Here is a 55,609-nt window from a genome sequence, read left to right as displayed (position 1 = left end):
CTGATTACCCTGCCCGCCGGGGCGGGGTTGGCCATCGTGTTCTTCTTCATGTTCAAGGGCATGTTCGGCTGATACTCCTCTCCCCAGGCTAACGCTTGGCGGGTATACGGCGGCACCTTCGGCAGCCGGTCTCGACAGGAGATCGCTGTAATAGAAGGTGCCGCTGTTTTTTATGCTCTGTTAAAGTAAGCGTGGTTACTTTCATTCACCTGCTGCCGGAGAGCGGCCCTTGGACACACGTTTCCCCTTTGTCGACTGGTTTCGTAATGCCTCCCCGTACATCAATGCCCACCGGGGGCGAACCTTTGTCATCCTGATTGAAGGCGAAGCCATGGCGTCGGGCCGAGGAGAGCAGCTGATTCAGGACCTGGCCTTGCTGCACACCCTGGGCGTGCGCCTGGTGGTGGTATTCGGCATTCGCCCCCAGGTGCATGAAGCGTTGACGGCCGCCGGTGTGGAACCCACTCGGGTGGATGGCCGCTGGGTCGCCGACCGCGCCGTGATGGCCCATGTGGAGCAGGTAGCGGCGCATCAGCGGCTCTGGCTGGAAGCGCGGCTCTCGTTGGGGCTGCCCAGCACGCCGCTGCACGGCGTGGAGCTGAGCGTGATTTCCGGCAATCTGGTCACCGCCAAGCCGCTGGGCGTGCGCGAAGGCGTAGACTTCGATCACAGTGGAGAGGTGCGCCGGGTGCGCGCCAGCGCCATCGAAGGGCTGTTGGAGAAGGGCTCGCTGGTGCTGCTGCCGCCGCTGGGGTTCTCCAGCACCGGAGAAGTGTTCGACCTGGACGCCTCGGAAGTGGCTCAGCACGCCGCCGTGGCGCTCAAGGCAGACAAGCTGATTCTGCTTGGTGAATCCGAAGGCCTGGAAGACGAGCAGGGTGCGCTGTTGCGCCAGCTTTCACCTTTCGAAGCCGAACCGCGCTTGCAGCAGGCCGCGCCCGGCAGCGAGCTGGCGCGCCATCTTAATGCCGCCTGCACCGCCGCCCGGGAAGGCGTGGCCCGCACACATCTGCTCTCCTGGCGCAACCATGATGCGCTGCTGGGGGAGCTGTTCACCCGCGACGGTGTGGGTACCATGATCACCCAGCACCGCTACGAGCAGCTTCGCCCGGCCACGCTCAATGACGTGGCGGGCCTGCTGGAGCTGCTGGAACCTCTGGAGCGGCGCGGCATGCTGGTGGCCCGCTCCCGGGAGCGTCTGGAGCATGAAATCGACGACTACATGGTCATCGAGCGCGACGGCATGGTGATCGGCTGTGCGGCGCTGCACGTCTTCCCCGAGACCACCGTGGGCGAGCTGGCCTGCGTGGCCGTGCATGGCAACTACCGGGGCGGCGAGCGCGGCGAGCGACTGGTCGAAGCCCTTGAACGACGCGCCCGCCAGCGAGGGCTTTCCGATATGTTCGTGCTCACCACCCATACCGCCCACTGGTTCGTGGAGCGCGGCTTCCGCGCCGCCAGCTTGGAAGACCTGCCCCCCCTCAAACGCGAGGCCTACAACCACGCCCGTAAATCCAAGGTGCTGGTGAAGAATCTGGCGGGTTAGTATTGGAGTGAGGAGTGAGGAGTGAGGAGTGAGGAGTGAGGGGTGAAGAGACAGTAGCAGTATCGTAGCGCGTGGTAACGAGCGCAGCGAGGCACCCGCGAAGGGGCGGCGAGGAGCCGCCCCGGAAGGCTGCTCAGGTATTCAGAATCACGCCACCGTTCAGGTGCAGCGTTTGGCCGCTCATGTAGGATGACTCTTCACAGGCCAGGTACACGTAGGCCGGGCCGATTTCACTGGGCTGTCCGGCGCGTTTCATCGGCACCTGATTGCCGAACTCCGCGACTTTCTCTTCATCGAAGCTGGCCGGAATCAGTGGTGTCCAGATGGGGCCGGGAGCCACGGCGTTGACACGGATGCCTCGGTCTATCAGCGACATGGCCAGCGAGCGTATCAGCCCCTGAATGGCGCCCTTGGTGGCGGTGTAGTCGATCAGCGTGTCATTGCCCTTGAAGGCATTGATGGAGGAGGTGGCGATGATAGTGTCGCCTTCGCTCAGGTGGGGCAGCGCCGCTTTGGTCAGATAGAAGTGGCTGAACACGTTGGTCTGGAAGGTGCGCTGCAGCTGGTCGTCCGGGATATCGGTGATGTCGTCCCAGTCGTACTGCTCGGCTGCGTTATGGATCACGATATTGATCTTGCCGAACTCCTGCCGGGTGCGGTTGACGATTTCTCGGCAGAAGCTGGGCGCGGCCACATCGCCTTTCAGCACCAGGCAGCGGCGGCCTTCGGCCTCTACCAGCCGCTTGGTCTCTTCGGCGTCGCGGCTCTCCTTGAGGTGCACGATCACACTGTCGGCCCCTTCACGGGCGTAATGCACCGCAATGGCTCGGCCTATGCCGCTGTCGCCACCGGTGATGATCGCCACTTTATCCAACAACTTCTCGGCACCGCGATAGCTGTCGCGAATGTACTCGGGCTCTGGGCGCATGGCATGCTCATCGCCCGGCTGTTTTTGCTGATGCTGTGGGGGTTGCTGTTGGTCGCTCATGTGCGGTCACTCCTTTTTAGGCACAGACACGTAACTCCTTCCATGAAGGCAAGTACACACGACGCTGCGGTGAGCGCTACCACCCGCATCCTGGGGTGCAGAGCGCTCCAGCGCCGTGCTTACAACGTAGACCAAAGGCGCAGGCCGGGGCAAATGCCAGAGCAGGCCAATCACTCCCAATAGCGATAATTAATAAATGCTATTTAAACACTGCATGAGTGGGTCCTAAACGGGCCGGGAAGGGGGTAACTTGCTGCTTTGGAAAGAGAAGCCTGAAAACCAGGCAGGCCATTGCACGGCTCTGCGGTGCGGCCTTCATGGCAAGCGGGTGGGGAGCGGCTATAGTGAGGGAGGCAACACACACCACCAAGGATCAGGAGGTAGCATGTCCCCGGATAAACACGACCAGAAGCCAGAGCAGAAAAAAGACCAGCGCGACGATCATTACGACGACGCCAACCCGATGCCGGATACCCATCACGTCAATCCTTCCCCGGATGAGTCATCGGACAAAAAGTAATCACCAGTGCGGCGCTATTTCTGATAGCGCCGTTTTACTTCCACGTTCAAACGCCCTTCACCCAGCTTCAACTTGAGCAGCTGGCCCGGCTGAGTATCCTGGGCGCGGCGCACGATCTGGCCTTGTTCGTCCTGGGCGATGGCATAGCCACGGCCTAGTACCGCCAGCGGGCTGACCGCGTTGAGTGCCCGGGCGGCGCTGTGCAGGCGTGCCTGGCGCGCTTCCAGCTGGCGCTGCATGGCGCTGGCCAGGCGGCGTTGCAGGCGTTCGATGCGTTCGCTTTCTGCCCGGTGCAGCCGGGCCATGTCCTGGCTGGCCAGCCGACGGCCGAGCTGGCCAAGCTGGCGCTGCTGTTGGCTCAGCGTGAACTGCATGGCGCGCGCTAGCCGCTGGGCGAGGGCTTGCAGGTGCTGGCGCTGATGGGCCAGCCGCTCTCCCGGGTGGCGGAGCCGAGCGCGCAGGGCGTCCAGCCGCTGGCTATCGCGCTCCAGGCGGGTTTGTAGGGCGCGCTGCAGGCGCTGTTCGGCTTGCCGAAGCTGGCGCTTGAGGGCGTGCTGGTCGGGCACCAGCCGCTCGGCGGCGGCGGAAGGGGTGGGGGCGCGCATGTCGGCGGCGAAATCCGCCAGGGTGACATCCACCTCATGGCCCACGGCAGACATCACCGGCAACCGGGAGTGGAAGATGGCCCGGGCCAAGTGCTCGTTGTTGAACGCCCACAGGTCTTCCAGGCTGCCGCCGCCTCGGGTGATCAGCACCGCATCCTGGGCGGGGTCGAGCCGCGTCTGGCGGTTGAGCAGCGCCAGGGCAGAGATCATCGCCGGGGCCGCTTCTGCGCCCTGTACCGGCACGGGAATCAGCGTCACATCGGCCAATGGCCAGCGCGCTGCCAGCACCGCCAGCACATCGCGGATGGCGGCGCCGCTGGCGGAGCTCAGAATCAGCAGCTTGCGGGGCGGAAAGGGCAGGGGGCGGGCGTTGGCAAATACCCCTTCGCCTTCCAGCTGCGCCTTCAGGCGCTCGTAGGCTGCCAGCAGTTCGCCCAGCCCCGCGGCCTGCACGGCGTCGGCGATCAGCTGGTAATCGCCGCGGGGTTCGAACAGCGAGACCCGGCCGCGCAGCTTGACCTGGTCGCCATCGCGCATGGGGGCCGATACGAACCGCGCCCGCTGGCGAAACAGCGCGCAGCGCACCTGGGCGCGGTCATCTTTCAGCGTGAAGTAGATATGCCCGGACGCCGGGCGCGACACGTTGGAAAGCTCGCCTTCCACCCATACATCGCCCAGGTCGCTCTCCAGCGCCTTGCGCGCCTTGAGGTTGAGTTGACTGACCGATAGCAGGGGGGCGTTGGGAGCGCTCATGGGAGTTTCCAGTCGCGGGTGAAAGCGGGGATGCGGCCGCTCATTAGACAATACGTGCAGGGCGCACAGCAATGGCCTTGACGGGCTCTCTGGCGTACCATGCGCGCGGAAGGCGGCGCTGCAAGATAAACGTCATCAAAGTGTCACAAAACCATGCTAGGGTGCCCGCCGACACAAAAGTGTCACGAAAGCGTCACATTAGATGTTCACCAACAGGGCAGATTGCTCATGTCGAATCTCGGACCTTCACAAGATCGTCCTGCGCTGGCTCGCCAAGCGCCTCACGAAGTGCCCGCCTGGCTAAGAGGTATCTACGCTGGCTTGTGCTTGTATCTGTTCCTGGCTGCTCTGAACGTTCTGGGTGCGGGGTTAGGCACCTTCGGCAGCGACAGCGACTTTTTGACCCGCGCCTTCGCCTATGGCCAGAACCCCTTCATCGCCTTGATGGCGGGCGTGCTGGTCACCATGATCGTGCAGAGCTCCTCGTTCACCTCGGCGCTGATCGTGACCCTGGTGGCCAGTGGCGAAATGACCCTGGGCACGGCGGTGTTCGCCATCATGGGGGCCAACATCGGCACGGCCGTCACGGGCGTCATCGTGGCACTGGCCAACGTGCGCATCAAGCGTAACTTCCGCCGCTCGTTTACCGCGGCGCTGATGCACGACCTGTTCAACATCCTCACGGTGCTGCTGATCTTCCCGGTGGAGTGGCTGACCGGCATGTTCCACGAGCGCGGCTACGGCATCTTCACCCGTTTGGCGGCCTGGCTGGCGGACCTGATTGGCCTGGAAGAAGTCGCCCGCCCCAACAGCCCTATCAAGATCATTACCGCCCCGGTGGTAGATGCCGCCAACTGGCTGGGCGCGGTGCTGATGCCCACCACCGCCGCCGCTGGGCTGATGGTGGCTGGCATCGGCCTGCTGCTGATGTTCACTGCCCTGGTGTTCATGGTGCAGAACCTGCGCGGCGCGCTGCTGCGCCATATGGATGGCCTGTTCCGTACCTACTTCTTCCGTACCGATGCGCGGGCCTACGGCGTGGGCGTGGTCTCGACCGTGCTGGTGCAGTCCAGCTCGATCACCAGCAGCCTGATGGTGCCGCTGGCGGGGGCCGGGGTGGTGCGCCTGCGCCGCGTGCTGCCGTTCATGATGGGGGCCAACCTGGGCACCACCGTGACCAGCGTACTGGCGGCGACCGCCAACCCGATTGCGGCGGCGATGACGGTGGCGCTGTTTCACGTTATCTTCAATCTTACCGGCACCGCGATCTGGTGGCCGCTGCGGGTCATTCCGCTGCGTATTGCCACCTGGTATGGACGCCTGGCAGGGCAGCACATTCGCTATGCGTTCCTGTTCCTGATCGGTGTGTTCCTGATCGTGCCGCTGGTGGGCATCACGCTGACCGAATTCTTTATCCGCCTGCGCTAAGCGCGGCCAGTTGAGAGGTTTCCCCATGTTCAAACAGCTTTTTAGTGCGCTTACCTCGGAAACCAGCATCGACCAGGCCTACGCGGACCTGACCCAAATGCTGGAGCATGGCGCCTGGATGTTCTCACGGGCCAACGAGGTGCTGTACAGCACCGTGGCCGCCGAGGACGTACGCACGCCCCTGTACGAGCGCGATGTGGCGGTCAACGAGCTGGAACGCTCGATTCGCCGCAAGGTGCTGCGCCACCTGACCGTCAACCCCGGCCACGACGTGGCCATTTGCCTGGCGCTGATGAGCGTGGCCAAGGACGCCGAGCGTATCGGCGACTACTGCAAGAACGTCTTCGAAGTAGGCGCGTTCTACACCGAAGGCTTCCATGTAGACCGTTACCAGAAGCCCCTGGACAGCATCGCCGAGCGCTTGCGAGGGCTGTTCAGCGAGCTGATTGCGGCCACGCGCAACTCCGACGAGCAAAAGGCCCACGGCATCATCACCGCCACCCGGGAGATTCGTCACATCAGCGACGAGCTGATCGAATCCCTGCTGCGGGAAGAAGACAGCATCGAGTTCCACGAAGCCGTGGCCTACTCGCTGCTGGCGCGCCACTACAAGCGCGTGGCCTCGCACCTGGCCAACATCGCCACGGCGGTGACGGGCCGCCTGGAAGACCTCGACTTCCCCAGCGAAGCCGACGACCGCGCGCTGGACTAAACCGCCCGCGCCACACCGTAGTGGGCTTCGCCCAGGCCAACGCAGAGGGCCACCTTCAGCAGATCATCGCAGGATGGTTTGCTGGGGTGGCCCTCGAAACGTTATAATGGGCGATTAACCTTTCACGCCCCATCTTCCCACTTTACATTGGGTGTTGCCGCTATGCTACGTATGGCCCAAGAAGCGCTTACGTTCGATGACGTACTTCTCGTTCCTGGCTTCTCCGACATTCTGCCCAAGGATGTCAGCCTCAAAACCCGCCTGACTCGTAACCTCTCGCTGAATATTCCCCTGCTGTCTGCCGCCATGGACACCGTGACCGAAGCACGACTGGCAATTGCAATGGCCCAGGAAGGCGGCATCGGCATCATCCACAAGAACATGACCATGGCCCAGCAGGCCGCGGAAGTGCGCAAGGTGAAGAAGCACGAAAGCGTGATCGTCAAAGACCCGGTCACCGTGAGCCCCAAGGCCAAGCTGGAAGACCTGCTGGCCATGGCCCGCGAATACGGCTTCTCCGGCTTCCCGGTGGTAGAAGGCGAAACCCTGGTGGGCATCGTCACCGAGCGTGACATGCGCTTCCAGCCCAACGTGGGCGACAGCGTGGCCGACATCATGACGCCCCGCGAGCGCCTGGTCACCGTGCCGGAAGGCACCGAGCTTGAAGTCAGCAAGGCCAAGATGCGCGAACACCGCATCGAAAAAATGCTCATCGTCGATGACGCTTTCCACCTGCGCGGCCTGGTCACCTTCCAGGATATCGAAAAAGCCCGCACCTACCCCATGGCCGCCAAAGACAGCGATGGCCGCCTGCTGGTAGGCGCGGCGGTGGGCACCGGCCCTGAAACCCCTGACCGCGTAGCGGCCCTGGCCGAAGCAGGCGTCGATGTGGTCATCGTCGACACCGCCCACGGTCACTCCAAGGGCGTCATCGACCGCGTGCGCTGGATCAAGGAACACTTCCCGCAGATTCAAGTGATCGGCGGCAACATCGCCACCGCCGCCGCCGCCACCGCGCTGGCCGAAGCGGGTGCCGATGCCGTGAAAGTGGGCATTGGCCCCGGCTCCATCTGCACCACACGTATCGTGGCTGGCGTGGGCGTGCCGCAGATCACCGCTGTTTCCAACGTGGCCGAAGCGCTGAAGCCCTTCGACATTCCGCTGATTGCCGACGGCGGCGTGCGCTTCTCGGGCGATTTGGCCAAGGCCATTGCCGCTGGCGCAAGCGCCGTGATGGTAGGTGGCCTGCTGGCCGGTACCGAAGAAGCACCGGGCGAAGTGGAGCTGTACCAGGGCCGTACCTACAAGGCCTACCGTGGCATGGGCTCCATGGGTGCCATGTCGCAGAGCCAGGGCAGCGCCGACCGCTACTTCCAGGACAAGGACGCCGGTGCCGAGAAGCTGGTGCCGGAAGGCATCGAAGGCCGCGTACCCTACAAGGGCATGATGAGCGCCATCGTTCACCAGCTGATGGGCGGCCTGCGCGCCTCCATGGGTTACACCGGCTGCCGCGACATTCAGGAAATGCGCACCAAGCCCGAGTTCGTACAGATTACCGGCGCTGGCTTCAACGAGTCTCACGTTCACGACGTGCAGATCACCAAGGAAGCACCCAACTACCGGGTGAGCTAACCAGCGCAGTTAGTGACATGGCGGCGGGCATTGCCCCGCCGTCTGCTTTTTAGCCAATGCGGGTATTCCGCGTTATAGAGGCTTCGCCATGAGTGACATTCACGCCCACAAGATTCTGATTCTCGACTTCGGCTCCCAGTACACCCAGCTGATCGCCCGCCGGGTTCGCGAGATCGGCGTATTCTCTGAAATCCGTGCCTTCGACATCACCGAAGAAGAGATCCGCGAATACAACCCCAACGGCATCATCCTGGCCGGTGGCCCGGAATCCGTCACCGAGCTGGACTCCCCCCGCGCCCCCGAGTGCGTGTTCGACATGGGCCTGCCAGTGTTTGGTATCTGCTACGGCATGCAAACCATGGCCGAGCAGCTGGGCGGCAAGGTGGAAGGCTCCAACCAGCGCGAGTTCGGCTACGCCCAGATCCGTCTGGACGCCGAAACTGCCCTGTTCAAGGACATCAAGGACCACGTAGACCCGGCCACCGGCAACGCCCTGCTGGACGTGTGGATGAGCCACGGTGACAAGGTCGCCAAGGCCCCGGACACCTTCACCGTGACCGCCTCTACCCCGAGCTGCCCGATTGCCGCCATGGCCTGGGAAGAGAAGCAGTTCTACGGCGTACAGTTCCACCCGGAAGTGACCCACACCCTGCAAGGCCAGCGGATTCTCGAGCACTTCGTGTTGGATATCTGTAAAGCCGAAAAACTGTGGACCCCCGCCCAAATCATCGAAGACCAGGTACAGCGCGTACGCGAGCAAGTCGGCGACCGCCACGTACTGCTGGGCCTTTCCGGCGGCGTAGACTCCTCCGTGGTGGCCGCGCTGCTGCACAAGGCGATTGGCGATCAGCTCACCTGCGTATTCGTCGATAACGGCCTGCTGCGCAAGAACGAAGGCGACCAGGTCATGGAAACCTTCGCCAAGCACATGGGCGTGAAAGTGATCCGCGTGGACGCCGAAGAGCTGTTCCTGGAGAAGCTGCACGGCGAAAAAGACCCGGAAGCCAAGCGCAAGATCATCGGCAACACCTTCATCGACGTGTTCGATGACGAAGCCAGCAAGATCGAAGGCGTGGAATTCCTGGCCCAGGGCACCATCTACCCGGACGTGATCGAATCCGCCGCCTCCAAAACCGGCAAGGCGCATGTGATCAAATCCCACCACAACGTGGGCGGCCTGCCGGAAACCATGAAGCTCAAGCTGGTCGAGCCGCTGCGCGAACTGTTCAAGGACGAAGTGCGCAAACTCGGCCTGGAACTCGGCCTGCCTTACGACATGGTCTACCGCCACCCGTTCCCCGGCCCCGGCCTGGGCGTGCGCATTCTGGGTGAAGTGAAGAAAGAGTACGCCGACATCCTGCGCGATGCCGACGCCATCTACATCGAAGAACTGCGCGCCGCCGGTTGGTACGAAAAAACCAGCCAAGCCTTCGCCGTGTTCCTGCCGGTGAAATCCGTTGGCGTGGTCGGCGACGGCCGCCGCTACGAATGGGTCATCGCGCTCCGCGCCGTCGAAACCATCGACTTCATGACCGCCCGCTGGGCCCACCTGCCCTACGAGCTGCTGGAGAAGGTCTCCAACCGTATTATCAATGAGTTGGAAGGCGTGTCGCGGGTGACCTATGATGTGAGCAGTAAGCCGCCCGCTACGATTGAGTGGGAGTGATCCTACGTCCAATTAGGGTAATGGTTAGCTAGACTCAACAAGGCCGCTCAACGATTGAGCGGCCTTGTTGTATGATTCGCATATACCTAAGGGCCGGAATATTCCGCTCGAAAACTTCATTGAGCAGTTCCTCAGTGTTCAAGAGGTGGTGAATCGAGTCAAACGAGAGTTCGGCTCAAAGGTCTGTCTCGACCTCGTCATCAAGGACACCGACCACACAAATCAGCACTGGGAATCGGATATCGATTCGATTGATCCATTCCTGCCCGAGCGCTACACTCATGAACAGCTGAAAAGCCTATTATCAGGCGAGGATGAGTCATGAAAGATAAAGTGTCGAAATCTACCCCGTTGACGCATTTTGCGCGTCATGCGAGCGCTGAGCAGAAGCAAGCCGTGCGTAATAAGGTCATCCATAACGCCATCGCTCGTCAGAAGCGTGTTCTCGACCAGGCTAAAGAGCTGAATTGCTAGCTTAGCGGTTGATCAGTCGCATTTCCTTGGCCCGCCGATGAGCGGGCTTTCTGTATTGGTGCTGCGGTTATTCTATGAATATAGGGTCTAAGGTCTATTCAGCAAAGAACACGTTGAGTACATGGTCCAAATGGACTTCCATCGCTCGCCGCGCCGTCTCGGGATCGCGCTCTTCTATGGCCCTGACAATGCGCTCATGGTCGCCTTGAGAGCGTCGTGGCATATCGGTTTCCATGAAAAGCTCCTGTAGTCGCCGGAACATCACCCCATATTGGTGGCCAAGGAGGTGTTTTATCAAAAGTGCGTAAGCGGCATTCCCCGAGGCTTCGGCGATTCGTATATGTAGAAGGCGGTCACCGGCCGCATTACCTCCACCATGGGAGTTATCGTAGACGTTACGCTCAAAAGCGGCACGGATAGCCTTCAGGTCATTTTCAGTGGCATTCATCGCCGCTAGGGCAGCATTTTCTGGTTCGAGGTAACGGCGCGCTTGAAGCAGAGAGAAGGGAGGAATTTCCTCATTAAGATTAATCTCGATCTCGGACTCGAACTCCGGGTCGATGGCCCAAGCTTCTTTGTTGACTGCGGCTTGCATCACTGAACCTTTAGCGGGGGTGTAGGGCTCGAGGATCACTACGCCATGCCCAACACGTACCTCCACCTGTCCTACAACCTCGAGAGCGATTAGTGCCTCACGCACAGAGGCGCGGCTTACCCCCAGCGATTGTGCGAGTTCCCGCTCTGGGGGTAACAGCGTTCCCGGGGGGAATTCCCCATCAATGATCAGTTGCTGGAGTTGGTCGGCGATCTGGCGATACAGGCGCTGCGAGCGAATCGTTTGAATCGGCATGAGGGCATTTCCCACTGTTGTTTGGACCCGTTCTGGTCTGAGCTACGGCCTAAGCGGCTCTAATGCTTTTGCGACTAAAGTTCATCAGAAAAGTCTGTGTAACATGCTGCTCAGGCATTGCTTAGTGTCTCTAGCCATCACATACTGAATCAATGGTCAGGCCATTGGGTGTCTGGATGTTTAACTTATTGCATGTTCCCATGATTCGCAGAGGTACGCTACTGCATGAGACTCAAAAACAAGACTGCTCTGGTGACGGCAGCCGCCAATGGTATCGGGCGTGCTTCCGTAGAGCGATTTGTTGCGGAAGGAGCTAAGGTGATTGCCACTGATATCGACACGACTTCATTGGAGGGTCTGAATGGAGTAGAGGTGCGTTACTTGGATGTTACCGATGTGGCGGCGATTCAACGCTTGGCCGCTGATCTGCCAGCCCTTGATGTGCTATTCAATTGCGCCGGTATAGTGCCAAGTGGGAGTGTATTGCAATGCGACGACGCCACTTGGCAGCGTAGCTTTGCTCTCAATGTTACCTCTATGTACCACACCATCCAGAGCTTTCTACCTGCGATGCTGAATGGCGGCGGGGGAAGCATCATCAACATGGCCTCTTTGGCATCAAGCCTCAAGGGCGTGCCTAACCGATTTGCGTATGGGACTACCAAAGCAGCGGTGATTGGCCTTACCAAAGCGGTTGCCGCTGATTTCATGACCCATGGTATTCGGTGTAATGCCATTTGTCCTGGGACGGTGGACTCTCCATCACTGCGTCAACGCATTGAGGCTCAGGCTAGGCAGGAAGGGCTCAGTACTACCGAAGTGCTGGAGGCCTTCATCGCTCGGCAGCCCATGGGACGGCTGGGTCGACCCGAAGAAGTCGCGGCCCTTGCCACTTTCCTTGCTTGCGACGAGTCTTCCTTCATTACCGGTACTGCCCAGTTGATTGACGGTGGCTGGGCCAACTGATTCTTTTTCTTATTAGGAGATTATTTCATCATGAAACTGCTGAGATTCGGCCCTGCGGGGCAAGAGAAGCCTGGTCTGCTTGATGGCGAAGGCATCGTGCGTGATCTGTCTGGAGTCATCGATGATCTTGCCGGTAAGGAGTTAGGGGATGAGGAGCTGCAGCGTTTGCGCAGATTGGACCCTGCTAGCTTACCTGCAGTGGCTCCTGACTCGCGTATAGGGCCTTGTGTAGGACGAGTAGGAAAGTTTATCTGTATTGGCCTGAACTATTCCGATCACGCTGCGGAAACCGGCGCTGAGGTTCCGCCGGAGCCGGTGATCTTTAACAAGTGGACCAGCGCCATTTGCGGCCCGAATGATGATGTGGAAATTCCACGAGGCTCAAAGAAAACTGATTGGGAAGTAGAGCTTGGTGTGGTGATCGGTCAGGGCGGACGCTATATCGCTGAGAAGGATGCCTTGAACCACGTTGCAGGTTATTGCGTGATCAATGATGTCTCCGAACGGGAGTTTCAGCTTGAGCGAAGTGGCACCTGGGACAAGGGTAAGGGATGCGACACCTTCGGCCCTATGGGCCCGTGGCTTGTGACACGCGACGAGGTTTCGGATCCACACGAATTAGATCTCTGGCTGGAGGTGGACGGGCGGCGCTACCAGAACGGCAGCACCCGCACTATGGTTTATCGTATCCCTTTCCTGATCAGTTACCTGAGCCGCTTCATGAGCCTTCAGCCCGGTGATGTAATCTCCACTGGCACCCCGCCCGGTGTGGGTATGGGACAGACGCCGCCAACCTATCTACGTCCAGGGCAGCACATGCGCTTGGGCATCGTGGGGCTAGGCGAGCAATCCCAGCGTGTGGTGCAAGCCTGAGGACCTGCTTACTTCGACCTATGTATAGCCCTTGGCCCTCTGATAATGCTTGAGTCAGGTCTCTAAGTGGGGCATCTTTTGTCCTAAAGGCCTGACCACTAGATCAAAAAACCTGTCAGACCTTTTGCGCTATGCCGTACCGCGTCTGATCTAAAGGAACCCGACATGCACGTTCTCGTCTGTAAAAAGCCTCATCAGCTAGAGCTCAGGAAGGCACCGATGCCAACCTGTGGTCCGGGTGAGGCGCTGGTCAGGATTCGCCGCGTTGGCGTCTGTGGCACTGACGTCCACGCCTACGGCGGAAACCAGCCCTACTTCGATTATCCTCGGGTGCTCGGCCACGAACTATCTGGGGAAGTGGTCGCCGTCGGTGAGGCCGAGCAGCATGCTCTGGTAGGTCAGAACGCCTACGTCATCCCCTACTTACACTGCGGAAATTGCCGTGCCTGCCGCAGTGGCAAGACTAACTGCTGCCAACACATGCAGGTAATTGGCGTACATCGCGACGGCGGCATGGCCGACTATCTGGTGGTGCCGATTGAACATCTGGTGGCCTCAGCCACGCTCAACCTCGATCAGCTGGCGTTGATAGAGTGCATGGCCATTGGTGCCCATGCAGTGCGCCGCAGCGGTATCGTGGCAGGTGAATTGGCGGTCGTCGTCGGCGCAGGCCCCATCGGCATGGGGGTTCTTCAGTTCGCCCGTAGTCGTGGGGCGCGCACTTTAGTAGTGGATACCAATCCCAAGCGCTTGGCGTTCTGCCGGGATAAGCTGGGCGCTGACGCAGTGGCACACGCCGTGGATGAGGATGTGGTAGCGCGCATCGAAGCCCTCAACGAGGGTGCGCTGGCTGAGGTGGTATTCGATGCCACCGGCAACCCCCGAGCAATGAACCGCGGTTTTGATTTCACTGGCCATGGTGGTCGTTATGTGCTGGTCAGCGTGGTCAAGGCTGATATTGAGTTTCACGACCCTGATTTCCATAAGAAAGAGCTATCGTTGCTGGGCAGCCGCAACGCCACCCGGGAGGATTTCGAGACGGTTGCGCGCCTAATGGAGACTGGCGAGCTGCAGGCCGAGGCGATGATCACACATCGCGGCGCTTTGGGCGAAATGCCCGAACTGATGCCTCGATGGTGCGATCCAGCCAGTGGTGTCATCAAAGGCATGATTACCCTCGACAACACTGGGGAGGTGCAGCCATGAGTAACTTGATCACGCGCCAAGCAGCGCAGCTGAGCCTTCGTGTTCATGCCTTGGACAACGTGCGAGTTGCCCTTACTGACCTGCCCGCTGGCACCGTCATCGAAGCTGACGGTCACAATCTCACCCTGCCAGCGGCAGTGCGACACAAGCATAAGTTCGCCTTGTCACCCTTGGCAGTGGGTGATTTGGTTATCATGTACGGCGTTACCGTAGGGCGCGTTACCCAGCCCATCGTGGCGGGTGAGGCGATCACGACTGAGAACCTTGAGCATTCCACCGCCAATGCTCGTCCTCAAGGGCGCTACGATAGCTGGCAGCAGCCCGATGTATGCATCTTCCAGGGACTGACGTTCGACGGCTATCATCGTTCCGACGGTCGCGTCGGGACCGCCAATCACTGGCTAGTAGTGCCGTTGGTTTTCTGTGAAAACCGAAACATTGAGGTGCTGCGCCAGTGCGTAACCGATGCCTTGGGCGACGACCCCTACCGTGACTACAAACACTTGGCTCGTCAGCTGCTACACGGAGAGGTGGAGGAGCTGCAGGTGATGCCGCCCGGAGAGCGACTTTTTCCCAATGTGGATGGAGTGCGCTTCTTGACTCATCACTTGGGCTGTGGCGGCACCGATGGTGATGCCGAGACGCTGTGTCGTCTGCTGGCCGGGTATATATGCCATCCCAATGTGGCTGGTGCTACGGTGCTGAGTTTGGGGTGCCAGAAAGCGCAGATTGCCATGCTTCAGTCGGCCATCGCCGAGCGGGACCCCCAAGGGCTGAAGCCGGTCGAATATTTCGAGCAACAGCGCAGTGAAAGTGAGGCGTCACTAATCCGTGAGGCTCTGGTCGCGATTTTCGCGGGCCTGAAGCTGGCTAACCAAGTGACGCGTCAGCCAGCACCGCTTTCGGAGCTGATACTTGGCGTCGAATGCGGTGGTTCGGATGGTTTCTCCGGGCTTTCCGCAAACCCTTTAGTGGGCGCGGTGGTTGATCGACTGGTGGCCTTGGGTGGCAGCGGCATTCTCAGTGAATTTCCTGAGCTCTGCGGTGTTGAGCATGAGCTGCTGGCCCGCTGCCGCGATGAGCAAACCGGCCAGCGTTTCCAGCAGTTGATGGACGCCTATCAGCGCCATGCCGCGGCAGTGGGCGCGCATTTTTCCATGAACCCGTCGCCTGGCAATGTGAGTGACGGCTTGATCACTGATGCCATGAAGTCGGCTGGGGCGGCCAAAAAAGGTGGCGATAGCCCAGTGGTTGACGTGCTCGATTACACTGAACCTGCCACCCGCAAGGGTCTCAACTTGCTCTGTACGCCGGGTAACGACGTCGAATCCACCACTGGCTTGGTAGGCTCAGGCGCTAATCTAGTGCTTTTCACCACTGGTCTTGGGACGCCTACAGGCAACCCCGTGGCGCCGGTGGTGAAGATATCGAGCAACAGCGAGCTGGCAGACCGCATGCGGGATATCATTGATTTTGACGCCGGCCCAATCATCCGTGGTGAGGCGGAGATCGGCGAGCTTGCTGATGAACTACTCAGATTGTGCATCGAGGTGGCCTCCGGGCGCCACGTACCAAACGCCGTGCGCTTGTCCCAGCTTGACTTCATTCCTTGGAAGCGTGGGGTATCGCTGTGAGCTTCGCCCTCGACCAAGCTGAGATCGTGCAGTTCGGCACCAGCCGCTTTCTACTTGGACATGTTACCGCCTTCGTCGGCGAGTCGCTGGCTGCGGGGCGCAGCCAGCACGCCATTCTGGTAGTGCAAACCTCAAGCCGCCCGGAGGGCAAGGCTAAGGCGCGTGCTTTGGCCGAGCATCGCCACTATCCGCTGCAAGTGCGTGGCCTGCGCGACGGTGTCGCCGTGGATACGCAGAGGAAAGTTGAGAGTATCGCTGGATGCCTGATTGCTGAAGAGCATTGGCTGACGCTGGAGCAGCACTTCGTCGAGACTGCGCGCTGGGTGGTCTCCAACACTGGCGACAGCGGCTACCACGTGGCTGACGACACCAGCCTGGCCGAACTGCCGAAGAGCTTTCCTGGAAAACTGGCCAAGTTACTCTACGCCCGCTACCAGGCAGGACGCGATGGGCTGACCCTGCTGCCCTGCGAGCTGATCAGTGGTAACGGCCAAGTGCTCAAGGAGACCGTCATGAAGTTAGCCCAACTTGATCATGCCGATTCCGACTTCGAGGCTTGGCTAGACGAGCGCTGCCTGTGGATCGATACCTTGGTAGATCGTATTGTCTCAGCGGCTATCGAGCCCGTTGGAGCCGTGGCCGAACCTTATGCTCTCTGGGCAATACAGGACAAACCTGGCCTAGTCTTGCCCTGCCAGCACCCTGACGTACAGGTGGTCGAGTCGTTGTCCCCTTACGAGCTTCGTAAGCTGCACATCCTTAACCTGGCCCACAGCTATTTGGTGGATCAATGGCACCACTTGGGGTTGGTCTCACGTGTCTCATTCGTGCGCGAAGCCATGCAGGAGCCGGTGCTACGTGAGGGCTTGCTCCGACTCCTTGATGAGGAGGTGCTGCCAGTGCTGGAGCGGGAGCTGCCGGCTCTCGATTTGCAGGCCTATCGTGATGACACCCTGGAACGTTTCAGTAATCCATATCTCGATCACCGACTGGCCGATATCGCTCAGAACCATCAACAGAAGGTTCAGCGCCGTCTACAACCGGTATCAGAAATGGCACGGCGACATGGATTAGTAACGTCTCGTCTCGAGGCGGCCATTAGCCGAGCTGCACCAACTGTTGGGTGATCATGCCCAACCACTAGACCACAATAACTCTAATGAGGAACTCTACATGCGTCTGAACAAACTCTCACTATTTATCACTGCCGCCTCTGTGGTCGGCATGGGTCTGACCAGCACCGTGCAAGCGGAGACCGTCATCCGAGTCGCCTACGGCAATCAGCCTGGTGAGCCTGTGGATGTCGCTGTCAATCAATGGGCTGAGTGGGTCAGCGAGGCCAGTAATGGTGAACTCGATCTGCGTCCCTTCCCGGCCAGCCAGCTGGGCTCTGAGACTGAAGTGATGGAGCAGGCCAGATTCGGTTCGGCGATCATCTCCATCACCGCCTATAGCAACTTCCTAGACTCGGTGCCGGATCTGGCAGTGCTGGACGCTCCCTACCTAGGTGAAGATTTCGAGTCCAAACTGAAGGTCTTTGACTCTGAGTGGTTTGCCGACCAGCTTGAGCAGGTGCACTCCTCCGGTTATCACATTGTTATCCCTAACACCATTTATGGTGTACGCCATCTGCTGTCACGAAATCCGGTCAACCATCCTGATGACCTAAGTGGTGTGCGAATCCGGGTCCAGAACTCCCAAATGTATGTCGAGGCAATCCGCGCTATGGGGGCTACGCCAACACCAATGTCACTAGGTGATGTGTATCCAGCCCTAGCACAGGGCATGGTGGATGGTGTCGAAAACCCTGCTGCCGTGCTGCATGGAGGCAAATTCCACGAAGTGGTCAAACACCTCAACCTGACAGCTCACATGCATACCGTAGCCCCCTTCGTCACTGGCCTGACCTTCTGGAAACAGCTTAGCGAGGAACACCAGCAGATTCTCACCGAGACTGGTCAGCAGATGGCTGAGTATCTGGGTGAGCTGGTTGCAGTAGAGAGTGAAGAGGCTTTGGAGCGACTGCGCAGTGAGGGGGTAGAAGTGCACGAGGTAGACACTCAGCCGTTCCGCGAACGCGCTGCTGAGCAAATCCCTGTCGCTTTCCCGCAGTGGAGCGACGGCCTTTACGAAAGCGTCTACGAGCTCATCAATGGCTGAGCATCCCAGTGAATGACAGGCTCCCCGGCGTCGCCGGGGGGCGTCTTGCAAGGAGCTCTCTATGAAGAGGGTCTTTTCTTGGCTTGACCGGATCATGCGCTTGGACGAGGTGGTGGCAACCGCTGCCATATTCGCATTGTTCTTGGTCGCCATAAGCAACATATTCATGCGTTACTTGTTTAATGCACCCTTGGCCTGGACGGAGGAGGTGCTTCAGCTGTTGCTGGTATGGGCCACCTTCCTAGGGACCAGTGCCTTAGTGCGACGGAAGGAGCACGTATTTATTAGTTTTCTCACCGATAAGTTGCCCCCCAGGTTGGCGCGTTGGAACGAATGGATCTTTAGCCTCGGCGTGATCTTGATAAGCGCTTTGGTAATGCTTTACTGGGGCATTCAGCTGCTCGGTTTTTCCGGGTTTCGCAGCACACCGATGCTGCAAATTCCTTACTACTGGATTCATGTGGCGATCCCCGTCAGCGCTGTGGTTATGATCTACCACTGTGTGGCGAGGATAGTGCTGCGCCGCTAAGCAATAGAGGTTTCCCTTATGGCTGTTGGTGTTGCAATCGGCGCCCTGTTCCTGCTCTTCTTCTTGGGAACGCCCGTCGCTTTCGCCCTGTTTTTCTCGACTTTCCTGTATTTCTTCGTTGGTGCAGATCAGCCAACCATAATGCTGATCCAGCGTCTAGCCGGAGGGCTGGAGTCTATCTCACTGTTGGCCATACCCTTCTTTATCATGGCTGGCGTGTTCATGAACCACTCCGGAATCACCGAGCGCTTGCTAAGGCTGGCCGAACTGCTGACGCGTCGCATGCATGGTGGGTTGGCGCAGTCAAATGTACTGCTTAGTACCTTTATGGGGGGCCTCTCCGGTTCGAACATTGCCGATGCGGCGATGAACTCCAAACTATTAGTGCCTAGCATGACTGAGAAGGGCTATCCCAAAGCCTTTTCCAGTGCAATCACTGCATCATCATCGCTAGTCACCTCGACCATTCCTCCTGGCATTGCACTGATCGTCTATGGCTATGTGAACAACGTTTCCATCGGTCGACTTTTTTTAGCTGGCGTGGTGCCGGGCTTCCTGATGGCGCTTTGTCTGATGGCCTTAGTCTCTTGGAAGTGTCGTCGGCATGGCTATCAGCCTCCACAACGGATCAAGCTGCCGCGCAGCGAATGGATCAGCGTGACTCGTGCTGGCATCATAGCTTTGCTGCTGCCACTGGTCGTCATCGGGGGTATCCGCATCGGCGTCTTTACACCGACTGAGGCGGGCGCCATAGCGGTTCTCTATGCCCTGATCGTTGGTATGTTTGTCTATCGGCAGATGACACCGCGTATCGTCGCTCTGGCCACCAACGAGTCGTTGATTGCATCGGTCAACGTACTCTTCATCATTGCTGTGGCCTCTGGGTTTGCACGCTTCCTAACTTGGGAGCAGATTCCCCAAGAGATTGCCATGCTGCTCTCTTCTCAGGTGGGTACGGCCATCGCATTTTTGCTTTTGGCTAATTTTATTTTACTTGTCTTGGGGATGTTCCTAGAGGGAAATGCCATCCTAATCGTGCTCTCACCGCTGCTGGCACCGGTGGCGGCCCAGTTCGGCATTGATCCGGTTCATTTCGGCATCATCTTCATTCTCAATGCTGCTATTGGCACGATTACACCTCCCTTGGGGACAGTGATGTTCACCACTTGCAGCATCACTGGTGTCAAGGTACCGGAGTTCATACGTGCCGTGCTGCCCTTCTGGCTGGTAATGGTCGGCGTGCTGCTAATAGTCACCTTCGTGCCGGCGCTTTCTTTGGCGCTGCCTAATCTGATTTTCTAATTTCATGACTGGAGCCATCATGCAAATCATTCAACCCCGCGACTGCTTGCCTGAGGATCTCGACCGGGCACTGCTGGTAGGTCGAGTATGGCGTGATTCGCCTCTCGCTGGCCCGGCCATCGTAGTAGTACGTCAGGGGAGGGTATTTGACATCTCTGCTGATGTCGCGACGCTTGCTGATCTGCTTGACCGTGATGATCCTGCTGCTTTCGTCGGCAGTCTCGCTGGTGAAGATCTCGGTGCCGTTGAAACCCTTCTCGCGAACTCCATGACTGAGCCTAGGATCGCTCCTTCATTGCTGGCCCCCTGTGACCTCCAGGCAATCAAGGCGTGTGGTGTTACCTTCGCAGTCAGCCTGCTTGAGCGGGTAATTGAGGAGCAAGCTGGTGGTGATCCTCAGCGCGCTAGTGAACTACGCCATGAGATTCAGGAGTTGATTGGCGGAGATCTTTCGCAGATTCAGCCCGGCTCGCCGGAGGCAATGGCGCTCAAAACCGAGTTGCAGGCCAAGGGGGCTTGGTCTCAGTACATGGAAGTGGGCATCGGCCCGGATGCTGAGGTGTTCTCCAAGGCTCAGCCACTATCCTCTATGGGAATGGGTGAGCGTGTCGGATTACACCCGGCCTCCCAATGGAACAACCCCGAGCCGGAGATCGTGCTGGCAGTGGATTCTCGTGGAACGCCCCGCGGCGCCACTCTTGGTAATGACGTCAACCTTCGCGACATTGAGGGGCGTAGTGCACTGCTGTTGGGCAAGGCTAAGGACAACAACGCGTCCTGTGCTATTGGCCCCTTCGTGAGGCTGTTCGACGACGATTTCACCCTTGATACTGTGCGCCAGGCCCGTGTCGCACTTCGTATCGAGGGTGCCGATGACGGGTTCGTGTTGGAGGATGAAAGCGACATGCGCGAAATCAGTCGCGATCCGCTCGACTTGGTCGAGCAAACCATTGGTGCCCACCACCAATATCCTGATGGCTTCATGCTGTTCTTGGGTACCATGTTCTCGCCGATTCAGGACCGTGACGGAACAGGGCAGGGTTTCACCCACCACCCCGGGGATCGGGTGACTATAGCCACTCCCAGCCTCGGTGCTCTTATCAACGGAGTCGATTATAGCGATCGACTGCCGCCTTGGACTTATGGACTGCGCGCCCTCTATGCCCACTTGGCTCGCCTCGGTCAGGCCTGAGACGACCCCATCCACTATAGTAGGAGAAAAGTATGTCCCTGAACGGACAAATCCTGATTGGCCAACAGGCCGTCATCGGTAGCTGCGGCGAGATTCACGCCATCGATCCCACTACCGGCAAGCTCCTGGAGCCCGTCTACCGTGGTGGCGGCCAAGCGGAAGTGGAGCGCGCATGTGTGCTTGCTGAGGCGGCCTTCGACAGTTACCGAGATACCTCGCTCAAGCAACGTGCGGCCTTTCTTGAAACTATTGCCAACGAGATCGAGGCGTTGGGCGACGCCCTGATTGAGCGTGCTATGGCCGAGACTGGGTTGCCCCGAGCTCGGCTCGAGGGTGAGCGCGGTCGCACCTGCGGCCAGCTGCGCCTGTTCGCCTCGGTGGTCAGAGCTGGTGATTGGCTTGGTGTGCGTATCGATCCAGCGCTGCCCGAGCGCCAACCAATGCCTCGCGTCGACCTGCGCCAGTGTCAGATTGCACTTGGACCGGTCGCTGTGTTTGGTGCTTCCAATTTTCCGCTGGCTTTCAGTGTGGCCGGTGGAGATACCGCCTCGGCACTGGCTGCCGGTTGTCCAGTGGTGGTCAAGGCCCATTCCGCCCATCCCGGCACCTCTGAGTTGGTGGGGCGCGCTTTGCAGAAGGCCGTGGCTGAAAGCGGCATGCCAGAAGGAGTCTTCTCGTTGTTGTTTGGCTCGGGAAACGAGGTAGGACAAGCTCTGGTTGCCGATCCGCGTATCCAAGCGGTGGGCTTCACCGGCTCGCGAGCCGGAGGACTGGCGATACTTGCCACCGCCCAGGCGCGGCCTCAGCCGATACCCGTATATGCTGAGATGAGCTCCATCAACCCAGTGTTTCTGCTGCCTCAGGCTCTTGAGACTCGTGGTCATGAACTCGCCGAGGGGTTCGTATCCTCGCTCAATATGGGCGCTGGCCAGTTTTGTACCAACCCAGGACTGGTGCTGGGTGTGAAAGGCAAAGCGCTGGACGCTTTTCTTGCTGTTGCTGCCGAGGTTCTCACTAAAAGCGCTGCACAGACCATGCTTACCCCAGGTATTTACGGTGCTTATATGGAGGGAGTAGAACAGTTAGCTAGCCACGCCCGAGAAGTGGCTAAGGGGCAAGTGGGCGAAGGGCCCCATCAGTGCCAAGCTGGACTCTTTGTTGCTACCGCCACTGACTTCCTGGATAGCGAGGCGCTGCAGTCTGAGGTGTTTGGTTCTGCCTCGTTAGTTATCGAATGCGAGGACCTTGTTCAGATGCGCATAGTGGCAGAGGCCTTGGAGGGCCAGCTAACCGCCACCTTGCAGCTAGATGAAGTCGATGTCGAGGCTGCCCGGCCGCTGTTATCGGTGCTTGAGCGCAAGGCTGGGCGGGTGCTGGTCAATGGCTGGCCCACAGGTGTGGAGGTGTGTCACGCTATGGTTCACGGTGGGCCCTTCCCGGCTACCTCAGATGCGCGCACTACCTCGGTGGGCAGCGCAGCCATTCAGCGCTTCTTGAGACCTGTGTGCTACCAAAACCTGCCAACGGATCTACTTCCTGAGGCGCTCAAGGATGGAAACCCACTGAGGTTGTCGCGTCTGGTAGATGGTCAGCGCGAGGCTTAATTGCCATCGCACCTCCTTGATGGCAAGCATGCAGGGTTCTTTCGGCGGTCCACAAGGCCGCCTTTTTTCGCTTCAGTGGGCGAGGTTCCTTGCCAGCCACAGTGTATTTGACTGTGAGGTCTCTATGCTGCTGGCTAAGGTGGGTGAAGAGCGATAATTTCTGCACCATCATCTGCTTATACCTTGAAGGCCGAGGGGCTGGTTTGTCGCCCTCTGCAGTTGGAGGGCATCCATCCCACAGGGCTGCTTTCCAAGAACGCGCTTTGGTTGGGGCTGAGCCAATGATCACTTACTTCCCGACGCAACAGCCGCGGCAATCTGCTACTCCTAGATTCAGGGATTACAATCATGCCATGGTAATCCGCTAATGAAAGCTGAGGGGTTTGGCCGTAGATGTGTTCGTTGTTGTGACGTCGGTGACATTAGATAATGGCAGTGAGCAGGGCTGGTTTGCTTTAAGGCGTGGCGCTTCCTGGCCCATGAGCCGAATAGGCGGGGCAATCGGCTCATGTGCCGCTTGGGGCAGCCAGGTTGGCTGCCAACTGAAGCAGCTGCCTGCCTTCCATAAACCTCATTCACCTCTGCATCATCCTGAATCGTGATAGAGATTGCGTTTACGTGGCACCCACCTGGCGGGGTTACTTGATGGATGAATGCACATGACGCTTGATTATTTCGTGGCGAACTATGGCAGCCTCGGCTTGTTCGTGGGGGCGAGCCTGGAGGGCGAAGCCGTCGCGATGCTGGGCGGCATCATGATGCATCGGCACCTGATCGGGTTTGGTGAAGCGGTGGTCTCGCTTGCCTTGGGCGCTTTCCTTGCGGACCAAGTGTTCTTCCTGCTCGGGCATGGGTGGCGCAATAGCGCCATCGTTCGCTCGGTTCAGCGTAGCGCGGCGGGTGGGCGGGTACTGACGACGTTCAACGCCCACCCGAATACGTTCGCGTTCTCCTTGCGGTTCCTTTACGGGCTGCGCATGGCCGGTGCGCTGACCATCGGCACGACCAACTTTCCCTGGCCCCGTTTCATCGTGCTCAATGCGTTGTCGGCGCTGATCTGGTCGGCCGCTTGGGTCACGCTCGGTTATCTGTTTGGTCAGGCGCTCGCGCCACTGTTTGAGCGATTGAGCAGCCTTTCCCATGTGGTGCTGGCAGGGGTGGCCGCCGTGCTTTGCGTCGCGGTCGCGGCCGTGGTGGCCACTCGGCGGAGAAGGGCTCAGCGCTTGAAGATGCGCGATTGAGCGCAGCCACCCCTGCACATGCATTACCCTATCGTTACCGCTTCCGCCGAGCTAAGCCGGTGAGCAGCCCCAGCGTCAGCGCTGCCATGCCGCCGGTGTAGGCGATCAGCGGCCACGCCGTGCTGCCATCCAGCATGACCACCACCGCAGTGCCCACGCCACCCACGATCAGGCTCTGCACACAGAAGTGCAGCGCCACGGCGGTGCCAGCCATGTCGCTGAAGGCGTGCAGCGCGCCGTTGGCGGTCACGGAGGTGATCAACACGATGCCCACGGCGGCGAGCCACATCGGTAAGACAAACGACCACAGGTTTGGCGTGAAGAACACTTCCCCCAGCCCCAGCAGGCCTGCGCTGGCCAGCAGAATCAGCGCGCCACGCAGGGCGCAGCCGGGAATGCCCCAGCGCGTCACGAAACGTTTGGCAAAGCGCGCCGTCACGATCATGACCAGGGCCACCGTCGCAAAGGCCACGCTGAACCCCAACTCGCTAAAGCCCGCCGCTTCGATGAGCACTCGGGGGGCCGTCGAGAAGAACACGAAAAACGCCCCCATGGCGGTCCCGAACGCGACCGTATAAACCCAGAAGTGAGCGCTGTTGAGCACGCGTCCCATATCCGCCAGGCGGGTGGGGGCGTATACCTTGCGTGTTTCATGCCATCTCGGGAAGGCGTAGCCGAGGGTCAGCAGGGCCAGAATGCCCAGGGTGATGAACAGGGCGCTCCAGCCCAGGTAACGGGCTATCAGCGCGCCCACGATAGGCCCCAGCGCAGGCACCACCGCCAGCATGGCATTCATCAGGCTGTAGATGACCGCACTTTCCGGCGTGTTGGCGTACACATCGCGCACCGGGGCAAACATCGCGACCAGCATGGCGGCGGCTCCCATGGCCTGCACCAGCCTGAGCCCCACGAATAGCCAGGCTTCCGTGGTGAATGCCAGGAAGAAGGAGGCCGCCGCGAAAACGAGGGTGCCGCCGATCAGGATGGGGCGACGGCCCAGGCGGTCTGAAAGCGGGCCAAAGAGGATCTGGCCCACGCCCAGCATGATCATGTAGAGCGTCAGCGTGAGCTGAACGACCTCGGGCGTGGTATCGAGAATGCCCGGCATGGCGGGCACCACCGGCAGGTAGATATCCATGCCGAGTGAGGCAAGCAGATTGAAAGGGGCCATCAACGCCAGCGCCAGGGGTAGGCGATAAGCCCAAGGGCTTGGGTTTTGAATAGGCACAGGAAAAGCTCCATACGAATCAGCGTATTCGACGGCGGCCTGCAGGGCATCGATGTGATGGTCAGGCTGCCGCAACAACGAGTGAAGCAGGGTTGTTGCGGCTTAGCGGTCTGCTTTTTTGGAACCCATGGGCGTGCTTTTCCTGTGATAGGTCGTGGCTGTCCTTGATGTCGTGAGCGTATCAGATCGTCACAGCGCTGTCTGTTGGCGTGAAACGGGCAATGCCCCCCCGCTACAGTGTGCTTTACGATCAACAACGCTTATTCACGGAGGAAATACCCATGGCCATTGGCGGCTGGATTGGGTTGCTGGATGACATTGCCGCGCTGGCGAAGCTGTCCGCCGCCTCGCTGGACGATGTAAGCGTGGCCGCAGGGCGAGCGACGGAGGCCGGACGCCGAGAAGAAAACTGGTGGTGGTGGGGGTGTTGCATCTTATTTCTGCCAATACGGCGCATGCCACGATGCCATCGCCCTATACACACGGTAGGGGGCGCCTGGTGTCGTCAATCAGTCAGAAAATAGGAAACGATATCCATCTCTTTATGAGGAATGCCAATGATTTCAATGCATTCATGGCCAATCAGATAAAAAATAACGTGCTGGCCTTGAGGGTAGCTAAAATAACCTTCTTTGATATCTGGGCGATGTCTTCCTAGCAGGGGATTTTCTGCGAGCCAGTGAAACCGTTTTTCAAAATCCCTTAGATAGGTATTCCGTTGGTTCTTGCCCCACTGCCATTCCGTATAGCGGCCGATATCTTTTAAATCGTCCCTTGCTCTCGGTGTGATACGGAATGTGGGCATTACGATTCGTTATCCAAATCGCTGATTAATGCATCCATTGAGAAATCGTCCACGAATTCGCCAGCGCTCGCTTGCCCGGCACCTTGGGCTAGGTGCGTACGTAACGCCTCAAGTTTGCTTTTGCGTTCTTCCATGGCACGTAATGCATCCCGCACCACCTCACTTGCGGAGCCGTAGCGACCGCTAGAGACTTCGTTTTTGATGAAGGCTTCCCAGTGCTCTCCTAGGCTAAGGCTAGTTGTTGCCATGATGTGCTTCCTGTATTAAAAAATAACAAATATGAATATATGCGTGGCTGGCTAGAATGACAAGTGGGCAGACCAGTGACGCTCTTTCTAATGTTGCTGCTGAAGATAGCGGACATTCTCCACGCCATGAAACCTATATACCGATGATTACTGAACGTCTTGAAACGGTAGCGCTAACACCTGTAGCAGCTGCTTTTTACGCTTCCTCTAACGATTCGCCGCCCGAACAAAAGTACTAGGAGATTGGCCGAGCACCTTGCGAAACATGTTGGAGAAAGCGGCAGGGCTGTCGTAGCCGAGTTCCAGTGCGGTTCGGGTAACGGAATTGCCGGAGAGCAGCTTGGGAATCGCCGCCATCAGGCAGGCTTGCTGGCGCCATACCCCAAAGGAGAGTCCGGTCTGCTGACGGAACAGACGATTAAAGGTGCGTTGACTGCAGTGCAACTGCCGAGCCCACTCTTCAGGAAGGGTGTGAATGCTCGGCTGGCCGAGAAAATCTCTGCACAGGCTGGCGAGTGGCAGGTCGTGGGGCAGGGGCGCAAATAGTGGCAGGGCCTCAGCCTGTTCCAATTCGCATAGGAGTAGTCGAGCCAGAGCTCCGTCGCGGCCATTTTCATCATAGAGTGCTGGGATGTGGGCGGAAGCCAGCAGCAGGTGATGCAGGAGAGGCGTCACGACCAGCACCTCACAGCTGCTCGAAGCGCGTGGCGCGGCATGGGGCTCGATATAGAGGCTTCGAGTGCTCACCCCGTTCATGCGGACTTGGTGCCGCTTGCCCGCAGGTAGCCAGACACCGCTAAAGGGCGGCACCATCCAGGTGCCGTCATCCGTATTCACCTCCATCACGCCGGTCATGCCATAGAGAAACTGGGCACGGCGATGGGTATGAAAATCGAGGAGGGTACCGGGGCGGTAGTCCGTGCCAATAGCCACCATGGGCCGTGCCACATGATCTACCTCTGAAAGAGGTGTATCGAGCATTAGCGTTAACCTGGCTGAAACGCGTTGATGGTTGTCCTAACGACGAATGTTGGCCAATCCTCGCCAGCATATAGTGCCTGCTGTTTCGTTTCATCAGGAGAGTGCCGGTGTATAGCGTATTGCTACTTTGTGGCGGGGTGGCGGGAGTGACCACCGTATTGTTCGGCTTTGGTGGTGGGTTCGTGGTGGTTACCTTGCTGTATACCCTGCTGATTTTCGTCCATGGGCCGGATAGTGGTATCGGTCAGGCGGCTATGCATATCGCGGTGGCCACCTCGACGGCATTGATGGTGTTTGCGGCTTCCCTGTCCACATGGCGCCACCACCAACGGCAGACCGTGCAGTGGCACTTGGTGCGTCCGCTGGTGGGCTATATCGCCGTGGGCGCTGTGCTGGGCGCAGCGGCAGCCGTGTCGTTAAGTGGCGAGTGGGTGCGCTGGGCGTTCATTGGTTATTTAGCCCTCACGATTGCGGATGCCAGTTTGCGGCCCGGTTTTCTGCATCAGTCAGGGAGTGATGTGCGTCCTATGGGGCGAGGGGGGACGGCGATGACGGGGACATTGATTGGTGCAGTGGCCGCCTTACTGGGCGTTGGCGGTAGCGTGATGACCGTACCGCTCATGCGCCGGAGAGGCGCGAGTATGACGGCAGCCACTGCCATGGCCAATCCGTTGTCGTTGCCCATGGCGGTGAGTGGCACCGCGACGTATGTGTTGCTGTCGGCGAACCACCCAGCGTTGGGGGGCTGGTATGCCGGTTATGTGGATCTACGCGCCTTGCTGGTACTCGCAGTGGGCTCATGGCTCGGTATTCGCCTGGCGTCGACCTGGATTGGGCGCATTCCTGACCATCTTCATGCCAGAGTGTACCTGCTATTGCTGGCTATGGTGCTGGTAGTGATGGTGTTTATAGGTTGAAGCGGCCACACTTTTACTAGGCAGATTTATTTGGCAAAGATGTAAGAACCGTGTATGGCCATATTTGGTAATGTGTATTCCGAAGCTGAACTGGAAAAAGATATAAAGCGCCGAGTGCTGCGCTCTGGCGCTTGGCTTGGTGGGCAGGTTCTCACTGCCGATCATTCAGCAATCACGCCCCATGTGATCACGTCGATTGTGATGGAGTCGGCCAGCGCACCTCGAAACAGGAGCCGCCTTCGTCAGAAGGGTAGCATCTGGCCTCGCCATGGTGAGCTTTGGCAATCGCCGCCACGACTGCCAATCCGAGCCCGCTTCCTCGTTTGGCTGCCTGTGTACCGGTGTCGGTCTCCCGAGCATGTCGGAATGCGGTAAAAATATGGGTGGCATCGTCCGGCGGGATGCCTGGGCCAGCGTCGATCACACGCAATACACACGCCCCGTCGTCTTGGCGCGTTTGGATGAGGACGGGGCCTGGCGATGCGTGCTGGCGAACGTTTTCCAGCAGTGCAAGCAGCGCTTGGCGAATACGAAACGGGTCGCAATGGACGCTTCCCGCTTGTAAATCGAGCGTTGGCTCATGCTGTGATGCATTCAGTGCATGCCGACAAAATTCGACGACCGACTCGATGTCAGCGGAAAGCTCGCACTGCTTGATCTCGATGTTCAAATGCCCACTTTCGGCCAGACTGACGGCACGAAGGTCTTCGATCAGCTGTGCCATGCCGTCGATCTGGGTCAGCAGGCTCAGAAACTGCGGTGTTTCAGGAGGGAACACCCCTTCTGCCAAGCCTTGCAGGCGGCCACGCAAGATAGTGACGGGCGTGCGCAGCTCATGGGCAATGGCTGCGTTCCAGAAGGTCATCTCTTGAGACATGCGCTGGAGCTGGTCGGCCAGTGCATTGAAGTCGTTGGCCAGCACGGCGGCTTCGCCCAGCGAGCGGTCTCCTGTGGTGGCTCGGGCGCTCAGGTCGCCCTGTGCCACCTTGCGAATGCCCAGCGTGACGGAGTTCAGCGGCACCAGGATACGCCGCGCCAGCTGTACGCCGACGATCATCGCGAAGGTGAGCCCGGTGAGCGTAGTCAGGGCGAGCCAGATCCATTCCGGACCGGTGGGGAACAGGCCGAAATCGTCGAGTGAGTCCTGCCAGTAGCGAGACGCCAGAAAATAAAACAGATACGAGGTGACCACTACCAACAGGGTGATGCCGAAAGCCATCGCGGCCATGGTCAAGGCAATGGTGCGGCTCAACCCGACGAGCTTCATTCCGTGCCCCACAGGCGGTAGCCAACGCCGCGAATACTTGCTGGCATGCCGTTGATGCCCAGGTCTTCGAGCTTCTTGCGCAGCTTGCTGATATGGCTGTCCACCGTGCGCTCCATTGCTTCGCCTTCGGGTAGGCAGGCCGCCAGCAGCTCTGCGCGGGTGCAGACTCTTTTGGGTGCCCGTGCCAAGTGGGTCAATAGCCTGAACTCGGTGAGCGTCAGGGCCAACGTGTGCGAGGAGCCGTTCACCTGCACGGATGCTTCATGCTGCTCCAGGTCGATCTCGAAGGGCGGGATGCGAAGCACCTGGGGCGGGTGGTGGGCATCGTTCAGGGTTCGTCTCAGCACAGCTTGAGTCCGCGCAACCACTTCGGCGGGATTGAAGGGCTTTACGACATAGTCGTCGGCGCCGAAGCGCAGGCCCATCAGTTTGTCGATGTCTTGATCCATGGCCGTCAACATGATGACCGGGGTGGGGCCTCGGTGGCGAATTTCCGACAGCACCTGCCATCCGTCCAGCTTCGGCATTTTCACATCGAGCAATACCAGGTCGGGTTTCATCGTGGCGTGCATATCCAGCGCCCTGCGTCCGTCCGCTGCGTGCAGGGTTCGCAGCCCCGCGCGTGCCAGATACGCCTGCAGGATATCCGCGATGTCAGGCTCGTCTTCGACGATGAGCACCAGGGCTTGCACGCCTGAGGTGGCAGGGGAGGGCTGATGAGTCGTATGCATGAGGGCTCGAAGACGATGAAATTCGTTCTCCATCATATCTCCACATACCGTCGACGTGAATCCCATGCTGGGCCGCTATAGTCCCTTCCATTCTATTGGCAGGCCTCTGCCTGTACTGAAGGAACTCGTCATGAAGCTTGGAATGGTATGCCGTCGTGGTGGTGTGGTCGCCTTGTTGATGACCTTGCTGGCAGGGTGTGAGCCTCAGGTGGAGGAGGTCGATGTGCCGTCTGTGCCTCGGGTTTCCGTCGAAACCCTGGCCGCAGGCGAGTGGGAGATTGCCGAGGACCTGATCGGGCGGGTCGCGCCGTTTCAAGTGGCCGACATTCGCGCTCAGGTCGGCGGCATCGTTCAACGGCGTCTGTTCGAGCAAGGCCACGAAGTAGCCGCAGGGCAGGCCTTGTTCGAAATCAACCCGGCGCCCTTTCAGGCAGAGGTGGATATCGCCCAAGCCGCGCTGCAAAAAGCCGAAGCGGAGCTTGCCAATGCCCGCGCCCAGTCGGCGCGGCTGGAAACCTTGGTGCGGGGGGCATCGGTGAGCCGTCAGGCCTATGACGATGCTGTGTCCACTGCCCGCCAGGCCGAGGCGAACGTGTCGGAGGCCCGCGCAACGCTGTCACGTCGCCGCCTCGACCTGGCGTTTGCCACGGTGACGACGCCGATTTCCGGGCGCGTCGATCAGGCGATGGTGACCGAGGGGGCGTTGGTCGGCAGCGGCGAGAGTACTCCTTTGGCGCGGGTGCAAAACATCGACAAGGTCTATGTGGATGTTCGCCGCCCATCGTCCTCTCTCGATGGGCTCCAGGATGCCATGGCTTCTTACCCCGCTCTCGAGGGCGGCATGCCGATTACCCTGTTGGGCCGTGATGGTGCGCCTTATGACGTCGCCGCCCATCTGCTTTTTTCGGGTATCGAAGTCGATGCCAGCACTGGCAACCTGCTGCTGCGTGTGCTGGTGGAGAACCCGGAACGGCGGCTACTGCCTGGCATGTTCGTGCGTGCACGCGTGCCGTATGCCCGGTATGACGCGGTGCTGAGCGTCGCGCAGCAGTCCGTGGTGCGCATTGGGGGCAAGCCCTATGTGTGGGTGATGGACGACAGCGAACGGGTCGAGATGATGGCCGTCGAGCTTGCTGACGTGAAAGAGGGGCGCTACCGGGTTCAGGCCGGCCTGACCGAAGGCCAGAAAGTCGTCGTGGAAGGCGTCGAGCGCTTGGCGGACGGTGCACAGGTCGATCCAGTGAGCTGGGTGGCCCCTACACCCGACGGCGCCATTGCTGCCTCCATTCGCTGATATTCAGAACTCGCTCCAGGACTCTCTGCCATGCCCCAGTTCTTCATCCAGCGCCCAGTCTTTGCATGGGTGATCGCCCTGTTCATCATCTTGTTGGGTGTGATCTCCATTCCCTCGCTGCCGGTGGCGCATTATCCCTCCGTGGCGCCGCCGTCGGTGACCATCACCGCCACCTACCCTGGCGCAACCCCACAAACCATGAGCGACACCGTCGTCAGCCTGATCGAGCGTGAGCTTTCCAGCGTCAAGAACGTGCTGTATTACCAATCTACCGCCGATGCCTCGGGCTCGGCGTCGGTCACCGTGACCTTCAAGCCGGGTACCGACCCGGAGATGGCCCAGGTGGACGTTCAGAACAAGCTCAAGGCGGTGGAGCCCCGTTTGCCTCAGGCGGTGCGTCAGGATGGGCTGAGCGTCGAATCCGCGTCGTCGAGCTTTTTGATGATCGTGGGGTTGACGTCAGAGGATGGGCGCTTCGATGAATTGGCCTTGAACGACTACATGGCGCGCAACATGGTCGAGGAGCTTCGGCGTGTCGATGGGGTAGGCAAGGTGCAGCTGTTCGGTGCCGAGCAGGCGATGCGTATCTGGATCGACCCGCAAAAACTCGCGGACTATGAGCTTTCGATCAACGACGTTTCCGCCGTGATTCAGGCGCAGAACGCGCCCATCGTGCCCGGTAGTATCGGGGCTTCTCCGGCTGTTCCTGGCCAGAGGGTCACCACGCTGCTGGTGGCCGACGGGCAACTGCGTACCCCCGAGGAGTTCGCTGCGATTGTGCTGCGCGCTGACGAGAGCGGCGCTCAGGTGGTGGTGGGCGATGTGGCCAGGGTGGCGCTAGGGGCTCAATCCTATGGCTTCTCGAATCGTGAGAATGGGCAGCCCGCCACCGCTGCGGCTATCCAGCTCGCGCCTGGGGCCAACGCCGTACGCACGGCCGATGGCGTACGCGCGCGCCTTGCCGAGCTTGGCGCAAGCCTGCCTGCGGGGATGAACTATTCGGTGCCTTTCGACACGGCTCCCTTCGTCAAGGTCTCCATACAGAAGGTCATCCACACCTTGATCGAGGCGATGGTGCTGGTGTTTCTGGTCATGCTGCTGTTTCTGCAGAAGGTGCGCTACACCCTGATTCCTGCGTTGGTGGCACCGATTGCGCTATTGGGCACGTTCACGGTCATGCTGTTGGCGGGGTTCTCGATCAACGTGTTGACCATGTTCGGCATGGTCCTGGCTATCGGCATTATCGTCGACGATGCCATCGTGGTGGTGGAAAACGTCGAGCGCATCATGGCTTCGGAAGGGCTGCCGCCGAAAGAGGCCACTCAAAAGGCGATTAAAGAGATCACCGGCGCGGTCATCGGCATCACTCTGGTGCTGACCGTGGTCTTCGTGCCCATGGCTTTTTCGAGTGGTTCGGTGGGAGTGATCTATCAACAGTTCGCGCTGTCGATGGTGGTCTCGATTCTGTTCTCGGCGTTTCTGGCGCTCACGCTGACGCCAGCGCTATGCGCGAGCCTGCTCAGGCCCGTGGCTGCCGATCATCATGACAAACGTGGCTTTTTTGGCTGGTTCAATCGTCGTTTCGATGTTCTGACCGGGCGCTATCAGCGCCAGGTGACCGGGCTGGTCGCTCGCAGCGGTCGGCTCATGGTGCTGTTCTTGGCGCTGTCGGGCGTGTTGCTGTTTGCCATGAGCAGGCTACCGTCATCGTTTTTGCCAGAAGAGGATCAGGGGTACTTCATGACCAGTATTCAGCTACCCGCCAACGCGACCACCGAGCGGACCCTGGAGGTGGTCAAGGCCTACGAGAATCATGTGATGTCACGTGCGGCGGTGAGCGGCAACATGTCCATCCTGGGCTTCGGGTTTTCCGGCTCGGGGGCGAATACGGCGCTGGCGTTCACCATGCTCGAGGATTGGGGGAAACGCGATGGCGCGACCACGGCGGAAGAAGCCGAGCTAGCCCAGCAGGCCATGGAGCAGCTCAACGAAGGCACGGTGATGAGCCTGTTGCCCCCGGCAATCGATGAGCTGGGTACCAAGTCGGGGTTTACTTTTTATCTTCAGGATCTCCGCAACCAAGGCCCTGCCGCCTTGAAGGAAGCGGAAACTGCACTGATCGCGCTGGCCGCGCAAAGCCAGGTCTTGAGCGACGTTTACGCCGATGGCCTGCCCGAGGGTGCGAGCCTTCGCCTGGATATCGACCGCCGCAAGGCCGGGGCTCTGGGCGTGCCCTTCGCCAATATTGGTGACATCCTCTCTGCTGCCATGGGGTCGTCGTACCTCAACGATTTCCCCAATCAGGGCCGTATGCAGCAGGTCATCCTGCAAGCGGATGCGCCGGCGCGTATGCAGATCGACGATGTGTTGAGACTTCAGGTGCGCAATGTGCGAGGAGGCATGGTGGCGCTTTCCGAGGTGGTCACGCCGGTGTGGGACGAAACGCCGCTACAGTTGGAGCGGTATCTTGGCTATCCCGCCACGAGCATTTCCGGGAGTGCGGCGGCGGGCGCTTCCACCGGTCAGGCCATGGCCGAGGTGGAGCGCTTGGTCCAGCAGCTTCCCCCCGGTTTCGCCGTGGCCTGGACAGGCCAGTCCTTGCAGGAGAGGCAGTCTTCTTCCCAGGCACCCATGCTGATGGCCCTGTCGATTCTGGCGGTATTTCTGGTATTGGCGGCGCTGTATGAAAGCTGGTCTATTCCGGTCTCGGTCATGCTGGTGGTGCCGCTGGGGCTGCTGGGGGCAGTGGGTGCCGTGATGCTGAGGGGGCTGCCCAACGATGTGTTCTTCAAGGTCGGCATGATCACCGTGATTGGGCTGTCGGCGAAGAACGCAATCCTGATCGTGGAATTTGCCAAACAGCTTCGCGAACAAGGCTGGGGATTACGGGAAGCGGCAGTGGAGGCCGCCAGACTGCGCCTGCGCCCGATCCTGATGACATCACTCGCCTTCGGCCTCGGCGTGGTGCCGTTGATGCTTGCCTACGGCGCTAGCGCCAATACCCAACACGCCATCGGCACCGGCGTGTTTGGCGGCATGGTCAGCGGTACCTTGTTGGTGGTGCTGTTCGTTCCGGTGTTTTTCGTGTTCGTGATGGGGCTTCAGGAGCGTGTGTTGGAGTGGCGCGCGCGCCGTCATGGCTAGAAAGCGGCTTGACGCCAGGCTCATGGCCTCTTTTATTCAGGAGTGAAGGTCTGATGTGAGGAGCCCAATATACTGAGTTCGAGGGCATGGGTTATCGCGTACCATGGGGGCACACTCACTGCCGAGGCCCCCATGCCATGACCCGCGTTGCCATCTTCGTAGACACTCAGAACGTTTACCAAACAGCGCGTAATGCATCGCCCAGTCGGGCGGTGATACAAGCGCGCACCGCGTAGCGGTGCCAGATTGACTTCGCCTCATTGCCCTGATATTTATACAGTATGAAAAAGCGTGCCTACAAAGAACGGTTCTACCCCACCTCCGAACAGGCTGAGCTGCTGGCGCAGTCGTTCGGGTGTGCCCGTTTTGTCTGGAATAATACCCTGGCCTATCGCACCGAGGCGTATCAGCAGCGCGGTGAATCGGTCTCGCACTCATCGGCGGAAAAGCGACTGGTGGGCTTAAAGGCGGAGTTTCCGTGGTTGCGGGATGTTTCCAGCGTGATCCTGCAGCAAACGCTCCGCGACCAGAAAGCCGCCTTCGACAACTTCTTCAACCCAAAGCTCAAGGCGCGCTACCCACGTTTCAAGCGCAAGGATTGCCGGCAGTCGATCCGGCTGACCAAGGCCGCGTTCCGCTATCGGGATGGTGAGATCACTATCGCAAAAGCGAAGACGCCGTTACCCATCCGATGGAGCCGGTCACTACCCTCTGCACCCTCTACCATCACGATTTCACGCGATCGTGCTGGACGCTACTTCATCAGTTGCCTGTGTGATTTCGTGCCAAAAGCGCTTCCGGTCACGCGCAAAACGGTCGGCATTGACCTCGGCTTGAGCGATTTGTTCATTACCAGTGACGGCGCAAAATCGGGCAATCCGCGTCATCTGAAACGCTACGAGGCGAAGCTGGCCTGCTTGCAGCGCCGGTTGGCGAAAAAACAGACAGGTTCAAACAACCGCAACAAACACCGCCGGAAAGTGGCACGGCTACATGCCAAGATCGCCGACTGTCGCCGTGACGCTACCCACAAAGCGACCCGCGCACTCATTAACGAAAACCAAGTCCTGTGCGTCGAGTCACTTAATATCATTGGTATGATCAAGAATAGACGGCTTTCTAAATCCATTAGCGATGCCGGGTGGGGTGAGTTCGTCCGGCAACTGGAATACAAGGCCGCCTGGGCGGGGCGCCAACTGGTGAAAGTGAGCCAGTGGTTCCCCAGCAGCAAGCGGTGTCATGGCTGTGGCTACAAGGTTGAGAAGCTGCCGCTGTCGCAACGTCACTGGCACTGCGAAAGCTGCGGCTATCCCATTGACCGCGACATCAACGCGGCCAGGAATATACAAACCGCCGGGCTGGCGGGGTTAGCCTGTGGAGCGACCGGAGCGGAGGGCAGCGGCCTGGCTGCTATCTAGTGAAGGCGTGTGGAAGCAGGAAGGTTCTGGGGGTGATCTCAGAACCCTCGCCCAAAGCGCGAAGCGCGGCGGGCGGGGAGTGTCAGTACACCGTACGCGACGCCTACGGCAGGCACTTCGATTACCGTCGTTTCTGGGCCAAGGCAACGGCGAACCGGGAGGTGCTGGCCGCCCGCTGCTATGCCATCGACAAGGGCGATGCCAAGCAGCGTGAGTTCCAGAATATCCTCCGTTCGATTGGCTTCGAGGTCAGGTTAAAGCCGTTCATTCAGCGCGCGGATGGTTCGGCCAAGGGGGATTGGGACGTGGGCATCACCCTCGATGCCATCGAATACGCCGAGAAGGCGGATGTGGTGGTGCTGGTCTCCGGCGATGGCGACTTCGACCTGTTGGCGCAGAAGATCCGTGAGACCCACGGCAAACGGGTGGAAGTCTACGGCGTGCCCCAGCTCACCGCCGCTTCCCTGATCAACGCCGCCAGCCAGTTCATCCCCATCGAGGGTGACTTGTTGCGCTATCACACCTCTTCAATACCCTCTACCAAAAAGACGCGGTAATCGGCGCCCAGGAAGCGGTGTTGGCGGGCTTCCTGGTAGGCGGGGCTTTGGTACCAGGCGCGGGCGGCGGCCATGTCGGGGAAGCGCAGGATCACGGCGCCTTCCATGGCGCTGCCTTCCAGCACTTCGAAGTCTCCGTAGAAGGCCAGTGGCTGCGGGTCGTGGCCTTCCCGAGCGGCTTTGGCCTTTTCGCTGTAGCGCTGCATTTCTTCGCTGTTGTGGGTGTGTTCACGGGTTAAAACGACATAAGCAGGCATTGGATTTCCTTGTTGGTCGACGCTACGGCGTCTCGGTCGGGTGGGAGTCATCGGCTGGCGCCTCGGGGTCGGCGTCGGCCATCGGTTCGATTTGACGGTTTTCCAGGGCGGCCAACGCGACCTTGTAGCAGTCTTCGATGTGGCTGTTGCCCATGTATTTCATGGCGGTAAAACTGATGCCGCCCGCCACGGCGCTGCCAATCAGCGGGACGAATTTGCTGGTGCCTTTGGCGGCAACTTTGATGCCCATCTTGCCGAGCAGGGTCACGATCAGGTTTTTGGTGATGTACCTGCCCGCCATCTTGCTGCCGGTATTGGAGATGGCGGTCATGACGAACAGCTTGCTTTCGGTATCCAGGCGGTCGATCTGCTCCGGCGTTAGCCCAAACTGGCTGTTGATCTTGGGGATGATGCGCATCAGGATCGCCACGTCCGAGCCAATGTCCAGCCCCGGCACGGGAATCATCGCCGTACCTGCGGAGAGGCCGGCGCTGCGCGTCACCATGGCATGGCAGGACTGCTTGATGGCGTCGAGTTCTTCCCTTGTTTCGATCATATGTAATTCCTTTTGGCTATGGCCGAGCGTCATTTTAATAAAGGTTGGCTTTCACCACAGGTAGTGTCGATGCAAGAAGGCTGGTGCTCATACAGTGTTTGAATGATTTGGCAGTCGGCAGCTTTGCCGCCCCGGCACTGATGAATCACTTGGCGTAGTTCATCCGCCAGCGCTTGCAGTTTGGCAATGCGCGCTTCCATATGCGCTAAATGACGACTGGCGATGGCATCAGCGGCGCCGCAGTCGGTGTCAGGGCGGTCGGAGAGCGCCAGCAGTTCTTGGATGCTGTGCAGGTCTAGCCCTAGGTTGCGGCCATGACGAATGAAGCTGATGCGCTCAAGGGCTGCCTGGTCGTAATGACGATAGCCCTGCTCACCCCGTTTCGGGGGTGGTAGCAGGCCCAGCTTTTCGTAGTGACGAATACTCTCCGGCGAGCAGCCTGTGCGGGTAGCCGCCTCTCCAATGCGGTAGATGAGTGTCATTGGCTTGACCCTGTAACGATGACAGGGTTTAGGCTAGCCCTTATTCCCAGAGTGGACAAGCAGGTGATGACATGACGCTGATAGCCGAGCTGCTGCAAATTGCGCTAACGGCAGCCCCGTGGCTGCTGTTGGGACTGGTCATTGCCGGGATGATTAAAGCTTGGCTACCGGACAGCCTGCTGCAGCGCTGGATGGGCGGGCGCGGTCTTGGCAGTATTGTGCGGGCGGCGGTGATTGGTATGCCGCTGCCGCTGTGTTCCTGTGGGGCGATTCCCACCGCCATTGCGCTGCACCGTGGTGGCGCAGGGCGTGGGCCTACTACCTCGTTTTTGATCAGCACCCCTGGTGTGGGTGTGGACTCGATCCTGCTCACCAGCGCACTGCTAGGCCCGCTGATGGCGTTGGTGCGTGTGGGCGGCGCGTTGGTAACGGCGATTGTGACAGGCCTGCTAGTAGGCTTGACCCGTGAAGCCGCCGTAGCAGCACCCGCCCCCGCGGTTTCCGGTGGCTGCTGCGCTTCAAGTGGTTGCCATGATCAACGCGCACACGTCGATGAGCCGAGCGGCCTTAGGGCAGGGTTACGCTATGCGTTTAGCGATCTGCTGGACGACATCAGTGTGTGGATGTTTGCCGGGTTGCTGCTGGCCGGTGTGCTGGTCACGCTGGTGCCGCCGGATACGTTGGTGCGTTTTTCGGGTGGCCTGTGGGCGCTGATGCTGATGGCAGTGGTGGGTATTCCGCTTTACATTTGCGCGGCAGCGGCGACGCCAGTGGCAGCAGGGCTGTTGTTGGCGGGGATCTCCCCTGGAATGGCGCTGGTGTTCTTGCTGGCAGGGCCGATTACCAGCTTGGCTACGCTGGCTATCTTGCGCCGTGAGTTGGGCACTCCTGCCCTGGCAGTGTACCTTGCCAGTGTGCTCTGCGTTACGGTGCTGGTAGGTTGGCTATTTGATGTGGCCGTTGGCATGGCTGGCTGGAGCCCAATGGAGCAGGCAAAACAAGTGCAAGAGTTGCTACCGCACTGGTTAGAGTGGCTGGCCTTGGCAGTGCTGATGATAGTGGCTGTTCGGCCGATACGCCGCCGCTTGTTGGGGTTTTAAACGCCGCTTCGGGTGTTCGGTGAGGCAAGGGTCGACAGCGGGCGGTGTGATCGCCGACTCACACCCTCAGTGTTCGTACTAGCTGGCCCTTTCACTGACTGGGATTGGCTTTCCGGACCTTGCCAATCCGGCAGTAAAGGCGAGACAGGCAAAAATGACCACCGTGTAGTCGAGATTTAGCTGATCCATCAGGAGTCCAAAATGAGGAGCTATCGCGTTGGGGGAGTGCTGCCCCTTCGCTTGATACGCATCATTTGAAGTGTATTGGCTAAGTCGTGGGCAGCCTTGCAATGACCTTGATTTCAAAGTCGAATCCCGCCAGCCATGTGACGCCGACCGCCATCCAGTTGGGGTAGGGCTTTGCTGGAATCGCCCCCATGCCGATGTACATCGCCTTTCCCCCCAACCGACACGTCAGCGCCAAACTGCGCGTATTCATCGATTGGGTGGTCGAAGTCATGGCGTTCTAGCGCTTGTGTTGGCGCTGGGGCTAGCGGGTGTCTTTATAAATACGCCCGCCTTTCATGATCAGGCGCAGGTTCTGCTCGGGGTCGTTCAGGAAGTCCAGGTTACGGCTGGGGTCGCCGTCGACCAACAGCAGGTCTGCCCAGGCGCCGGGCTCGATTTTGCCGAGCGTGCCGGGGTAGGGGTTGCGTGGGCCGGAAAGAGCCAGCAGTTCGCCGTTACGCCCGGTGGCCATGGCCAGTACGGTAAGCGGGTCGTAGAAGCGCGTGAGCTTGGCGAGCTGGCGCAATTGGTTGGGCGTATTCTGAGGGCTGAACAGGATGTCGGTGCCCCAGGCGGTGTGGATGTTGAAACGCTGGGCCAGCTCGTAGGCACGGACGGTGCCTTCGGCGACTTGCCGCTGGGCTTCTCGGCGGGCGGCGTCTGGGTAGACGTTGGCATCTTCGTCTTGCAGAAAGGGCTGCAGGCTCCACCAGGCACCTTCACCGGCCATCATGCGGGCGGATTCTTCATCAGCCAGCTGGCCGTGTTCGATGGATTTAACCCCGGCTCGCAGCGCTCGCTGTATGCCTCTGGAGGTGTAGACGTGCACCATCACGTAGGTGCCCCAGTCGTCGGCGGCCTCCACGGCGGCGCGCAGTTCGCGTTCGGTAAACTGGGTGCTGTCGAGTGGGTCGTAGAGGGAAGCCACGCCGCCGCCCGCCATCAGCTTGATTTGCGACGCGCCCAGCATGAGCTGCTCCCGGGTGCGTCGCAGGACTTCGTCTTCACCATCGGCAATGGCCGCGACGCCTTGGCGTTCCTGTTCGCTGAGCGGCGTGTTGCTGCCTCTGGGCACCTCGTGACGTAGGCGAAAGTCGCCGTGGCCAGAGGTCTGGGAAATCATGGCGCCTGCCGGAAAGATGCGGGGGCCATCGACGATGCCTTCATCGATGGCGCGCTGGAGGGCAAAGGTGGGGCGTTCAGCGCAGCAACCGTCATGGGTAGCCTCGTGTGGGTGGTGTGCTATCTCTGCATCTTAGGGCAGCGGTGTGGATTAAGCGATGTTGGCCCGTAGCGCGCTGCTAAACGTAATGCGGTGGCAGCCGCTCGGCCAGAAACTCCATGAATAGCCGGGTGCGATGGGAAAGCGTGGCCTGCCGGTAATAGACGGCATGGATGGGCTGTGTGATCAGCGTGGTGTGGTCGGGCAACACTTCCACCAGTGCGCCACGCTGGCGTGGGGCCTGGGTCATGAAATCGGCCAGGCAAACGATACCGACGCCTGAGATTGCCAGCTCCAGCAGAGTGGTGCCGCTGGATGCCGCCAGGGTGGGCGTGATATGCAGCGGCTGGCCATTGGCGCCGTTCAACGGCCAGCGGTTGAGGTGGTCCAGCTGGCTGAAGCCGAGCAGGGTGTGCTGGGCCAGTTCCGCTACCTGAGAAGGGGTGCCATGGCGCGCCAGGTAGGCGGGGCTGGCCAGCACGCGCAGGGCGCTGTGGCCCAGGGGGCGCGCATGGAGCGACGAATCTTCCAGCGCGCCAATGCGAATGGCCAGGTCGACCCGCTGTTCCAGCAGGTCTACAAAGCGGTCATGGGTATCCAGCTCCAGGGTGATTTGCGGGTAGCGGGCGCGAAACTCCTCGATCAGCGGCACCACCACGAATTGCATGAAGCTGGGCGCGGCATTGATGCGCAGCCGCCCGCTGGGCTGCTGATGGCGGTCCTGCACGGCCTCTTCGGCCGCTTCCACGGCGGCCAGGATGCTGCGGCAGTGGGCCAGAAAGGTGTCGCCTTCTTCCGTCAGCTCCAGCCTCCGGGTGGTGCGGCGCAGGAGCGTGGTGCCCAGCTTCTGCTCCAGCCGGTGCAGGGCGCGGCTGACGCCGGAGACCGTCATGGCCAACTGCTCGGCGGCGGCGGTGATCGAGCCACAGTCCACGACGGTAATGAAGGCTTGCTGCTCTTCCAGAGTACTTTTCATGGCTACCAGGCCTGGTCGTGGCAAGTGATAGTTGATTTTTGTGCAAGAGTCTCTTGCGGGATGAGCGCTGTTTCCAAGGCATTGTTCACTGCACAATATCGCCCACTCAATGGCTCGCAGTGAAACGTCAAGCGAGCCAATCGACAACACAGTGAGGTGTCAGCCATGAAGATACTGTTGATCAATGGCGGTAAAGCGTTTGCCCACTCTGGTGGTGAACTCAACAATACGCTGCATGCCGTCGCAAAGGAAACCCTGCTGGAACTGGGGCATGACGTGCGCGAGACGGTCATCGAGCAAGGCTACGAGACTGCTGCCGAAGTACAGCACTACCTGTGGGCCGACACCATCGTGTACCAGATGCCCGGCTGGTGGATGGGCGCGCCCTGGACGGTCAAGCGCTATATCGATGAAGTCTTTACCGAGGGGCATGGCGCGCTGTACGCAAGCGATGGCCGTTCGCGTCAGGACCCTTCCAAGCAGTACGGCAGCGGCGGGCTGCTGCAGGGCCGCCACTACATGCTGTCGTTGACCTGGAATGCCCCCGCCGAAGCTTTCGATGAGCCGGGCAACTTCTTTGAAGGGCGCGGGGTCGATGGCGTCTACTTTGCGTTCCACAAATCCCAGCAGTTCGTCGGGCTGGCCGCCCAGCCCACGTTCATCGCCAACGATGTCATCAAGGCACCGGACGTCGAGCGCGACAAGGCGGAGTATCGTCGCCATTTGCGTCGCGTGTTCGGTTAGTGCTACCTGAGCTGACTGGCACGCTGTCGCAGCTTGGGCAGCGTGCGTGCCACTGGCGGTAGGCGGGTCGCCATGATCAGGGCGGAAACGGCGGCATACACGGCCCATTCTCGCAGGTCGGCGCGTACCACCCAGAAGAAGTGCAGCAGTACCAGGGCGAGGATGACGTAGGCAAACTTGTGCAGGGGCTTCCAGCGTTTGCCCAGCCGCTGCATCGACCAGCGGTTGGAGGTTGCCCCCAGCACGGCCAGCCCCAGCAGGGCGATCATGCCCACCACGATGTAGGGCCGCTTGACCAGCTCACTGCCCAGCAGGGCCCAGTTCAGCCCCAGAATGAACAGGGCATAGCTCAGCAGGTGAAGGGTCGCGTAAGCGAGGGTCCACAGCCCCAACTGCCGCCGGATCAGGTTGAAGCCTTTCCAGCGGGTGAGCTTGGTCAGCGGGGTCAGGCTCAGGGTCATCAGCAATAGCCAAAGCGCGCCAATGCCCAGGTTCAGTAGCAGGTAGCGCCCGGGTTCCGGGCCAGCGGCGTTGCTGGCCACCTGACCGCTCCAGTACAGCAGGGGGGTCAGCGCGGCCAGGAACACGCCGCCGCGCCATAGCCACCAGGTGCGTGGTGTGGCCATCAGTAGTTGGCTCTCAAGTCCAGGCCGGCATACAGCTCGGCCACTTCGTCGGCGTAGCCGTTGAACATCAGGGTGTCCATGGTATTGGGGCTGAACAAGCTGTTGGGCAGGCGGCGTTCGGTGGCCTGGCTCCAGCGGGGGTGATCCACTTCCGGGTTGACGTTGGCATAGAAGCCGTACTCGTTGGGGGCAATCAGCTGCCAGGAGTTCATCGGCTGCTCTTCGACCAGCGAAATGCGCACGATCGACTTGATGCTCTTGAACCCGTACTTCCAGGGCACCACCAGGCGCAGCGGTGCGCCGTTCTGGTTGGGCAGTTCGCGGCCATACATGCCCTGCGCCATCAGGGTCAGCGGGTGCATGGCTTCATCCATGCGCAGGCCCTCCACGTAAGGCCAGTCGATCAGCGAAAACGACGAGCGCTGGCCAGGCATCTGCTCTGGGTCCACCAGGGTTTCGAAGCGCACGTACTTGGCTTTGCTGGTGGGCTCGGCGCGGGTGATGATATCGGCCAGCGGAATGCCCAGCCAGGGAATGACCATCGACCACGCCTCCACGCAGCGCAAGCGGTAGATGCGCTCTTCGAACCGGGTAGGGCTGACGAGGTCTTCCAGCGCAAAGCGACCGCCGTTGTTCACCTCGCCATCGACCACCACGCTCCAGGGCTCGGTTTTTAAACTGCCAGCCCGGCGGGCGGGGTCGGTTTTTCCGGTGCCGAACTCATAAAAGTTGTTATAGCCGCTGGCATCGTCGAAGGGGGTTAGGGTGTCTGTATCGGGGTCGCTGGGAGTCACGGCTCCCCACTGGGTATCGCCGATCTTTTGCTGTAGCCACTGTGGGCCGCTGCCTGCTGGCACATCCGAATAGTCCGCATTGGCGCGTGCGTGCCCCGACAGCGCAAGCCCAGCCCCCAGCCCCGCCATGCCGCCCATGAATTGTCGGCGCGACAGATAGATGGATTCCGGGGTGACATCCGATTCTTTCAAATCACTGGGCTTGGCAATTTTTATCAGCATGGGGGAGCCTCTGCGTAGAAGAGCATGTCCAAGGTGCAAGAAGAGCGTCACCTTTGACGATGGATGGCAGGAGAAGTTCTCCACTTCTGTTTCAGTGTATAACCTTTATATCGCTTTGGCGCTGACTGGCGTCATGTCTAACTGGCCAAGCGTTGGCCCCTGTGGACTCCATGCGTATGCCTTCAAGAGTTGATGAGCAGAACCCCCTGAGCTACCCAACGAGCGCGGACTGGCACCAGCTGTTCATGCGGCTGCTGCCTTGGCTGGGCTGCCTGACCCTTGCCGGTGCGCTGCTGTTTTTCGTGGCCTACCACTGGGCCGGCATGGGACGCTGGGCGCGGCTGGGCTTGCTGCAAACCGTGCTGTTGCTGGCCGTGGGCATGGCGCTGTGGCAGGCCTGGCGGCCCAGGGGCAGGCAGTTGGCGCTATGCATGGCGGTGTGCGTGGTGGGTGTGCTGCTGGCGCTGGTCGGGCAGGTGTATCAAACCGGGGCAGACCCGTGGCAACTGTTTGCGGGTTGGGCGGTATTGGCTCTGCCTTGGGTAGTCATGGCCCGCCTGAGTGGGCTGTGGCTACTGTGGTGGGGGCTGGTGAACATGGCCATCTGGCTCTATGCCAGCGTTTGGGGGTTATGGGGGGCGTTGGGATGGCCTCAAGTGGCGGGCCTGTGGGGACTGGCGGTGGTCAATAGCGTGGCGCTGGCCGGTTGGGAGTGGGGCGTGCAGCGGCGGGGCTGGCCAGCGGACTGGGCGCTGCGCGTGCTGGCGTTGGGCAGCGGGGTGCCGGTGACCCTGCTGATGATGCACGGGCTGTCGGGCGCGTTGACCCACGCTTTTCTGCCTGTAGCCGTTTATGGCGCCTGGCTGGCGCTGCTGTATGGGGTATATCGATACCTTCGCCTGGAGTTGTTCATGCTGGCGGGAGGGTGCCTGTCGGTGATGGTGCTGGTCCTGTGGCTGATGGCACGTTATTGGCTGTCGAGTGACGGCTACGCGATTGGCCTGCTGATGATGGCCTTGGCCGTCACCGCGATGGGCATGTTGAGCGTGGCCTGGTTGAAGCGCATGGCGGGAGAAGGCCCGCTGCCATGGCTGCTGAGAGGTGTACAGGCCGTGGCCGGGTGGCTGGCTGCGCTGTGTTTGTTGGGGTTCGTGGCAACGCTGTTGGTGGCCGTCATCGACAGCGGCCCCCTGACGCTGATGATGGGGCTGGGCTGCCTTGGGCTTGGCTTTAGCGTGCTACGGAAAATGCGCTCGCACGACGTGATGACGCATCTGGCGCTGGTCTTCAGCCTGACAGGGCAGTTTCTGGTGGCGTGGGCGTTGCTGGCGAGTAGTTGGGGAGCTGGCTCGGAGAGTTTTTGGAACAGTGGTTGGAACAGTGCCTGGAACGGTACCTGGAAGAGCGTCTGGCTGCTGTGGATGCTGCAGGTCGGCCTGGCCGTGGTGATGCCCAGCGCGTTGCACCGTTTCGTGGCCACGTTGCTGGCCTGCATAGCGCTGTATATGGCTCTGGCACTCCACGGTATGGGAGCTGCCGCCAGCGGCCTGATCCTGTTGGCGGTGGTCAGCGTTTGGCATGGGTATTCGTGGGGGCGTGGCCACCCGGAGGCGATGCACGCCTGGGGGCTGGGCTTGCTGATGGGGCTGATGGCCGTGCAAGGCCTGCTATACGCCATGGCGCCCAGCGGGCTGGATAGCTTGTTGGGTACGGCGTCCCGTTGGCCAGGGCTGGTGCGCGGTGTCACGACCCTGCTGGCGGGGAGCGCCCTGCTGTGGGTGGTACATCGTGCGCTTACCGCGTGTGCCGTGACCCCCGCTTCACGCAGGCTTGCCTATGCCGCCGCGCTGTTCACGGCTGGGCTGGCCTTCTACGTGCCGGGGCTGAGCGCCGGGCTGGCGCTGCTGTTGCTCGGATACGCCCTGGGCCAGCGGCTGGTGTTGGGCGCAGGCGTGGTGCTGTGGCTGGTGGCACTGGGGCACTATTACTACTGGCTGGACCTTTCGCTACTGGCCAAATCCGGGCTGCTGCTATTGCTGGGAATAGCGGTGTTGGGGGCGCGTGGACTGCTGGCGAGGCGCGCGCTCAAGGCTGACTCCAGACCGCTGGAGCGCCGTGCCCGTGCCAGCCGCTTTCGCTGGGCGCTGATGCTCTCCACGCTGCTGGTGCTGGCGACCGTCAATGCTGCCATCTGGCAGAAGGAGCGCCACCTGGCCGAAGGCGAAATCGTCTACCTGGCGCTGGCACCGGTGGACCCGCGTTCCTTGATGCAGGGCGATTACATGGCGCTCGACTTTGCGCTGGCCCAGCGGTTGCGGCAGGCGCTTTACGAAGATCACTCCCAGGCCCTTCCTGACGCCCTGAATGGCGAGGTCGTGGTGCGTCTGGACGATGCGCAGGTTGCTCGTTTTCAGCGCCTGGACGATGGCTCACCCTTGGCCAGTGACGAGCGCCGCCTGGTGTTTCGCCTGCGCCATGGGCAGGTGCGCTTTGCCACCGACGCCTTCTTCTTTCAGGAGGGACATGCCGAGCGCTACGAAGCGGCGCGCTATGGTCAGTTCCGGGTAAATGCCCAAGGGGCGCTACTGCTGACGGGGCTTTATGATGAGGCGTTGCAGCGCCTGGGAGGGTTGGCACAGTGACCGCCCGCCGGGGCGTGACTTGCCTCACGGGCTATCGTGGTCTGTACTTGGTCCAACCATAAGCACGGATAGAGGCGAGAATGACGAAAACACACGGATGGCGATACTGGCTAGTACTGCTGGTAGCGCTATGTTTCTCGCACATGGGCCTGGCGCAGAGCCAGGGCGACGAGAGCGAAGATGAGCGCTGGTTCACTGCAGACACGCTGAATGCCGGGCTGGGCGAAGCGCCGGAAGAGGTCAAGCGGCTAACGCCCAGGGAAGCGATTCGCAGCTTCCTGACGCTCACCGAGGAGGGGGGACTACGCGGCCGCCGGGCATCTGCTCAACCTGGCGGATATCGACTCGGGTGAGCAGCCCGGCCGGGGGGCCGAACTGGCCGAGCAGCTGGCCGAAGTATTGCGGCGCGGCGAGTGGCTCAATGCCTCCAACTTGTCCGGGCGCCAGGATGCGGCCATTGAAGACCCGTCCGGCCAGAACCCGATGACCGGCCAACCCCGACGTAATATCGAGCTGGCCTCGTTGCAGATCAATGGCGATGCGTACGATGTGCGCTTGGGCCGTTACCGCATCCCCGACGAAGACCCCGTGTGGCTGGTGATGCCGGAAAGCGTGTCAGCGATTCCCGAGCTGTATGAAGAGTACGGGCCTTCGGTGATCGAGCAGTATATCCCCGAGCGGTTCAAGACCTCGTTCGGCATGCTGAAGGTCTGGGAGTGGCTGGCCATTCCGCTGTTTCTGCTGACGGTGAGCGGAGTGGGCGTCGTGGCCTACTATGCCGTGAGGCTCGTGGCGCGCCTGTTGCCCTCCGGCGTGTCGACCATCTTCGCCGACCAGATCGGGGTGCCCGTTGCGCTGATCGTGATGGCGCTGTTCACTCAGGCACTGCTGGATTACGTGGTGTCGTTTTCCGCCGTGGCGACTACCACCTTCCGGGTATTGTTGATTGCCGTGATGGCCTGGGGCGGGGGCACCATCGCGCTACGCCTGGTGGATACCATCATGCTGCGCATGACGCGTCACCTGGTGGGGGAAATCGACGATACCAAACCCCGCGACAAGCGTCGTCTGCTGACCAGCCTGTATGCCTTGCGGCGCGGCATCATCCTGGTCACGGTGGTGTCGGTATCGGTGTACGTGCTGGGGCAGATCAAGCTGTTCGAATCCCTGGGCCTTTCGCTGTTGGCCTCGGCCAGCGTGCTGGCCGTGCTGGTGGGCATTGCGGGCCAGGCGGTGCTGGGCAACATTCTCTCCTCTTTTCAGCTTTCGCTGGCCAAGCCGGTGCGCATCGGTGACCTGGTGATCTTCGAAGGCCAATGGTGCTACGTAGAGGGTATCTTCTATACCTTTATCCGCCTGCGCTCCTGGGATGAGCGTCGCTTGATCGTACCGGTGACCTACTTCATCTCGAAGCCTTTCGAGAACCTGTCGGTCAAAAGTGCCAAGATGTATCGCTTTCTGGAGCTGACGCTGCACTTGAGTGCCGACATCTCCAAAATTCGTGAAAAATTTATCGAGTTTGCCGAGGCCGAAGAGTGCGTGGTCGAGCACCACAAGCTGCTGTGCTACGTCACAGGCCAAACGGCACATGCACAGACCGTCACCTGCTACCTGATGACCTCCGACCCGCTATCGGGCTGGACCGCCGAAATGAACATCCGCGAGCAGCTCATGGCCTACATCCGCGATGAGCACCCCGAATGGTGGCCCCGCGAGGTCATGGTCATCAGCCACCACGACGTTGCCAAGGGCCAAGGCCAGCGCTCGGGAACCACGTCGAGCGCCCGCCAGGAAACCCATGAACGCACCCCCCGCGGGCCCGGTGAAGGCAGCAGCGACAACCGCGGAGACGCCAGCAGCGAAGGCAGCGCAGAAACCGGAGGCAACAGCGCCCCCGACTAGGGGCGCATTTGCCCAGATATGCGGGCCGATATCAAGAACATGACGGAGATAGATTAGCGAGATGACACTCAATATCGTGCAACGGATGCTGCCTGGTTGGGGCGTGACCTATGGCCCTACCGGTGAAGGGCCGTTTCCTGCCGTGATGCTGCTGCATGGTTCGGAAGGGGCCTGGTCGGGATGGAGCCATCGAGATGCGATGCTGTTGGCTGCACATGGATACCTGGCGTTTCCATTGGGTTATTCGCAGGGTGGCAACGTCTGGAATGCGGGACACATCATTGATTATCCCTTGGAGCGCAGCGCTGAAGCGCTGCTAGCGTTACGCGCTTCTGGTTATGCGGCTGACTGGGTCGGCCTCTACGGCGTTTCTCGCGGTGCCGAGCAAGCCCTACTGCTGGGTGCCCTGATGGCGCGTGAGGCAATGCCTGGCTTGCCTGACGCCATCGCCGTGCATAGCCCACCCGATGTAGTGTGCGGCGCCTTCGATGCGCGAAGTTTTCGGGATGCAGGCGACCCTGGTTGGCAAGCCTGGGACGCCCGTCAGCGAGCCTGGCAATGGCGTGGGCGTCATGATGGTCTACTGCCCACAACGCCTATCGAGATCGAACGTTATCCAGGCCCGCTGTTCATTTCTCACGGAACCGATGATCAAATGTGGTCGGTAGAGATGACAAAACGCCTTGAGCAGCGCTTGCGTCACCATGGTCGCGAACCGGAGGTTCATTACTACGCTGGCGAGGACCACATTCCTGGTAGTGAAGGGCAGAATCTCCACTACCAGAAGGTGCTTGGCTTCTTTGCCCATGCGTTGCACCTGCATACCACGCAATCTGGTAAGTGATGATCGAAGTCGAGGCATGCATTCCTTGGCATTAGTTGTTGGCCATATCCAACTGCTCCTTGGCCAACCGCTTGGCGCCCGCGAAGTCGGCTTTGCCGGAGCCGAGGCGGGGCAGGGCAGCCGTTGTGAGCCAGTGGTCTGGAATCATCAGGTTGGGGGTGCCTTGGCTGCGCATGGCCGAGGCGGTTGCCTGGCGGTCTAGGGGTGTTTCCGATAGCAGTACCAGCCGCTCGCCTTTGCGTGCGTCGGGTAGGCTGACTGCCATCAAGGGGGTGTCGGCCTCTTCGAGGGCTGCGCGGACGGCGTTCTCCACGGCGGTCAGGCTGACCATCTCTCCGGCGATCTTGGCAAAGCGCGTGTAGCGGTCGATGAGGGTCAAGAAGCCGTCTTCGTCCATGTATCCTTTATCGCCCGTGACGTACCACCGTTGCCCATCCAGCGTCTTGAGCACCGAGGCAGTGCGTTCGGGGTCATGGAGGTAGCCCTGCATGACCTGAGGGCCACTGACGATCACCATACCGGCTTGCCCGGTGGGCAGTTCATCCAGGCTTTCCGGGTCGACCACTTTCACGCTGGTGCCCGGCAGCGGCATGCCCACCGTGCCCGGCTGATGCCCCTTTTGCAGCGGCTGCGAACGGGAGCCCAGCGTATCGGGCAAGTTGACCGAGACCACCGGAGCGGTTTCGGTGGCCCCGTAACCTTCATAAATGGGCTTGCCGAACCTGGCCATGAAGCCTTCTCGCACGCGCTCATCCAGCTTCTCGGCACCGGCGACCACGATGCGCAGGCTGTGCAACTGCTCGGCTTGCACTTTGGGGTGACGGCTGAACAGCCGCAGCAGGCTGGAGGTGCCGAACATGATGGTGGCCTGGTGCTGGCTGACGGCCTTGGCAACCCCGGATACGTCGGTCGGGTCGGCGTGGCAGACCAGGGGCAGCCCTTCCACCAGTGGCAGCAGCTGAGTCACCGTGAACCCAAACGCATGAAATGTCGGCAGCGAGGCCATCACCACATCGTCGTGCTGGGTGTTCAGTACGTCGGAGGTTTGCTTGATATTGGCCATCAGGTTGCGGTGGCTGAGCATGACACCCTTGGGCATTCCTTCGCTGCCGCTGGAGAACAGGATAGCCGCCGTAGCGCGGGCATCCTGTGCGCGGCAGAAGAGCGTTTGCAGCAGCCAACCGGGGAGGCTGCGAACGGCTAGCCAGGTCATCAGCCGCTCCCGGCGCGTCATGCTGGCCTGCAGGTCTTCCAGGTAAAGAACGCGAAGGCTGGCCAACAGCGGTGTGACGTCGAGGCCGCGCTGCTCCAGCCTGGTGACAAAGCGTCGGGAGGTGAGCAGCGTGCGTACCTCTGCCTGCTGAAGTGCAAAGGCCAGGGCTTCCTGGCTGGCCGTATAGTTCAGGTTGACCAGCGTTTTACCCGCCAACAGCGTCGCCATATTGGCCAATACCCCCGCCGAGCTGGTGGGCAGCAACACCCCGACGACGGGCTCCTGGGCACTGTGGCGCATCAGACGCTTGGCGATCAACAGGCTGCCCGTGAGCGCCTGGCCGGCACTCAATGCGCTACCCAACGTATCTGCCACGGCAGGCGCGCTGGGGCGGCGTTTGACGCTTTTGATCCAGGCGCAGGGCAGGCTGGGCAAGGTATCCATGGCGTGCAGCCAGGAGTGGGTGGCCTGTTCGAAAATGCGCCGCTTGAGCACATCGGCGGAGGTGTCTTTCGGCAGCGGCTTGCCAAAGGCGACCACCACGGCGCGGTGCAGCGGCGAGTTGCGCAGCTCCTTCAGCTTGCTGGAGGAGCGGGAGAACTGACTGCCCCACAGCCCGCGCAGATAGAAGGGCACGATGCACACACTCGGGTCGGCCTGCTGGCAGGCGCGCTCGTAACCTCGGCGCAGCTCGCCCAGTTGGCCGTTATAGCTGATGGCACCCTCTGGAAACAGGCACACGACCTCGCCTGCATTGAGCATGTTGGCCACTTTGGCCAGCGCAATGTCGGCCTGTTCGCCGCGTTCGATGGGGATGCAGCCCAGGGCCTTGAAAAACCAGCGTAGGTACCAGCGTTGATAAATGGAGCGCAGCATCACGAAGCGCACGGGGCGTGGGCTGGCAATCTGCACCATGGCCCAGTCGATCCAGCTGATATGGTTGCCCAGCAGCAGTACGCCCCCCTGGGCAGGCAGGTTCTCCAGGCCATGCACTTCAACCCGGTAGCGGCGGGTGAGCAGAAACCCCAATACGAAGCGCACCAGGCTCTGCGGCAGTTTCAAGATAGTGTAAGCGCCGCCCGCCATGGCAACGCTGGCAATCAACAGCAGCAGATAGTGGCTATCGACCCCTGCCAGAGCGAACAGCGCGGTGAGCGCCAGAAAGCCCAGCATGGCCAGGTTCTGGATCCAGTTATTGGCGGCCATCACGGTGCCCAACTGGTGGTCGGCTGCATGGAACTGAATCAGCGCGTTCAGCGGTACGATGAACAGTCCGCCCATGATGCCGATGAACACGAAGTTCAATGCCTGGCTGGCGGGCGTCGTGAACAGGGGAAGACACCACAAGCCGATGGCGACCCCAACGGCTCCCACCGGAATCAGCCCGGTTTCGATGCGGTTGCGGGACAGCGAGCTGGCCAGCAGCGACCCCAGCGCAATCCCGATCCCGCTGGCAGCCAGGATGGCTTGCAGCACCAGCGTGTTATCGATGGAAAGCGCATCCTTGGCATAGGACGGAAAGGCGGCCAGCAGCACCTGGCCCACCGACCAGAACGTGGCCAGGCCGATGATCGACAACCGCAGTACGGGCTGCTGGGCAATCAGTCGCAGGTTTTCCCTGAGGGCGGTGCCGCTGCGGTAGCGCGCCCAGGTCAAGGGGGTGGGCGCGGAGCGCGGTGGGTCCAGCGGCAAGCGGTACAGAGCGACCACCTGCAGTCCGCTGTTGAGGACCAGCAGCCAACCCAACGGGGCAATGTGGCGCAGCAGCTCGTCAGGGGAGCCGCCGCCCGCAGGCACCCAGTATTCGAACAGCGCGGTAAAGGCCACGGTGCCTGCCAGTATCGCGGCGATGGTGACGGCTTGCACCAGCCCATTGGCCTCTGCCAAACGTGGCTTGCCAAACAGCCCTTTCACCAACCCGTACTTGGCAGGGGAGTAGAAGGCCGACTGAATGGCCAGCAGCAGCGTCATGGCAAACGCCAGCCAGAACCAGCCCTGGTAGTAAGCCGCCGTGATACCGAGCGACACCGCCACGGCCGCCCAGGCCGAGACGCGCAGCACGCTGACGCGGGGGATTCGATCGGAAAGATGGCCCGCAGGGCTGAACAGCAGAATGAACGGCAGCAGAATCAGGCCATTCACCAGCGCCGTCAGCACCACCTGTTGCGTACCGTCGTAGCTTTTGAAAATCGTGTTCTGGATAACGATCTTGTGCCCTAGATCCACAAACGCATTGAGGAAAATGGCCATCAGGTAGGGCCAGGCGCCCGCGCTGCGCAGCAATGCTTGCATGGTGTCTCGCCTTGTTGCCGGATGCTTGATACACCTGCGCGCATTGTGTTGTGCGGGCTTTCCGGTATCGTGGTCGGTTTTGAAACTGATCGTCTTGCAGGGTGATGCAGTATAGCGTGCTTGCGCATACGCTCGACAAGGCTGCCAAGAGAATCCCCATTGATGAATAGCACCCCCTTTCAGGCGTTGGCCTGCCCGCTCGATGGTGAACCGCTCTATCTGGAAGGCAATACGTGGCGATGTGCCGCTCGTCACGCTTTCGATGTGGCCAGGCAGGGGTATGTGAACCTGCTGCCGGTGCAGCAGAAGCGCTCGACGGACCCCGGCGATAGCAAGCCCATGGTGGCTGCCCGCCAGCGTTTTCTGGCGGCGGGGCATTATCGGCCGATTGCCGAGGCGGTGAGCGAGATCCTCCAGCGCCATGCGCATGGGCAGGAGGCGTATCACTGCCTGGATGCGGGGTGTGGCGAGGGGTACTACCTGCGTGAGCTGGCGGGGCGATGGCCTGCCGAACAGTCGCTGGCGCTGATGGGGTTGGATATTTCCAAGTGGGCGGTGTTGGCGGCTGCCAGGCAGGGGGCCGAGACGTGCCGTTGGGTGGTGGGCAGCAATGCGCAGCTGCCGGTTCAGTCGGCCACGCTGGACAGCGTGCTGTGCCTGTTCGGCTTTCCGGTGCATGCGGAGTTTGCGCGGGTACTCAAGCCGGGTGGGCAGCTGCTGCAGGTGGAAGCGGGGGCTGAGCATTTGCGAGAGCTGCGTGAGGTCATCTACCCGACCCTGAAGCCCGCCCGTGAAAAGTCCCCTGAGGTGCCCGCAGGCTTTGTGGCGCATTCAGCGCATGAGCTGCGCTATGCGGTCTCCCTGAAGGGGGCCGAGCCGATTGGCGATTTGCTGGCCATGACGCCTCACCTTTACCGCGCCAGTGCCGAAGGCCGTGAGCGAGCGGCGAATCTGGAGGCGCTGTCGTTGACCGTGGATGCACGGCTCATCGTCTGGGAGCGAGTGTAGTTCGCAGATGACGCTCAAACGCAAAAAGGCCCGCCGAAGCGGGCCTTTCTGGTGGAACCCATCACACAGGGCGTGGGTTCCAGCAAATGCTCAAGTCCGAAGACTTAGGAGATTTGCTTGATGTTAGAAGCCTGCAGGCCTTTTTTACCCTGGGTAACGTCGAAAGAGACGTTAGCGCCTTCTTGCAGGGTTTTGAAGCCGTCAGACTGGATTTCAGAGAAGTGTGCAAACAGATCGTCGCCACCGTCAGAAGGAGCGATGAAACCGAAGCCTTTGGTGTCGTTAAACCATTTAACTGTGCCAGTTGCCATTGTGTAGATCCTTTGCGCTGATGCGCCTTAATAAAATTCCTGGTATGACCCAGATGAAGTAGCGGGTGAAACAAGGAATACAATATTCAGGCTAACGAAAAAGATCGTACGCAACTGAAACCATGCTGCTTGCTTACTAACCAACTGACGCTACAGTGTCATGCTTGCGCTGCCGGGTCAAAGCCTTTCGTGATTATTTTTTGAGTATTGCCATGGAATGGCCTATTTCCAGCCCATTTTCCACGTCTGGTCATCCTTGAGCGCCTGCCAAGGCAGCGTGGTTTCACGGTGGGAGTGCACGGCTTCCAGCACAATATCGACGACCTGCTCTTCCTCGTCGCGCAGCAGCTGGGTCACGATGAAATGTTTTTCCTTGTTGCGGGGCGTGGCGGCTGTCCATTTGCTGTGGTGTAGCTTGTTGGGGTTGATACGGTTCATTGATGCTCCGGCAAGTGCGCATGTCAGGAGGATGAGGGTACTCTGATAGATACACAGCCCGGCAGGGATAGGGCGGGTGGAGAAACGCCGCTGTGCGCGAGGCAAAACGGCGTTTGCTGGACCGAGTGGATACGAAAGGCCTAGTGCTTCAAAATGACCCTAGTGCTTCAAGATGACCCTAGTGTTTCAAGATGACATAGAACGCATGAAGGATGCCCGGTATGAAACCAAACAGGGTCAGCAGGATATTGAGCCAGAAATGTCCTTTTAGCCCGACTTCGAGAAACACCCCGAGAGGGGGGAAGATCACCGCAAAAATCATCTTGATCGGGTCTGTCGCTGTCAACGCCATAAAGCCTCCTTTGCTTTTTTAGCTAACCTATAAGACCAACCACTTACACTATCGTTCAGCTTAGGCTGAGCGCCAATCATTGGGAAGGGAATCCATGCATCGTTTTCAATTACCGTTTTCACATACACCGCTGGCGCTGTTGTTGGGGTCGGTGGTGATGACCCCGGCGGCGGCGCAAACTGCGCCCGAGGCCACTACCGTGCTGCCTGCCGTGGAGGTCAGCGCTCCCCGTTTGGCCCGTGAACTCTATGCCACGCCAGCGGCTGTTTCGACCCTCGACGCTCAGGAGATCCAGCAGGGGCAGCAGCGGGTGCGGCTGGATGAGTCGCTGAACAGGGTGCCCGGGGTATCGCTGCAGAACCGCGATAATTTTGCCCAGGGCCAGCGTATCGCCATTCGTGGTTTTGGTGCCCGGGCGCCGTTTGGCGTACGGGGGATTACGGTGATGGTGGATGGCATTCCGTATACCCTGCCGGATGGTCAAGCGCAGCTGGATGCCATCGATCTGGACAGCGCCGAACGGATCGAGGTGATTCGCGGCCCCTCATCGGTGCTCTACGGTAATGCTGCCGGGGGCGTGATCGACGTGACCACGGCCGATGGGCGCGACAACCCTGGCACACGCATCCGCCTGGGGGCGGGCAGCCATGGCTATCAGAAAGTGGCGCTGCAGCACGGTGGCGCGCAGGGGGATTGGTCGCATCATGTCAGCTTGACGGCTCTCAACGTGGATGGTTATCGCGAGCAGAGCGCCACGGAAAAGTACCTGCTGAATGCCAAGCTGCGCCGTGAGTTGGGCAGTGAACGGGCACTGACGGCCATTATCAACGTGCTGGATAACCCGCGCTCGGAAGACCCGGGTGCCCTGACGGCCACTGAGGTTGCGCAGGGGCGCGATCAGGCTGCGCCCAACGCCCTGGCGCTGGATG

53 protein-coding genes and 1 pseudogene (1 of these 54 cut by a window edge) are annotated in these 55,609 nt (G+C 60.3%); 34 read left to right on the top strand and 20 right to left on the bottom strand.

The window, feature by feature from the left end; genetic code table 11:
* Both HSS18214_RS0108200 and argA read left to right on the top strand, forming a co-directional pair.
* On the top strand, positions 1–72 hold the final stretch of the coding sequence (locus HSS18214_RS0108200) for an inorganic phosphate transporter (RefSeq protein ID WP_016914809.1). Its footprint begins 1,194 nt before the window's first position; 72 of the gene's 1,266 nt are visible here — the last part of the coding sequence; its start codon lies beyond the left edge, outside the window; the stop codon is at positions 70–72.
* A gap of 157 nt (positions 73–229) precedes the next feature.
* Complete coding sequence (argA, locus tag HSS18214_RS0108195; RefSeq protein WP_016914808.1) at positions 230–1,546, top strand: amino-acid N-acetyltransferase; 1,317 nt, start codon at positions 230–232, stop codon at positions 1,544–1,546.
* 133 nt (positions 1,547–1,679) lie between these two features.
* On the opposite strand, the gene HSS18214_RS0108190 is transcribed toward argA, so the two are convergent.
* The gene (locus HSS18214_RS0108190) at positions 1,680–2,534 is read right to left on the bottom strand and encodes an SDR family oxidoreductase (RefSeq protein WP_016914807.1); all 855 of its coding nucleotides are present in this window, start codon (positions 2,532–2,534) and stop codon (positions 1,680–1,682) included.
* A 385-nt stretch (positions 2,535–2,919) separates the two neighbouring features.
* Here HSS18214_RS0108190 and HSS18214_RS19655 point away from each other — a divergent pair, with 385 nt between their 5' ends.
* Positions 2,920–3,054: a hypothetical protein gene (locus HSS18214_RS19655; protein WP_016914806.1), complete on the top strand. Its 135-nt coding sequence runs from the start codon at positions 2,920–2,922 to the stop codon at positions 3,052–3,054.
* 14 nt (positions 3,055–3,068) lie between these two features.
* Here HSS18214_RS19655 and xseA read toward each other — a convergent pair whose 3' ends face one another.
* On the bottom strand, positions 3,069–4,412 hold the full coding sequence (gene xseA, locus HSS18214_RS0108180) for an exodeoxyribonuclease VII large subunit (RefSeq protein WP_016914805.1): 1,344 nt from the start codon (positions 4,410–4,412) through the stop codon (positions 3,069–3,071).
* 228 nt (positions 4,413–4,640) lie between these two features.
* Here xseA and HSS18214_RS0108175 point away from each other — a divergent pair, with 228 nt between their 5' ends.
* The 6 genes from HSS18214_RS0108175 (at position 4,641) to HSS18214_RS19245 (ending at position 10,324) form a co-directional block, all read left to right on the top strand.
* The gene (locus HSS18214_RS0108175) at positions 4,641–5,840 is read left to right on the top strand and encodes a sodium:phosphate symporter (RefSeq protein WP_050980299.1); all 1,200 of its coding nucleotides are present in this window, start codon (positions 4,641–4,643) and stop codon (positions 5,838–5,840) included.
* A gap of 25 nt (positions 5,841–5,865) precedes the next feature.
* Positions 5,866–6,552 carry a phosphate signaling complex PhoU family protein gene (locus tag HSS18214_RS0108170; RefSeq protein WP_016914803.1) on the top strand — a complete coding sequence of 229 codons (687 nt, stop codon included), beginning with the start codon at positions 5,866–5,868 and terminating at the stop codon, positions 6,550–6,552.
* Between the two features lie 162 nt (positions 6,553–6,714).
* Positions 6,715–8,184: an IMP dehydrogenase gene (gene guaB / locus HSS18214_RS0108165; protein WP_016914802.1), complete on the top strand. Its 1,470-nt coding sequence runs from the start codon at positions 6,715–6,717 to the stop codon at positions 8,182–8,184.
* An 88-nt stretch (positions 8,185–8,272) separates the two neighbouring features.
* Complete coding sequence (guaA, locus tag HSS18214_RS0108160) at positions 8,273–9,850, top strand: glutamine-hydrolyzing GMP synthase (RefSeq protein ID WP_016914801.1); 1,578 nt, start codon at positions 8,273–8,275, stop codon at positions 9,848–9,850.
* Positions 9,851–9,914: 64 nt separating this feature from the next.
* Complete coding sequence (locus tag HSS18214_RS0108155; RefSeq protein WP_016914800.1) at positions 9,915–10,175, top strand: hypothetical protein; 261 nt, start codon at positions 9,915–9,917, stop codon at positions 10,173–10,175.
* Positions 10,172–10,324 (top strand): hypothetical protein, encoded by a 153-nt coding sequence (locus HSS18214_RS19245; protein ID WP_016914799.1) that lies wholly within the window; start codon positions 10,172–10,174, stop codon positions 10,322–10,324. The genes HSS18214_RS0108155 and HSS18214_RS19245 overlap by 4 nt, the downstream gene beginning before the upstream one ends.
* Positions 10,325–10,418: 94 nt before the next feature.
* Here HSS18214_RS19245 and HSS18214_RS0108145 read toward each other — a convergent pair whose 3' ends face one another.
* Positions 10,419–11,174 (bottom strand): FadR/GntR family transcriptional regulator, encoded by a 756-nt coding sequence (locus tag HSS18214_RS0108145; RefSeq protein ID WP_016914798.1) that lies wholly within the window; start codon positions 11,172–11,174, stop codon positions 10,419–10,421.
* Positions 11,175–11,399: 225 nt separating this feature from the next.
* Between HSS18214_RS0108145 and HSS18214_RS0108140 the strand changes: the two genes are divergently transcribed.
* The 11 genes from HSS18214_RS0108140 (at position 11,400) to HSS18214_RS0108090 (ending at position 23,881) form a co-directional block, all read left to right on the top strand.
* Entirely contained in the window at positions 11,400–12,140 is a 741-nt protein-coding gene (locus tag HSS18214_RS0108140) for an SDR family oxidoreductase (protein ID WP_026001810.1), read from the top strand.
* Positions 12,141–12,170: 30 nt separating this feature from the next.
* Complete coding sequence (locus HSS18214_RS0108135; protein ID WP_016914796.1) at positions 12,171–13,013, top strand: fumarylacetoacetate hydrolase family protein; 843 nt, start codon at positions 12,171–12,173, stop codon at positions 13,011–13,013.
* 219 nt (positions 13,014–13,232) lie between these two features.
* Positions 13,233–14,219 carry a zinc-binding alcohol dehydrogenase family protein gene (locus tag HSS18214_RS0108130; protein ID WP_016914795.1) on the top strand — a complete coding sequence of 329 codons (987 nt, stop codon included), beginning with the start codon at positions 13,233–13,235 and terminating at the stop codon, positions 14,217–14,219.
* Complete coding sequence (locus HSS18214_RS0108125) at positions 14,216–15,853, top strand: UxaA family hydrolase (RefSeq protein ID WP_016914794.1); 1,638 nt, start codon at positions 14,216–14,218, stop codon at positions 15,851–15,853. Before HSS18214_RS0108130 ends, HSS18214_RS0108125 begins: the two co-directional genes overlap by 4 nt.
* The gene (locus tag HSS18214_RS0108120) at positions 15,850–16,980 is read left to right on the top strand and encodes a mannitol dehydrogenase family protein (RefSeq protein WP_016914793.1); all 1,131 of its coding nucleotides are present in this window, start codon (positions 15,850–15,852) and stop codon (positions 16,978–16,980) included. The genes HSS18214_RS0108125 and HSS18214_RS0108120 overlap by 4 nt, the downstream gene beginning before the upstream one ends.
* A 46-nt stretch (positions 16,981–17,026) precedes the next feature.
* Complete coding sequence (locus HSS18214_RS0108115; protein ID WP_016914792.1) at positions 17,027–18,013, top strand: C4-dicarboxylate TRAP transporter substrate-binding protein; 987 nt, start codon at positions 17,027–17,029, stop codon at positions 18,011–18,013.
* Between the two features lie 61 nt (positions 18,014–18,074).
* Positions 18,075–18,542, top strand: coding sequence for a TRAP transporter small permease (locus HSS18214_RS0108110; protein WP_016914791.1), 468 nt, complete (start codon positions 18,075–18,077; stop codon positions 18,540–18,542).
* A gap of 18 nt (positions 18,543–18,560) precedes the next feature.
* A complete protein-coding gene (locus HSS18214_RS0108105; RefSeq protein ID WP_016914790.1) occupies positions 18,561–19,844 on the top strand; it encodes a TRAP transporter large permease in 1,284 nt (427 codons plus the stop codon).
* A 19-nt stretch (positions 19,845–19,863) separates the two neighbouring features.
* On the top strand, positions 19,864–21,036 hold the full coding sequence (locus HSS18214_RS0108100; protein WP_016914789.1) for a fumarylacetoacetate hydrolase family protein: 1,173 nt from the start codon (positions 19,864–19,866) through the stop codon (positions 21,034–21,036).
* A gap of 32 nt (positions 21,037–21,068) precedes the next feature.
* On the top strand, positions 21,069–22,640 hold the full coding sequence (locus tag HSS18214_RS0108095; protein WP_016914788.1) for an aldehyde dehydrogenase (NADP(+)): 1,572 nt from the start codon (positions 21,069–21,071) through the stop codon (positions 22,638–22,640).
* Positions 22,641–23,299: 659 nt separating this feature from the next.
* Entirely contained in the window at positions 23,300–23,881 is a 582-nt protein-coding gene (locus HSS18214_RS0108090; RefSeq protein WP_016914787.1) for a DedA family protein, read from the top strand.
* Positions 23,882–23,915: 34 nt separating this feature from the next.
* Here HSS18214_RS0108090 and cml read toward each other — a convergent pair whose 3' ends face one another.
* Positions 23,916–25,103 carry a CmlA/FloR family chloramphenicol efflux MFS transporter gene (gene cml, locus HSS18214_RS0108085; RefSeq protein WP_371827792.1) on the bottom strand — a complete coding sequence of 396 codons (1,188 nt, stop codon included), beginning with the start codon at positions 25,101–25,103 and terminating at the stop codon, positions 23,916–23,918.
* Between the two features lie 227 nt (positions 25,104–25,330).
* On the opposite strand from cml, the gene HSS18214_RS19495 reads away from it, so the two are divergent.
* Positions 25,331–25,633, top strand: a complete 303-nt coding sequence (locus tag HSS18214_RS19495) for a DUF808 family protein (RefSeq protein ID WP_337459488.1) — start codon at positions 25,331–25,333, stop codon at positions 25,631–25,633.
* On the opposite strand, the gene HSS18214_RS0108080 is transcribed toward HSS18214_RS19495, so the two are convergent.
* The 3 genes from HSS18214_RS0108080 to HSS18214_RS0108070 form a co-directional block, all read right to left on the bottom strand.
* Positions 25,615–25,914, bottom strand: coding sequence for a type II toxin-antitoxin system RelE/ParE family toxin (locus HSS18214_RS0108080; protein WP_016914785.1), 300 nt, complete (start codon positions 25,912–25,914; stop codon positions 25,615–25,617). The genes HSS18214_RS19495 and HSS18214_RS0108080 overlap by 19 nt on opposite strands.
* Complete coding sequence (locus HSS18214_RS0108075; RefSeq protein WP_016914784.1) at positions 25,914–26,162, bottom strand: type II toxin-antitoxin system ParD family antitoxin; 249 nt, start codon at positions 26,160–26,162, stop codon at positions 25,914–25,916. Before HSS18214_RS0108075 ends, HSS18214_RS0108080 begins: the two co-directional genes overlap by 1 nt.
* Before the next feature lie 207 nt (positions 26,163–26,369).
* Entirely contained in the window at positions 26,370–27,143 is a 774-nt protein-coding gene (locus HSS18214_RS0108070; RefSeq protein WP_016914783.1) for an AraC family transcriptional regulator, read from the bottom strand.
* Positions 27,144–27,250: 107 nt separating this feature from the next.
* On the opposite strand from HSS18214_RS0108070, the gene HSS18214_RS0108065 reads away from it, so the two are divergent.
* Positions 27,251–28,060: a sulfite exporter TauE/SafE family protein gene (locus tag HSS18214_RS0108065; RefSeq protein WP_016914782.1), complete on the top strand. Its 810-nt coding sequence runs from the start codon at positions 27,251–27,253 to the stop codon at positions 28,058–28,060.
* A gap of 187 nt (positions 28,061–28,247) precedes the next feature.
* Here HSS18214_RS0108065 and HSS18214_RS0108060 read toward each other — a convergent pair whose 3' ends face one another.
* Both HSS18214_RS0108060 and HSS18214_RS0108055 read right to left on the bottom strand, forming a co-directional pair.
* Entirely contained in the window at positions 28,248–29,327 is a 1,080-nt protein-coding gene (locus HSS18214_RS0108060; RefSeq protein ID WP_016914781.1) for an ATP-binding protein, read from the bottom strand.
* Positions 29,324–30,058 carry a response regulator gene (locus HSS18214_RS0108055; protein WP_050980301.1) on the bottom strand — a complete coding sequence of 245 codons (735 nt, stop codon included), beginning with the start codon at positions 30,056–30,058 and terminating at the stop codon, positions 29,324–29,326. Before HSS18214_RS0108055 ends, HSS18214_RS0108060 begins: the two co-directional genes overlap by 4 nt.
* Positions 30,059–30,188: 130 nt before the next feature.
* Here HSS18214_RS0108055 and HSS18214_RS0108050 point away from each other — a divergent pair, with 130 nt between their 5' ends.
* From HSS18214_RS0108050 to HSS18214_RS0108035, 4 genes are all read left to right on the top strand, one after another.
* Positions 30,189–31,352 carry an efflux RND transporter periplasmic adaptor subunit gene (locus HSS18214_RS0108050; protein WP_016914779.1) on the top strand — a complete coding sequence of 388 codons (1,164 nt, stop codon included), beginning with the start codon at positions 30,189–30,191 and terminating at the stop codon, positions 31,350–31,352.
* 30 nt (positions 31,353–31,382) lie between these two features.
* Entirely contained in the window at positions 31,383–34,496 is a 3,114-nt protein-coding gene (locus tag HSS18214_RS0108045) for a multidrug efflux RND transporter permease subunit (protein ID WP_016914778.1), read from the top strand.
* A 281-nt stretch (positions 34,497–34,777) separates the two neighbouring features.
* Positions 34,778–35,914 carry an RNA-guided endonuclease InsQ/TnpB family protein gene (locus HSS18214_RS0108040; protein ID WP_016914777.1) on the top strand — a complete coding sequence of 379 codons (1,137 nt, stop codon included), beginning with the start codon at positions 34,778–34,780 and terminating at the stop codon, positions 35,912–35,914.
* A 32-nt stretch (positions 35,915–35,946) separates the two neighbouring features.
* A complete protein-coding gene (locus tag HSS18214_RS0108035) occupies positions 35,947–36,471 on the top strand; it encodes a LabA-like NYN domain-containing protein (protein WP_016914776.1) in 525 nt (174 codons plus the stop codon).
* Here HSS18214_RS0108035 and HSS18214_RS0108030 read toward each other — a convergent pair.
* Genes HSS18214_RS0108030 through HSS18214_RS0108020 form a run of 3 tightly spaced genes read right to left on the bottom strand, consistent with a single transcriptional unit; the run spans position 36,432 to position 37,766 of the window.
* Complete coding sequence (locus HSS18214_RS0108030; RefSeq protein ID WP_016914775.1) at positions 36,432–36,728, bottom strand: DUF1330 domain-containing protein; 297 nt, start codon at positions 36,726–36,728, stop codon at positions 36,432–36,434. The genes HSS18214_RS0108035 and HSS18214_RS0108030 overlap by 40 nt on opposite strands.
* A gap of 22 nt (positions 36,729–36,750) precedes the next feature.
* Positions 36,751–37,284, bottom strand: a complete 534-nt coding sequence (locus HSS18214_RS17995; RefSeq protein ID WP_016914774.1) for a hypothetical protein — start codon at positions 37,282–37,284, stop codon at positions 36,751–36,753.
* Between the two features lie 29 nt (positions 37,285–37,313).
* Positions 37,314–37,766 (bottom strand): MerR family transcriptional regulator, encoded by a 453-nt coding sequence (locus tag HSS18214_RS0108020; protein ID WP_016914773.1) that lies wholly within the window; start codon positions 37,764–37,766, stop codon positions 37,314–37,316.
* 71 nt (positions 37,767–37,837) lie between these two features.
* On the opposite strand from HSS18214_RS0108020, the gene HSS18214_RS0108015 reads away from it, so the two are divergent.
* Positions 37,838–38,866, top strand: coding sequence for an SO_0444 family Cu/Zn efflux transporter (locus HSS18214_RS0108015; RefSeq protein ID WP_016914772.1), 1,029 nt, complete (start codon positions 37,838–37,840; stop codon positions 38,864–38,866).
* A 377-nt stretch (positions 38,867–39,243) separates the two neighbouring features.
* Positions 39,244–39,336, top strand: coding sequence for a hypothetical protein (locus HSS18214_RS18690; RefSeq protein ID WP_016914770.1), 93 nt, complete (start codon positions 39,244–39,246; stop codon positions 39,334–39,336).
* 20 nt (positions 39,337–39,356) lie between these two features.
* Here the strand turns inward: HSS18214_RS18690 and HSS18214_RS17990 are convergent, their stop codons facing one another.
* Together HSS18214_RS17990 and HSS18214_RS0107995 are read right to left on the bottom strand one after the other, a co-directional pair.
* Positions 39,357–40,340: a metal-dependent hydrolase family protein gene (locus HSS18214_RS17990; RefSeq protein ID WP_272942910.1), complete on the bottom strand. Its 984-nt coding sequence runs from the start codon at positions 40,338–40,340 to the stop codon at positions 39,357–39,359.
* 55 nt (positions 40,341–40,395) lie between these two features.
* The gene (locus HSS18214_RS0107995) at positions 40,396–41,292 is read right to left on the bottom strand and encodes a LysR family transcriptional regulator (protein WP_016914768.1); all 897 of its coding nucleotides are present in this window, start codon (positions 41,290–41,292) and stop codon (positions 40,396–40,398) included.
* Positions 41,293–41,457: 165 nt separating this feature from the next.
* Here HSS18214_RS0107995 and HSS18214_RS0107990 point away from each other — a divergent pair, with 165 nt between their 5' ends.
* A complete protein-coding gene (locus tag HSS18214_RS0107990) occupies positions 41,458–42,036 on the top strand; it encodes an NAD(P)H-dependent oxidoreductase (protein ID WP_016914767.1) in 579 nt (192 codons plus the stop codon).
* 2 nt (positions 42,037–42,038) lie between these two features.
* Here HSS18214_RS0107990 and msrQ read toward each other — a convergent pair whose 3' ends face one another.
* Positions 42,039–42,662, bottom strand: coding sequence for a protein-methionine-sulfoxide reductase heme-binding subunit MsrQ (msrQ, locus tag HSS18214_RS0107985; RefSeq protein WP_016914766.1), 624 nt, complete (start codon positions 42,660–42,662; stop codon positions 42,039–42,041).
* A complete protein-coding gene (msrP, locus tag HSS18214_RS0107980) occupies positions 42,662–43,678 on the bottom strand; it encodes a protein-methionine-sulfoxide reductase catalytic subunit MsrP (RefSeq protein WP_016914765.1) in 1,017 nt (338 codons plus the stop codon). Before msrP ends, msrQ begins: the two co-directional genes overlap by 1 nt.
* A 176-nt stretch (positions 43,679–43,854) precedes the next feature.
* On the opposite strand from msrP, the gene HSS18214_RS18685 reads away from it, so the two are divergent.
* The 3 genes and pseudogenes from HSS18214_RS18685 (at position 43,855) to HSS18214_RS0107955 (ending at position 49,066) form a co-directional block, all read left to right on the top strand.
* Positions 43,855–46,320, top strand: a complete 2,466-nt coding sequence (locus tag HSS18214_RS18685) for a GDYXXLXY domain-containing protein (RefSeq protein ID WP_162129520.1) — start codon at positions 43,855–43,857, stop codon at positions 46,318–46,320.
* An 80-nt stretch (positions 46,321–46,400) separates the two neighbouring features.
* A pseudogene (locus tag HSS18214_RS17975) lies at positions 46,401–48,222 on the top strand (mechanosensitive ion channel family protein).
* Between the two features lie 61 nt (positions 48,223–48,283).
* Positions 48,284–49,066 carry an alpha/beta hydrolase family protein gene (locus tag HSS18214_RS0107955; RefSeq protein WP_016914763.1) on the top strand — a complete coding sequence of 261 codons (783 nt, stop codon included), beginning with the start codon at positions 48,284–48,286 and terminating at the stop codon, positions 49,064–49,066.
* A 31-nt stretch (positions 49,067–49,097) separates the two neighbouring features.
* Here the strand turns inward: HSS18214_RS0107955 and HSS18214_RS0107950 are convergent, their stop codons facing one another.
* Complete coding sequence (locus tag HSS18214_RS0107950; RefSeq protein ID WP_016914762.1) at positions 49,098–52,571, bottom strand: acyl-[ACP]--phospholipid O-acyltransferase; 3,474 nt, start codon at positions 52,569–52,571, stop codon at positions 49,098–49,100.
* A gap of 162 nt (positions 52,572–52,733) precedes the next feature.
* Here HSS18214_RS0107950 and HSS18214_RS0107945 point away from each other — a divergent pair, with 162 nt between their 5' ends.
* On the top strand, positions 52,734–53,579 hold the full coding sequence (locus HSS18214_RS0107945) for a putative RNA methyltransferase (RefSeq protein ID WP_016914761.1): 846 nt from the start codon (positions 52,734–52,736) through the stop codon (positions 53,577–53,579).
* Between the two features lie 104 nt (positions 53,580–53,683).
* Here the strand turns inward: HSS18214_RS0107945 and HSS18214_RS0107940 are convergent, their stop codons facing one another.
* The 3 genes from HSS18214_RS0107940 to HSS18214_RS18680 all read right to left on the bottom strand — a co-directional run bounded on the left by HSS18214_RS0107940 (position 53,684) and on the right by HSS18214_RS18680 (position 54,680).
* Entirely contained in the window at positions 53,684–53,890 is a 207-nt protein-coding gene (locus HSS18214_RS0107940) for a cold-shock protein (RefSeq protein WP_009095703.1), read from the bottom strand.
* A gap of 222 nt (positions 53,891–54,112) precedes the next feature.
* On the bottom strand, positions 54,113–54,328 hold the full coding sequence (locus tag HSS18214_RS0107935) for a TIGR02450 family Trp-rich protein (protein WP_016914760.1): 216 nt from the start codon (positions 54,326–54,328) through the stop codon (positions 54,113–54,115).
* Positions 54,329–54,506: 178 nt separating this feature from the next.
* Positions 54,507–54,680, bottom strand: a complete 174-nt coding sequence (locus HSS18214_RS18680) for a YqaE/Pmp3 family membrane protein (RefSeq protein WP_016914759.1) — start codon at positions 54,678–54,680, stop codon at positions 54,507–54,509.
* 157 nt (positions 54,681–54,837) lie between these two features.
* Between HSS18214_RS18680 and HSS18214_RS0107925 the strand changes: the two genes are divergently transcribed.
* The coding region (locus HSS18214_RS0107925; RefSeq protein ID WP_237718600.1) for a TonB-dependent receptor plug domain-containing protein at positions 54,838–55,609 on the top strand (772 nt) is incomplete at its 3' end.

The organism is Vreelandella stevensii S18214, from assembly GCF_000275725.1.
Classification (GTDB): Bacteria; Pseudomonadota; Gammaproteobacteria; order Pseudomonadales; family Halomonadaceae; genus Vreelandella; species Vreelandella stevensii.
This window is presented reverse-complemented; position numbering and strand designations above follow the sequence as displayed.

What these genes read in the sequence shown, in the direction of transcription:
- HSS18214_RS0108075 (WP_016914784.1), bottom strand. Translation starts at nt 26,162, where the DNA reads ATGGCAACAACTAGCCTTAGCCTAGGAGAGCACTGGGAAGCCTTCATC.
- HSS18214_RS0108105 (WP_016914790.1), top strand. Translation starts at nt 18,561, where the DNA reads ATGGCTGTTGGTGTTGCAATCGGCGCCCTGTTCCTGCTCTTCTTCTTG.
- HSS18214_RS0107935 (WP_016914760.1), bottom strand. Translation starts at nt 54,328, where the DNA reads ATGAACCGTATCAACCCCAACAAGCTACACCACAGCAAATGGACAGCC.
- msrQ (WP_016914766.1), bottom strand. Translation starts at nt 42,662, where the DNA reads ATGGCCACACCACGCACCTGGTGGCTATGGCGCGGCGGCGTGTTCCTG.
- HSS18214_RS0108050 (WP_016914779.1), top strand. Translation starts at nt 30,189, where the DNA reads ATGAAGCTTGGAATGGTATGCCGTCGTGGTGGTGTGGTCGCCTTGTTG.
- HSS18214_RS0108100 (WP_016914789.1), top strand. Translation starts at nt 19,864, where the DNA reads ATGCAAATCATTCAACCCCGCGACTGCTTGCCTGAGGATCTCGACCGG.
- HSS18214_RS0108090 (WP_016914787.1), top strand. Translation starts at nt 23,300, where the DNA reads ATGACGCTTGATTATTTCGTGGCGAACTATGGCAGCCTCGGCTTGTTC.
- HSS18214_RS0107950 (WP_016914762.1), bottom strand. Translation starts at nt 52,571, where the DNA reads ATGCAAGCATTGCTGCGCAGCGCGGGCGCCTGGCCCTACCTGATGGCC.
- HSS18214_RS0108070 (WP_016914783.1), bottom strand. Translation starts at nt 27,143, where the DNA reads ATGCTCGATACACCTCTTTCAGAGGTAGATCATGTGGCACGGCCCATG.
- HSS18214_RS19495 (WP_337459488.1), top strand. Translation starts at nt 25,331, where the DNA reads ATGCCCCCCCGCTACAGTGTGCTTTACGATCAACAACGCTTATTCACG.
- guaB (WP_016914802.1), top strand. Translation starts at nt 6,715, where the DNA reads ATGCTACGTATGGCCCAAGAAGCGCTTACGTTCGATGACGTACTTCTC.
- HSS18214_RS0108115 (WP_016914792.1), top strand. Translation starts at nt 17,027, where the DNA reads ATGCGTCTGAACAAACTCTCACTATTTATCACTGCCGCCTCTGTGGTC.
- HSS18214_RS0108175 (WP_050980299.1), top strand. Translation starts at nt 4,641, where the DNA reads ATGTCGAATCTCGGACCTTCACAAGATCGTCCTGCGCTGGCTCGCCAA.
- HSS18214_RS17995 (WP_016914774.1), bottom strand. Translation starts at nt 37,284, where the DNA reads ATGATCGAAACAAGGGAAGAACTCGACGCCATCAAGCAGTCCTGCCAT.
- xseA (WP_016914805.1), bottom strand. Translation starts at nt 4,412, where the DNA reads ATGAGCGCTCCCAACGCCCCCCTGCTATCGGTCAGTCAACTCAACCTC.
- HSS18214_RS0108170 (WP_016914803.1), top strand. Translation starts at nt 5,866, where the DNA reads ATGTTCAAACAGCTTTTTAGTGCGCTTACCTCGGAAACCAGCATCGAC.
- HSS18214_RS0107995 (WP_016914768.1), bottom strand. Translation starts at nt 41,292, where the DNA reads ATGAAAAGTACTCTGGAAGAGCAGCAAGCCTTCATTACCGTCGTGGAC.
- HSS18214_RS0108015 (WP_016914772.1), top strand. Translation starts at nt 37,838, where the DNA reads ATGACGCTGATAGCCGAGCTGCTGCAAATTGCGCTAACGGCAGCCCCG.
- HSS18214_RS0107990 (WP_016914767.1), top strand. Translation starts at nt 41,458, where the DNA reads ATGAAGATACTGTTGATCAATGGCGGTAAAGCGTTTGCCCACTCTGGT.
- msrP (WP_016914765.1), bottom strand. Translation starts at nt 43,678, where the DNA reads ATGCTGATAAAAATTGCCAAGCCCAGTGATTTGAAAGAATCGGATGTC.
- HSS18214_RS0108110 (WP_016914791.1), top strand. Translation starts at nt 18,075, where the DNA reads ATGAAGAGGGTCTTTTCTTGGCTTGACCGGATCATGCGCTTGGACGAG.
- HSS18214_RS0108140 (WP_026001810.1), top strand. Translation starts at nt 11,400, where the DNA reads ATGAGACTCAAAAACAAGACTGCTCTGGTGACGGCAGCCGCCAATGGT.
- HSS18214_RS0107955 (WP_016914763.1), top strand. Translation starts at nt 48,284, where the DNA reads ATGACACTCAATATCGTGCAACGGATGCTGCCTGGTTGGGGCGTGACC.
- HSS18214_RS0108080 (WP_016914785.1), bottom strand. Translation starts at nt 25,914, where the DNA reads ATGCCCACATTCCGTATCACACCGAGAGCAAGGGACGATTTAAAAGAT.
- HSS18214_RS0108030 (WP_016914775.1), bottom strand. Translation starts at nt 36,728, where the DNA reads ATGCCTGCTTATGTCGTTTTAACCCGTGAACACACCCACAACAGCGAA.
- HSS18214_RS19245 (WP_016914799.1), top strand. Translation starts at nt 10,172, where the DNA reads ATGAAAGATAAAGTGTCGAAATCTACCCCGTTGACGCATTTTGCGCGT.
- HSS18214_RS0108040 (WP_016914777.1), top strand. Translation starts at nt 34,778, where the DNA reads ATGAAAAAGCGTGCCTACAAAGAACGGTTCTACCCCACCTCCGAACAG.
- HSS18214_RS18685 (WP_162129520.1), top strand. Translation starts at nt 43,855, where the DNA reads ATGCCTTCAAGAGTTGATGAGCAGAACCCCCTGAGCTACCCAACGAGC.
- HSS18214_RS19655 (WP_016914806.1), top strand. Translation starts at nt 2,920, where the DNA reads ATGTCCCCGGATAAACACGACCAGAAGCCAGAGCAGAAAAAAGACCAG.
- guaA (WP_016914801.1), top strand. Translation starts at nt 8,273, where the DNA reads ATGAGTGACATTCACGCCCACAAGATTCTGATTCTCGACTTCGGCTCC.
- HSS18214_RS0108060 (WP_016914781.1), bottom strand. Translation starts at nt 29,327, where the DNA reads ATGAAGCTCGTCGGGTTGAGCCGCACCATTGCCTTGACCATGGCCGCG.
- HSS18214_RS18680 (WP_016914759.1), bottom strand. Translation starts at nt 54,680, where the DNA reads ATGGCGTTGACAGCGACAGACCCGATCAAGATGATTTTTGCGGTGATC.
- HSS18214_RS0108190 (WP_016914807.1), bottom strand. Translation starts at nt 2,534, where the DNA reads ATGAGCGACCAACAGCAACCCCCACAGCATCAGCAAAAACAGCCGGGC.
- HSS18214_RS0108145 (WP_016914798.1), bottom strand. Translation starts at nt 11,174, where the DNA reads ATGCCGATTCAAACGATTCGCTCGCAGCGCCTGTATCGCCAGATCGCC.
- HSS18214_RS0108095 (WP_016914788.1), top strand. Translation starts at nt 21,069, where the DNA reads ATGTCCCTGAACGGACAAATCCTGATTGGCCAACAGGCCGTCATCGGT.
- HSS18214_RS0107945 (WP_016914761.1), top strand. Translation starts at nt 52,734, where the DNA reads ATGAATAGCACCCCCTTTCAGGCGTTGGCCTGCCCGCTCGATGGTGAA.
- HSS18214_RS0108020 (WP_016914773.1), bottom strand. Translation starts at nt 37,766, where the DNA reads ATGACACTCATCTACCGCATTGGAGAGGCGGCTACCCGCACAGGCTGC.
- HSS18214_RS0108125 (WP_016914794.1), top strand. Translation starts at nt 14,216, where the DNA reads ATGAGTAACTTGATCACGCGCCAAGCAGCGCAGCTGAGCCTTCGTGTT.
- HSS18214_RS0107940 (WP_009095703.1), bottom strand. Translation starts at nt 53,890, where the DNA reads ATGGCAACTGGCACAGTTAAATGGTTTAACGACACCAAAGGCTTCGGT.
- HSS18214_RS18690 (WP_016914770.1), top strand. Translation starts at nt 39,244, where the DNA reads ATGCCGATGTACATCGCCTTTCCCCCCAACCGACACGTCAGCGCCAAA.
- HSS18214_RS0108135 (WP_016914796.1), top strand. Translation starts at nt 12,171, where the DNA reads ATGAAACTGCTGAGATTCGGCCCTGCGGGGCAAGAGAAGCCTGGTCTG.
- HSS18214_RS0108055 (WP_050980301.1), bottom strand. Translation starts at nt 30,058, where the DNA reads ATGCATACGACTCATCAGCCCTCCCCTGCCACCTCAGGCGTGCAAGCC.
- HSS18214_RS0108130 (WP_016914795.1), top strand. Translation starts at nt 13,233, where the DNA reads ATGCCAACCTGTGGTCCGGGTGAGGCGCTGGTCAGGATTCGCCGCGTT.
- HSS18214_RS0108045 (WP_016914778.1), top strand. Translation starts at nt 31,383, where the DNA reads ATGCCCCAGTTCTTCATCCAGCGCCCAGTCTTTGCATGGGTGATCGCC.